Here is a 55846-nt window from a genome sequence, read left to right as displayed (position 1 = left end):
ATCGGGCGCCGCGGAGGCGATGGCCGCATGACCCACCACGCCGCTGCCGCCAGTGCGATTCACCACCGTCACTGGTTGGCCTAGTTCTTTTTCGAGCAGGCTGCCGACGATGCGAGCGGTCGCATCGGTACCGCCACCGGCACCCCATGGAACGATCAAGGTGATCGGCCGAGCCGGGTAGCCTTGCGCCGCCGCGGGCCCTGCCGCGGCGAACACCGCGAGGCCGCCGAGGGCGGCGGCGACATGGATGGCAAAGGAACGACGTGAACGAGCGCGCATGGCCTTGTCTCCTCTTGTTGGGATGCCATGCCTTTTTTCGCACGCTTCGCCCGCGCCGGCACTAGGGCGAACCACCGCTTGCGGCCAGCCTCAGGCTGTGCAAGCAAACGGTCGCGCGCGTTTTCTCAGACTAGGAGCGCGTTCACTCGCCGCACGTAGGCAGCCGGATCTGCCGGCAGGCCGCCCTCGGCCAGCAAGGCCTGGTCGAACAGGATGTTGGCCAGGTCCTCGAAGTGCGCAGAGCCTTCCAGCTTCTTCACCAGCGGATGCTCGGCGTTCACCTCCAGCACGGGTTTCACGTCCGGTGCCGGCTGGCCGGCTTGCTTGAGCATGCGAGCGAGCTGGGTGCTCATGCCGCCGTCCTGCACCACCAGGCAAGCAGGCGAATCGACGAGGCGCGTAGTCACGCGGACGTCCTCTGCCTTGTCCTTGAGAACTTCCTTGAGCCGCTCCAGCAGCGGCTTGAACGACTCGGCCGCTTCCTCGGCCGCCTTCTTCTCGGCTTCGTCCTGCAGCTTGCCGAGATCGACCGCGCCCTTGGCGACGCTTTGCAGCGGGGTGCCGTCGAACTCGGTCAGGTAGTTGAGCGCCCACTCGTCGACGCGGTCGGTCATCAGGAGGACCTCGATGCCCTTCTTCTTGAAGATCTCGAGTTGCGGGCTGTTCCTGGCCGCTGCCGGCGTGTCGGCCGTGATGTAGTAGATCGCATCCTGGCCTTCCTTCATGCGCGACTTGTAGTCGGCGAAGCTCACGCTCACCGTGTCGGTCGTGCTCGAAGCGAAGCGCAGCAGCTTCGCGATGCGATCGCGGTTGCCGAAGTCCTCGCCCAGGCCTTCCTTGAGCACGGCGCCGAACTCGGCGTAGAACTTGGCGTACTTGCCGGATTCGTCGGCGTAGGCGGCGGCAGCTTCGGCGGCCGGCGTGCTGTCGGTGGACTTCTTGTCGACGACGTCGGTCACGCCTTCGGTCGGATCGGGCGTGGGCACGGATTCGCCGGAGCCGACGTCGATCTTGCCTTCGCTGCTCTCGCTGGCAGTCTTCTGCTTCTTCGCGAGGTCTTCCAGCATGCTCAGCACGCGTTTGGTGCTGCCTTCGCGGATGGCCTTCACGTCGCGGCTTTCCTGCAGCAGCTCGCGGCTGACGTTGAGCGGCAGATCGGCGGAGTCGATCACGCCCTTCGCGAAGCGCAGGTAGCTCGGCAGCAGCGCCTCGGCGTCGTCCATGATGAAGACGCGCTTGACGTAGAGCTTGACGCCCGCGCTCTTGTCGCGGTTCCACAGGTCCATCGGCGCCTTGGACGGGATATAGAGCAGCTGCGTGTACTCGGTGTTGCCTTCGACGCGGTTGTGGCTCCAGGCAAGTGGCGCCTCGTAGTCGTGGCTGATGTTCTTGTAGAACTCGACGTACTGGTCTTCAGTGATGTCCTTCTTGGCGCGGCTCCAGAGTGCGTTCGCCTGGTTCACCGGCTCCCATTCGCCGGTCTTCACCATCGCGCCGCCCTTGTTGTCCTCGCCTTCCTTCCACTCTTCCTTCTCCATGAGGATCGGCAGGGAGATGTGATCGGAATACTTGCCGATCACGGACTTGAGCTTCCAGGCGTTCAGGTATTCCTCGCCATCGCCATGCAGATGCAGCGTGACGCTGGTGCCGCGCTGCGGGCGCGTGATGGTGTCGACCTCGAAGTCGCCGGCGCCGGCGCTGACCCAGCGCACGCCTTCTTCGGCCGGCAGGCCTGCGCGGCGCGACTCGACGGTGATCTTGTCGGCCACGATGAAGCCTGAATAGAAGCCCACGCCGAACTGGCCGATGAGCTGCGCGTCGGCCTTCTGGTCGCCCGACAGCTTGCTCATGAACTCCTTGGTGCCGCTCTTCGCGATGGTACCGAGGTTGTCGATGGCTTCCTGCTGGCTCAAGCCGATGCCGTTGTCGGTGATGGTGAGGGTCTTGGCGTCCTGGTCGAAGGACACGCGCACGTCGAGGTTTGGCTGGTCTTCGTACAGCGCGGGCTGGTCGATGGCCTCGAAACGCAGCTTGTCGCAGGCATCCGACGCATTCGAGATCAACTCTCTCAGGAAGATTTCCTTGTTGGAGTAGAGCGAGTGCGTGACGAGGTAGAGCAGTTGCGCGACTTCGGCTTGAAACGGGAGTTTGGTCTTGGAAATGGTCATGGCGCGGGTAGCGATCAAAGTGGAAAACATCGCCTTTGGCGAACAGAAGACTTTACAAGACGCGCACTTCGACGGCCAACGTGAACTACTTCACGAAGGCACCGGCTCCGCGTCGCCATTGGAAGCCGGTTGCAAAGACTTACGTCACGGATACGGTCCCCAAAAGTACTCAATCGGAACTTTCTGAGAACTATTTCCTACGTCGTTTGTAGGCAGCCACCTACAGTCCCGCCACCGAATTCCACTCCTTGCAACTCAACCTTTACCCGGACTCCTCATGAAAAAGCTGCTCTTGATCGCTGTAGTCGCTGGCGCTCTTCCCTTCGCGGCGCAGGCCGAGTCGAACGTTTCGGCCGGCGGCGCCGGCGCCCAAACCGCCACGGCGCGCCTCAACTTCCTCGTGACGGTCCCCAAGGTGCTCTTCCTGCAGGTCGGCGCTGGCACCAGCTATGCCACCAACTCGACGGTGAACAACATCAACTTCGCGGTCCCGGCAGGCAGCGTGGGCAATGGCACCGCGGTCGCAGCGGCGGGCGGCGACCTGGCCGGCGGCAACGGCGTGACCGTCCGGGTGCTCGGCAACACGGGCAATGTCTCGCTCACCAACGCGACCAACGGGCAACTGACCACTGGCTCCGGCCCGACCATTCCGTGGACCGACATCACGGTGACCCCCGGTGCTCTCGCGACGCAGACGCCAGGATTCACCAATTCGGCGATCGCGCACCCGCCCTTCAACAACGGCAACAACGGCGGCAACTCGGCCACTCCGACCACCTTGAACGCCACCGCCGGCCTCGTGCGGCGCGAAGGCAGTTGGACCTTCGCGTATGCCAACACGGCCGCGCTGCCCGCCGGCACCTACGGCAACACCGTGGCCAACCACGGCACGGTGACCTACACCGCTACCGCGCCCTGATCGACGGATGGGCGTCGCGCACGAGCCACCTGCGACACAACAGGCGAAGGCAGGGTTATCCTGCCTTTGCTGTTTCTGAAAGTGCCGATTGAAATCCTCGCCCGAACCGCATCCCCGCTTCCGGCGCCGCTTCGGGTGGATCGCCGTGCTCCAGTTCTTCGGGTTGCCGGCGGCGGATGCGTACACGGTCGGCATCACGCCGGGCACGCGCGCCTTGTTCCTGCAGGTCGGTGCCGGCACGATGACCGGGGGCAGCTTCAATTCGGGCGGCGTGCCGGGAAACAACACGTCTGTCAACACCGCTTCCGTCACGATTCCCGCCGGCCAGCTGGGAATGGGCAATACGCTGCAGATGACCACTAATAGCGCGGTGACCGCCAGCCCCTGGGACAACTTCGCTTTCTGCACGTCGCCGGCTACCACAGGGCAGGTGTACGTGGGCGGTTTCTATCGCGTGCCGGGGTCGAGCGGCGCCGCAGCGACGCTGAGCGTAACGACGCCACCCAACCTGACCAGCAGCAGCGGCGAGACGATTCCCTTCAATCGCATCTCGTGGACCTCCTCTGGCAACAGCGACAACACGCCAACCATTCCGTCCGGAGCGTTTGTCGGCAGCGCGCAGACTCTGCTGTCCGTGGCGCGCAACTCATGGTTCGAAAGCTGCCTGGCCTTCAGCTACCTCAACACCCAGCTCGTCCCGGCCGGCACCTTCACCGGCACCGCGACCTTCACTCTCACGGCGCCATGAAGTTCGCGTCGTCGTTCTGCATGGCCGCCGGACTGCTGGCCTTCGCGGGCGCACCGTCCGCGGACGCCGCCACGACCTACCGGGTGGACGACACAGGCACGGTTTTGAGCCAGCCCGTCACGCCGATGCGATGGCGCCAGTTGGTTCCGGGTCGTGCGGGCGATAACACGGTTGAAGGCAATCTGACCGTCACCCTGCGGCTCAACCTCTCGCCATGGGTCAATCGGCCAGCTCGCATCTACATGTCGCTCGCACCCACCGAAGGCCAGCAAATGATCGCCAGCTGGCGCACCCAGGGCCGCCTGTTGCCGGGTTCGGTGCGCGGCGGCGGCCGCACGCTGGTGTTCGAAGGCATCGTGCGCGACGCGTTCCTGGAGGAGAACATCCTGCTCAGCCTCATGGCCGATGGCCGTGCAGTGGACCGTGCGCAATCCCTGCAGTTTTCTTTCGAGATTGAGGTATCGCCGTGATGCGCCTGGTCGACTTCTTCCTATGCCGCAGCGCTGCAATCCTCGTGTCGTCCGGCATCGGGGCACTGGCGGTCTGCGCCCCGGCCCAGGCGCAGTTCTCGCTCGCCGTCTCGCCGCCGCGCTTCGAACTGTCGGTGAAGCCCGGCGAGCGCGTGCGCGAAGTGCTCGAGCTCACGCACAGCGACTCGCGCGCCGGCGCGTACAAACTCAAGACGGCCGACTGGACCCTCCGCGCCGACGCGTCGGTGGAGTTCAGCGACGAACTGCTGCCGGGCAGTTGCAGGCCATGGGTATCGATCGAGCGGCGCGAACTGAGCATCACGCCCGGACGTCCTTACCGTTTCCGCTTCGAAGTGGCACCGCCGGCCGACACGCCGCCGGTGGAGTGTCGCTTCGCCATCATGATCGAAGGCCAGCAGCCTGCCGCCGCGCCGGGCGTCCCGATCGCGCTGGGCGCCCGCATCGGGGTCATCGTCTATGTCGCCGTAGGCGACGTGGCACCGGTGCTGCAACTAGCAGGGACCTCGGTCCAGACCGTCGATGGCCGCGCCACGCCGGTCGTCCGCATCCGCAACACCGGCACCGCGCACGGTCGCCTCGCCGGCTTCCTGTCGGGCACTGACGCCGGCGGGACGAAGCTGGAGTTGCAGGCGAGCACCACGCCGATCATGCCCGGCGAGACGCGTGACATCGCGCTCTCCGCGACCAAGCCGGGCGACGTCGAAACCGCCATCGCGGTGCGATTTCCGATCACCATCAGCGGCAAGCTGGAGTGGGGGAAGAACGGCTCGATGCCGATTGATCAGCGCTTCTCTCAATGAGGCATTGGCTCGTCAACAGCGCCCTCGGAGCGTGTTGGGCGGGCATGGCCGCGGGCGGCGGCAACGCTTGGGCCCAAGCGGGTCCGGTTGCGAGGCCCGAGGCCGCCACGTACGTCGATCGCGTCCTGGATGAAAGTTCACTGCCCGCGCCCATCGACGAGACCGAGGCGCCGGCCAGCACCGGATGGCCGCGCGGCTGGAGCGCCGAAGCGCAAGCCACGAACCAGAATAGCGGAGGGGTCGACACGAGAAGCCAGTCTTTGCTGCTCAATGGCTTCCTCGACACGCCGAACTACGGCGCCCTGTCGGTCAATGCGAACCTGAATCGCAATCCGGCGCAGGTGAGCGGCTTCAGCCTGGAGGGCTCGACGGGCTTGCCTACGACGCTCGTGCCCTTCAGCTACCGGACCGGCAGCACCTGGCGCATCGACCAGCGCGCCATGCCCCTGGACGGCGGCTGGTACGCCAACAACAGCCTGGGCAGCATCAGCATGGCGAACAGCCCGCTGGCGCGCGGCATAGGCCGGGTCTTCCTGCCCGGCTTGCCGATCGAGGGGGTCGCCGCGAGCATCGAGCAGCCCGGCAGGACCACCCTCAATGCCTCGGCCGGTCGGCTCGGCGTCTTCGACGGCATCTCCTTCCAGGGCTTCACGACCAGCCAGGGCACCGCGGCGAGCGCGGGAGCCCAGACCCAGATCGCGGGCGGCGAGGGCCCCCTGGGACTAGGCCGGACGGACGCGGCGGTGCAGCTCATGGAGGCGCGCGACGTCAACACCAATGGCGTAGCCGGCTTTGCCCAGAACACGCGTTCCGTCTGGACCGCCGCGTCATGGCAGGGCGTCGCGCCATGGGCAGACGCTCTCGGCACCGGCTTCGGCGGTGTCGGCGAAAAGATCGGCGGCCTGCGGGTGCAGGCCAACCTGCTGCAGAGTTCGGGCAGACCTTCAGATTCGACCTCGCTTGCCCCGCGCGATTCGGCCACGGGTGGATGGGTGGATGCGACCTGGCGCACCGAACTCATGCAGCAGTCGGCGTCGATCTTCCGTTTCGATCCCGCCCTGCGCTGGGGTAATGAATCGCTGCCGAACGACATCCAGGGCGCCTCGTGGCGCGGCGACATTTCCACCCGGCAGTGGCAGGTGGGCACCAACATCGAACTGAGCGACAGCGTGAGCGGGCTCGGACGGCGCTCGACCTTCGGTAACGTGTTCGGCCGCTATCGCTTCGATTCTCGGGATGCGGTCTCCAGCACCCTCGCCGCGCGCACCGGCAGCTTCGCCGCCCAATCGGCCCAGGTGACCTGGGAACACAAGTCCGACTGGGGCTACTCGCAATGGCGAACCGACGTGGCGCACGGCACCGACCTGAGGGTGGTGCGCACGGGCGTCGACCACGCGTGGGAAGTCAACGAAGCGCAGACGCTGTCGACCACGCTGGCATTCGAGCAGTCGAGCGACACCTCATTCACGGCGCGCACGGCGCTCTGGGGCGTGCTCGGCACCACGCCGCTGGCCGCGGGCGCCCGGCTCGACCTGAGCGTGCGCGGCAGCAACGGCATCGGCAACAACCCGACGAATTTCCTGAGCGCGAACGTGCGGCTGACCTGGGCGCTCGGCCAGGGCTGGTCGCTCATTGCCCAGTACACCGACGCGCACGGACGTGAGTCCCTCAACCCCGCAGTGGTGTCGGCGCTCACGGCCGCCACGATCCAGCCCGTGCTCCTGGCGCCGTCGACTCGCTCGTTCATGGTGGCCCTGCGTTTCGAAGAGCGCGCCGGCCTTGCCAGCACACCCATCGGCGGTGCACCAGGCGTCGGCTCGGGCCGGCTCGAGGGCCATGTGTTCCTCGACCAGAACAACAACGGCCAGCGCGAAGCCAACGAAGGCGGCGTGCCGGGCGTCACGGTCGTGCTCAATGGCCGCTTCGTCGCCCGCACCGATGCGCAAGGCTTCTACAGCTTCCCGTCGGTGGCGGCCGGCAGCCACGAGATCGAAATCGTCCCCGACAACCTGCCCCTGCCGTGGAGCAATGCGGGTCCTCCCGTGCGCCGCGTCGACGTCTTCGTGCGCGGCACCGCCAGCGCAGACTTCGCCATCCAGCGCGACCGCTGACACCCAATCGCCCGATCCTGGCCTGCCCTACATTTTTGGCTCACACTGCCGATATCCCGAGGTAGGCATCGTCGGGATGCCCACGCCCCAGAACTGGAAGGGTGGAGCTCATGTCGGGAAGGTGCATCGGTGCGGGTCATGGCGTCGACGGACGCAAGGCGAAGGGCATGCTGCTCATGCTGCTGCTCGTGCCATCACTTTGCGCTGCGGAATCCACGCTCGGCTCGACCAGCGCTTCCAGCCATCTCTCGTTCAGGGTCGTGATCCCGCCGGTGTTTCGCGTGCTGCAGGTCACGCCGATGAAGGAGAGCTATCACTACCGCGTCTGGACCAACATGCCATCGATCCTGCTGAACGGCGTCGAGTATCGATTCAAACGTGTCGGCGAGAACCATTTGACGATCCCGGCGCCGCCTGCCGGCGTTTTCGTCGTCCACGGCCTCTGAGCCTGGCAGTCACCTCGGCTGCGACTCGACTTCTTTCGTCCAGCGGTCGATCAGCCTCTTGCGCTCCGCTGCCTTTCCGTACTTCTCGAAGTCGTACTTGATGAGCCGGACGTCCGCCATCGACGGAATGCGCGGGTCGGGCTTGAAGGTCCTGTTCGCTGGAGATTGCAGGCTGCCCGCCGTTGCACCGATCGCCTGCCCTGCCGGGCTCATCAGCCAGTCGTAATAGCGGATGGCATTGGCCTTGTTGCGCGCGCCCTTCACCAGCGCGATGCCGCCGATCTCATAGCCCGTGCCTTCGCAAGGCGCCACCGCCTTCACCGGGTATTTGTCGAAGCGCCACTTGTCGAAGCCGAAGATGAAGCTCACGCCGATCGCGACTTCGCCCTTGGCCACGTTCGGCGCCTGCGCCTGGCCGCTGCGCGTGTAGGCGATCGTGTTGCGGTGGAGCTTCTTGAGGTAATCGAAGGCCTGCTCCTCGCCCATCAGCTGCACCAGGCCGGCGACGATGGTGTAGCCGGTGCCGCTCGTGCCCGGGTGCGACATCTCGACTTCGCCCTTGTATTCGGGTTTGACCAGGTCGGCCCAACAGTGCGGCTCGGGCAGCTTCTTTTTCTTGAGCACGTCGGTGTTGAAGCCGAAGCCCATGGCGCTCGTGTAGAAGCCGCCGACCATGTTCCCGGACATCGCGTACTGCCGCACGGACCAGTCGTACAGGTCATTGATGTAGGCCGGCCGGTAGGCGTCGAGCAGGCCCTGCTCCGCCGCCTGCAGGAAGGGATCGCCGGTGCCGCCCCACCAGATGTCGGTCTTGGGGTTGGCCGCTTCGGCACGCAACTGAGCCCCGATCTCGCCGGTGCCCTTGTGCGCCTGGAGCACCCGGATGCCGGTGGCTCGGGTGAACTCGGCCGCCGCGGCTTCACACCAGCCCGTATCCGTGCTGCAGAGCGCGTTGACGGTGCCCTGCGCGTCGGCACGGGTTGCCGTGAAGCAGCCGAACAGCACGCCGACGACAGCGATGGATCTGGAGGCGACGAAGCGCATGGCGTATCCCGGGTCTCACGAAGGAGACCCGAGAATAGCGCCTGCCTGCGCGCTCAGCGCGGCGTGCCCGACGTGATGCCGGCCATGCCGGTCGACTGGCCGATGGACTCGGTGTTCAAGGGATGCGCTGCTTCGACCGCGCCCCTGTAGACCTCTTCGCGCGTGAGCTGCGAACTGACCATCGGTGCCGCCGTCGACTGTCCGATGGACTCGGTGCCGGTCGGCCGCGCCGCCGCCATCGCGCCGGCACTCACTTCATCGCTGGACACCGCGCTGTTCGTCTGCATCGGGTGATAGTCCGAACCATCGGACTGCGCGCTGGCGCTCATCGAGGCGAATGCGGCGACCGTCGTGAAGGCACAGGCGGCGAGGACTTTGAGTGAAGCATGCATCAGGGTCTCCTGGAGTGGTCGGCTTCACTCTAGGTGGCCTGAATGAGGCGGGAATGAGCGAATACTTAGCTCAGGATGAGCGAGGCAGGAACACGCGCGCGAGCAGCCCCGGGCCATCCTCGCGATTCGACAGTTCGATGCGCAGGCCGTTGCGCAGCGCGGCCGTCTGCGCGATGGCGAGCCCGAGTCCACTTCCGCCCGGAGGGGCGCCCGCGACGCGGAAGAACCGGTCGAACACGCGCCCGAGTTGCTCCGTGGGAATTCCCGGACCGTTGTCCGTCACGTCGACCACCGGATACCCATCGACCTCGTGCAGCCGCACGTCGACCACGCCGCCCTCAGGCGCATAGCGCACCGCGTTGTCGATGAGGTTGTCGAACACGCTGCGCAGTTCGGCGGCGGGCGCCGTCACGAGTGGCGCGATGCGCCCCTCGAAGCCCACGTCCACGCGACGCTGGTCGGCCAGCACCAGGAGTTGTCCCACGCTATCGCGCAGCAGCGCAGCGATGTCGACCGGCCCGCGCGCGCTGGCCGCCGGCGCATCCTGCCGCGACAGGCGCAGCAATTGTTCGATGAGGTGCTGGGCGCGCTTCACGCCGCCTTCCAGCTGCGCAAAGCGCTCTGCTGCATCGCCCGGGGGGACATGGGCGCGCAGGTTCTCGATCTGCAGGCCGATCGCAGTCATCGGCGTGCGCAACTCGTGCGCGGCGTCCTGCATGAAGCGGCGCTGGGCCGACAAGGTGTTGCGCAGGCGAGCGAGCAGGCTGTTGAAGGCGGTGACGAGCGGCGCGATTTCCTCCGGCACCCTGGCGACGGCCAGTTCGGCCGGGTTGCCCTCCTCCTGCGCAGCGACGTCGCGCGCCACGGCGCGCAGCGAGCGCGACGCAGCCGACACGATGAGCAGCAGGATCAGCAGCGTGATCGGCAACAGCACCAGGATCGGCAGGCTCTCCAGCAAGGCGCGGCGCACGATGCGGTTGCGGCGGAAGCTGTCGTTCTGCACGACCTGCACGCGCGGCATGTCGGCCGCCGGGTTTTCCTCGGCGGTGTAGACGCGCCATCCATCGCTGCCCTTGGTGCCGAAGCGCACGTCGCTGAAGCCCGGCTCGGTCTGCAGCGGCATGTCGAGCGCGGGCCATGAGCTGGCGAGGAGCGTGCGGCCGTCGGCATCGAAGATCTGCACGACGAAGGTGCCGCGCCGGAACACGTCTTCGTCGCTCGCAGGCTGCAGGGCGGGCAGGCGGTGGTGCGTCGCATGCGATTCGGCCACGAGCCGCATCTGATCGTCCATGAAGTTGTTGACCAGGCGGCCGTAGGCGACGTAGGAGAACCAGGCTGTGGTCGCAATGGCCACCAGGTGCAGCGCGACAAGCCACCAGAGCAGGCGCGCGCGCAGCGATCGGGGTCGAAAGCCCGATACGGTCACGCCGGCACGACCCGCCACCCGAGCCCGCGCACGTTGCGTATGGCCTCGGCGCCGAGCTTGCGGCGCATGCCGTGGATGAGGACGTCGATGGCGTTGCTGGTGACTTCTTCGCCCCAGCCGTAGATGCGGTCCTCGAGCTGCTCGCGCGAGAGGATGGCGCCGGGCCGCTCGAGCAGTGCGTGCAGCAGGGCAAATTCGCGGGCGGTGAGGACTTCGCGCACACCGTTGACGATGACGTCGCGGGTGGTGAGGTCCAGTTGCAGCGCGGCGGTGCCGATGACGGAGTGCGCGGCACCGTCGCGTCGCCGCACGACGGCACGCATGCGCGCCAGAAGTTCGCGCAACTCGAAGGGCTTGAGCAGGTAGTCGTCGGCCCCGAGGTCGAGGGTATGGATGCGGTGGTCGAGCCCATCGCGTGCGGTGAGCACCAGCACGGGTGTGGCGTCTCCCCGTTTGCGGGCGCGTCGCAGTACCTCGGTGCCGTCCTCCTTGGGCAAGCCCAGGTCGAGCAGCACGCAGGTGTAGCCGCCGTCGGCAAGGGCGCTGTGGGCCAATGCGCCGTCACGGACCCAGTCGACGGACCAGCCTGCGTTGTCGAGCGCATGCATGAGGCTGCGGCCGATCATTTCGTCGTCTTCCACGAGCAATGCGCGCACGGGGGCTCCTTGTGTGACACACAGTTTGCGGGAGGCTACGCCTGAATTCTTAGCTGTGCATGAGGTTGCGTTTTTGCTTCCTTGGGGCGGGCGCCCGATAGGCGGTGCGGGCCGGTCGACCCCGCTGCGCCGGCCCTTCGGGCTCCCTTGCGGTGCTCGCTTCAGGCGGGGTCCGCGAAGCGGCCGGTGACGTCGGCCGGCACAGGGCACACCGCCCGACGACGCCACCCGCCCCGCCCCCGCAAACCGAAAAATCAGAACCGCTCGTGCGCCCCCAAATACCGCCACTGCCCCACAGGCAAATTCCCCAGCACTACATTTCCGACCCGAATGCGCTTCAGCCCCACGACCTTGAGCCCCACCAGCTCACACATCCGCCGGATCTGCCGCTTCTTGCCTTCGGTCAGAACGAAACGCAACTGCTCCGGGTTCTGCCACTCGACCCGCGCCGGCTTCAAGGGCTGACCATCCAGGCTCAACCCATGCCTCAGCTTCGCAAGCTGTTCGCGCGGAAAAGCGGCTTGCGAGTTCTGCGCAACCGGCCCATACGACACCCGCACCAGATATTCCTTCTCCATGCTGGAGTCTTCGCCGATCAACTGGCGTGCGACGCGCCCGTCCTGCGTGAACACCAGAAGCCCCACCGAATCGATGTCCAGCCGGCCGGCCGGCGCAAGACCACGCAACTGCGGCGGCGAAAAGCGATTGCGGCTCGGGTCCTCGCGCCAGTGCGTGCGCGGATTGATCAGCACCACCGCCGGCTCATGCCCGTCCTCGGCCTGACCGCTCACATAGCCCATCGGCTTGTGCAGCAGGATCGTCACCTGCTGCTGTTGCTGGTTCTGCGCTTTCTTGTCGACTTCGATGCGATCGGCCGGCGTCACCTTCACGCCCATCTCGGCTACTTGGCCGTTCACCTTCACCCAGCCCTGCGCAATCCAGTCGTCCGCTTCGCGACGCGAGCACAGGCCCAGTTCGGCCATGCGTTTGTTGAGGCGGGATGGGGCGGGCGTATCGGGCATGGGGTCGCGGAGAGGTTCGGGTGGCGAACGATTCTCCGCGATTCACGCAGGCGGCAGTGTTCCAATCGTGCCGCGACTCCCGCCTTCCGATGAAACTCGTTGTCCTCACCGCGCTCGCCATGCTGGCCTTTGCCGGCAACTCGCTCTTGTGCCGGCTGGCCCTGCTGCATACCGGCATCGACGCGGCAACCTTCACCTCCGTGCGACTGATCTCGGGCGCCCTGGTGCTCTGGCTCATCGCGGCGCAGCGCAGCGGGGCTGGGACGAAGAGCCTCGGGGGAGGCTGGCTCTCTGCGGTAGCGCTGTTCGTCTACGCGGAGGCCTTTTCCTTCGCCTACCTCAGCCTGCCGGCCGGCACCGGCGCGCTGCTGCTCTTTGCCGCGGTGCAGATCAGCATGATCGGCTGGGGCCTGTATCGAGGTGAACGGCTGGCGCGCTGGCAGATCGCCGGCTTCGCGCTGGCGGTGGGCGGACTGGTCTTCCTTCTGCTGCCCGGCCTGTCGGCGCCGCCATTGCAGGGCGCCCTGCTGATGACTGCGGCAGGGGTGGCGTGGGCCGTCTATTCGCTGCGCGCCAAAGGTGCAGGCGACCCCACCCGCGCGACGGCCGGCAACTTCGTGCGTGCCGCGCCGCTGGCGCTGGCCGTGAGCGCGGCGATGCTCCCTTCCATGCAATGGGACCCGGCAGGCATCGGATATGGGCTAGCTTCGGGAATCCTGAGTTCCGGCATCGGCTACGTGATCTGGTACGCCGCACTGCGCGAGTTGAAGATGACCAGCGCGGCCACCGTTCAGCTCAGCGTGCCGGTGATCGCGGCCTTCGGCGGCGTGCTCTTTCTCGACGAATCCGTCAGCCTGCGCCTTGTCATGGCATCGGCCGCGGTGCTCGGCGGCGTAGCCGTCGTGCTGCTCGCGCGCGGACGGCCGTCGCGCCGGGACGCGCTCACGCCACCAGCCGGTACCCCACCGCCGTCTCGGTGAGCAAGTGCCGCGGCTGCGCGGGATCGGCTTCGAGCTTCTGGCGCAGGTGGCCCATGTAGATGCGCAGGTAGTGGCTCTGCTCGCCATGCGACGGGCCCCACACCTCGCGCAGCAACTGGCGCTGCGTGATGACCCGCCCGGCGTTGGCGATCAACACCGACAGCAGCCGGTACTCGGTCGGCGTGAGATGCACCTCGACGCCCGCGCGCCGCACCAGCCTTGCCGTGCGGTCGACCTCGACCTCCCCGAAACGGAACACCGGCTCTGGCTCTTCGCCGCCGTTGGCGGTACGCGGCCGGCGCAGGTTGGCGCGCACCCGGGCCAGCAGCTCACCGGTACCGAAGGGCTTGGTCAGGTAGTCGTCCGCGCCGGCATCGAGAGCAGCGATCTTGTCGGCCTCGTCGGTGCGGGCCGAGAGCACGATGATGGGCACGCCCGACCAGCCGCGCACGTCGCGAATCAGCGAGACGCCATCGCCGTCCGGCAGACCCAGATCGAGCACCAGGAGATCGGGCTGCCGCGTGCCGGCCGCCGCCAGGCCTTCGCGCAGCGTGCCGGCCTCATGCACTTGCCACCCTTCGGCCTCCAGTGCGCCGCGCACGAAGCGGCGGATCTGCGGTTCGTCCTCGATGACGATGGCGGTGGGACTGGGCATGGCTGGCTCGGTTCTCAGGCGGGAATATCGCTCGACTCCGCCGGCTCGGGCGGCGCACGGCGTGGCAGCGTGACGGTGAATTCTGCCCCGCCGCCCGCCGCGTTCGCCGCCGTGATCTCGCCGCCATGCGCGCTCACCACCGCCTTGCAGATCGCCAGGCCCAGTCCGACGCCGGGCGTGGCCGATTCGGCCTGGCCGCGCGTGAACTTGTCGAACAGCGTCTGCTCGCGGCCACGCAGCGATGGCGGCAGGCCCGGGCCGTGGTCGCGCACGCTCAGCACCAGCGCGCGATCGGTGGCATGCGCGCCGACCACGATCGGTGCGGCGCCGTACTTGCCGGCGTTTTCGAGCAGATTGACCAGCACGCGCTCGATCAGCACCGCATCGAACTCGACCAGCGGCAGTTCCGCCGGCAGCGCGGTCTGCACCGCCATGTCGCCCAGCGCAGGCCGTGCGGCGCGAATGGCGGAGCCCACCACTTCCTCGACCGACTGCCAGTCGCGCCGCAGGTTGACGGTGCCGCCGGCAATGCCGCTTTCCAGCCGCGCCATGTCCAGCAGGTTGCTCACCAGCGCGTGAAGCTGGTGCGCCTGCGTGACGATGGCGCGCGCGGCGGCGCGCTGGTCGCCAGTGCCTTCCGGCAGCGTCTGCAGAGATTCGGCGAGTGCGATCAGCGCGGTCAGCGGCGTGCGGACATCGTGCGAGATGGCCCCGAGCAGCGCATTGCGCAGCCGCTCCGATTCCATCTCGACCACGGCCTTCTGAGCGACCTCGACGTAGTGCACGCGCTCCAGGGCGATCGCGATCTGGCGTGCCAGGGTGTCGAGCTGCTGCGCCTGCTCCGGGATCAGCAGCCAGCGCGGGTGCGCGGGCTCGAGCGCAAGCACGCCGCGCACCCGCATCGGGGCCTTGAGGGGTGTGTAGTGCCAGGGCTGCGCCGCCAACGTGGCCGTGGCGAGGCCGGCCGGCTGGCCCTGGCGAAGCGTCCAGTCCGCCACGCTCGGGTCAAAGCCGGGCGGCGCATCAGCCGGCACGACGAGGCGGTCGTTGGCATCCGTCACCAGCACCACCGCACGGCCGCCGAAATGCCCCTGCACCGCAGCCGCGCCGAGCGCCACGACCTGCGCGCTTTCGAGGGCGGCCGAGAGTTCCCGCGTCAGCTCGAACAGGGACTGCGCGCGCCGTTCCCGGCTCGCCGAGACGCCCGCGGCGAAGCGCAGCCCCGCCGTCAACTGGCCGACCAGCAGGCCGACGCCGAGCATCACCCCAAAAGTCACCAGGTACTGCACGTCGCTGACCGCGAACGACAGCCTCGGCGAGACGAAGAAGTAATCGAAGGCCGCCACATTGAGCATCGCGGCGAAGGCGGCCGGGCCGCGTCCGAATCGCATCGCCACCGCCACCACTCCGAGCAGCAAGAGCATGACGATATTGGCCAGTTCCAGCACGCCGACCAGCGGCATCGCCAGCAGCGTGATCGCCACGCTGGTGGCGGCCGCCCATGCGTAGCCGGACCGGCGCGCCTGCGGGCGGTCGGCGTCCTCGACGGCCGGATCGCGCCGCCGCCCGCCCGGGCGAGCGTGCGCGAGGCGGCGCGAACTGTCGGCCCGAGCGACCTCGACGATGTCCACACCCGGCGCATGGCGCGCCAGTTCGCGCGCCAGTGGGGGCCTGGGCCACCAGCGCTCCCAGCCTTGCGCCGGCTCGGTGCGCCCCACCACCAGCGTGGCGCAGTTGAGGCGCTGGGCTTGCGCGGCGAGTTCCTCCGCAACATTGACACCGGTGAGCACCGCCGTCTCGGCGCCGAGTTCCTCCGCGAGCTGGAGCACGGCGAGGATGCGGTCGCGCTGCGCAGCATCGAGGCGCTGAAGCCGCGGCGTCTCGACATAGGCCGCATGCCAACGCACGTTGAGCTGTCCCGCCAGCCGGGCTGCCGTGCGCACGGTCTGCCCCGCGCCTTCATGGGGGCCGACGCAGACCAGGATCGCGCCCGAGGTATTCCACGCCGGCGGACCGCCATCGCCCTGAGGCCCCGACTGCTCCACGCGCCAGCCGCGCACGTCGTCTTCCACGTGTTCGGCGGTGCGGCGCAGCGCAATCTCGCGCAATGCAATGAGGTTGCCCTTGCGGAAGAAGTTCTGCGCCGCCCGCTCGGCTTGCTGCGGCAGATAGACCTTGCCAGCGGCGAGGCGCGCCGTGAGTTCGTCGGGCGTGACGTCGACCAGCACCACTTCTTCGGCCTCGTCGAGCACGGTGTCGGGTACGGTCTCGTGCACGCGCACGCCGGTGATCGCGCCCACCGTGCCGTTGAGGCTTTCCAGATGCTGGACGTTGAGTGCCGACCAGACCTCGATGCCTGCAGACTGCAGTTCCTGCACGTCCTGCCAGCGCTTGGCGTGCCGCGAGCCGGGGGCGTTGGTGTGCGCCAGTTCGTCCACCAGCAAAACGGCCGGCTTGCGCGCGAGCGCGGCATCGAGATCGAATTCAGACAGCGTGCGGCCGCGGTAGGCCACCTCGCGCAAGGGCAGCGTGTCGAGTCCGGCCAGCACAGCCGCGGTCTCGCTGCGGCCGTGCGTCTCGACGACGCCGATTACCACGTCGCGGCCCGCCGCGTGCTCGCGCTGCGCGGCACTCAGCATCGCCCAAGTCTTGCCGACGCCGGCATTGGCGCCGAAGTAAATGCGCAGCTTGCCGCGTTGCGAGCGTTGCTCCTCCGCGCGCAACTGGGCCAGCAGCGCGTCGGGGTCGGGGCGGACGTCGTCGTTCATGAATCGGAGGCGACGCAGGTTATCTCATCGCCTCCATCACTCCCTGCATGCTAGACAAAGGGGCCAGTCTCGGCAGGCTTGCGTAAAAAGGGAGAACAGAGTCGGGGAGAGGCCGTAAAGAAAGCGTAAATGCCATCCGACTGTTCGCCCGGCACCTCCGGCAAAGTGTGCGTATTGCACACATGACCGTGCTTTTGCAATGACAGCCTCCAGGCCGTGAATTCGTTGCTATCCCGTCGCACTCTCGATGCGTACAACCCGTACATCCGAAGTGACGAAAGGGGATCACCGCCATGGACACCGAAGCAATCGCACTGGTCGTCGACGAACCGATCGCCGGCCACTTCTATTGGGTGCTGCAGAAGCAGGACGGCTGCGACTGCCGCCCGATCGACGCCGCCGCCGGGCCGATGCCGACCTATGGCGCGGCCATGATGGCCGGCATCGCGGCGCTGCAGCGTCGCGCCGACGATCGCGGCCCCGATGGCAGCGGTTCCGTCGTCGTCACGGCCTTTGTGGATCCCGCCGAGGACCTGGGTCCGCCGACCATCCACTGACTGCCGCGCGCTCTCGAGGAGTCGCCATTCGATACGGCGGCCATCTCGAATTGAGAGCGCCCGGGCTGTCTCGTTCCGGCACACTGCCGGCGCATAGCGCCGCACCTCGGCGGCGCCTCGACACAACGAGACATCCCATGATCCGAAAGCTCATTACCTCCATCGCCCTCGGGCTGGCATTCGCCGCCGCCGCACAGGCCCAGCCCTACCCCGCCAAGCCGATCCGCCTCGTCGTGCCCTTCCCGCCCGGTGGCGGCACCGACATCCTCTCGCGTCTGGTCGCGAACAAGCTCACCGAAACCAGCAAGTGGACCGTGGTGCCCGACAACCGCGCCGGCGCGGGCGGCACCATCGGCATCGCCGAAGCCGTGCGTTCAGCCCCCACCGGCTACGACATGGTGATGGGCCAGAAGGACAACATGGTCGTCGCGCCCTGGCTCTACAAGAACCTGAGCTACGACCCCACGAAAGACCTGACCGCCGTGGCGCACGTGGCCTACACGCCGGTGGTGATCGTCACCCGCACCGAATCGAACTTCAAGACGCTGGCCGACGTCGTCAACGCCGCGCGCGCGGCGCCCGACTCGATCACCTACGGCTCGCCCGGCAACGGCACGACCATCCACCTGGCCGGCGAGATCTTCAAGACCGCCGCCAACATCAAGATGCGCCATGTGCCCTACAAGGGCTCCAACGCCGCGATGATGGACGTGCTGGCCGGCAACGTGGACCTGATGGTGTCCTCGCTGCCGTCGGCCATGGGCCAGATCAAGTCGGGCAAGCTGCGTCCGCTGGCGGTGACCTCGCTGCGCCGCAGCAGTTCGCTGCCCGATGTGCCCAGCATCGCCGAACTGGGCTACAAGGACTTCGACGTCAGCACCTGGTATGGCCTCTTCATGCCGGCGGGCACGCCCAAGGACATCGTCATGACCGTGAACGCCGAGGTCAACAAGCTCCTCGCGACGCCCGAGATGAAGGCCGCGATCATCGCCCAAGGCGCGGAGCCGCAGAGCATGACGCCCGAGCAGTTCGGCACGCTGCTCAAGACGGACTACCAGAAATGGCGCGGCATCGTCCAGGCCTCGGGTGCAACGATCGAGTAGACGTCGCAGAATCGCGGTCTCAAAACATCTGGCCGGCCACCGGCGAGGAGACCGCTCTTGAAAGACAGATCCAGCATCCGGCGCCGCCTGGTCGGCGCATGTCTCCTCGGCGCGATCCTTTCGGGCTGCGCGTCCCAGCCGGCATCGCAGTCCACCGTTTCGGCGCACGTCGCCGCCGCCACGCAGGCGGCAGGCACCGATCTTCAGCCCTTGCTGGTGCTGTGCAGGCCGGCACCTGCCACCAGGCCGCCCCAAGCCGAGGCCGACCGGGGCATCGCGGCCCTCATGAACAAGCCGCCACCGCCACCGGGGCAGGCTTTCGACAACCTCTACTACGTCGGCGCCGATTGGGTCAGCGCGTGGGCCATCAAGACCTCGGACGGAATCATCCTCATCGACGCGCTCAACAACGAGGCCGAGGCGACAGCGCTGATCGATGGTGGAATGCGCAAGCTCGGGCTCGACCCGGCGCAGATCAAGTACGTGATCGTCACGCACGGTCACGGCGATCATTACGGTGGCGCCCGGTACCTGGTGCAGAAGTACCGGCCGCGCATCGTGATGAGCGAAGCCGACTGGAAGATGACCGAAACCCAACTGGAGTTCACGACGCCGCTCTGGGGTGCGCCGCCGCAGCGCGACATGGCCGTGAACGACGGCGACCGGATCACGCTGGGCGACACCACGGTCACCCTCTACCTCACGCCGGGCCACACGATGGGCACGATCACGCCGGTGTTCGACGTGAAGTCCGGCAACCGGACCTACCGCACCTTGCTCTGGGGCGGCACGGCCTTCAATTTCGGCAAGGACATTCCGCGCCTCGACAGCTACATCCAGGCGACCCAGCGAATGAGCACGGTGGCGAAGGAACAGAAAGTCGACGTGCTGCTGTCGAACCACGCGGGGTACGACAGCGCACTGCCCCGACTCGAGGCGCTTCGCCAGCAGCCCGGGCTGCAGCCCAATCCCTTCGTCATCGGCAATGAAGCCGTACTGCGCGGGCTGACGGTGATGAACGAATGCGCGCGCGCTACACGCGATCGCTTCACGATGCAATAAGCAAGTCAGGCCGGGTCGCGCACGTCCGCGACGGGATTGCTGCCGAAGTCCGCGCGGTCCAGGTACTTGAGGATCTTGGCCGCGGCGGAGGCTGGGGAGTCGAGCAGGCCTTCGGCCTTCAGTTTCTGGAAGCGCACGTAGTCCGGGAACATGCCGGGTTCGCTTTCGCGCAGTTGCACCTGCATGTCGGTGTCGATCACGCCGGGCGCGAGCGACACGATGCGGGCGCCGCCTGCACCCTTCTCTTCGAGCGCCACGGCGCGCGAGAAATGGTCCATGCCTGCCTTGGCGGCGCAGTAGGGCGCCTGGCTGCCCATCGCGTTGCGGCCGAGGCCCGACGAGATGTTGAGCACCTTGCGATCGGCGCGCCAGCCTTTGGTCGCGCCGAGAAACGCGGAGGTCAGCAGCATCGGCGCCTCCAGGCCCACGCGCAGCGCCTGCGCCAGTTCGGTGGCCACAGCCTCCGACAACGGCCGCGGACGCCCGACGGTGCCGGCGTTGTTGATGAGCGTTGCGCTGTCGAAGGCCTGCGCATCCAGCCCCTGCAGCCAGGCCGCGAGGCGCGCGGCGGCCGCGACCGGGTCGGCAAGGTCCTGCTGCCACTGCTCCAACTCGGCGCCGGCGTCGCGGGCGAGCGCGGCAAGCTGGTCGTCGCTCTGGCGGGAGATGCACAACAGGCGCCGGCCGGGCTTCAGCAATTGTTCGGCCATGGCGCGGCCCAGGCCGCGGGATGCACCCGTGATGACGGTGAGATGAGATGAATTCATGAGCGATTTCGTGAGAAAGGTCTTGCGGGCGACACCGCACGCCGAACCGATGGTATCGGTGTGTTGACTAAAATCACCCGCCCTTCTTACATTCCCGGCCATGCCCACCCACTACCAAGCAGCGAGCGAGCCAAGCCATTTCGCCCAGCGCTTCGGTATCGCATGCGATCCCGAGGGGTCCATCGTCCGGCCGGGGGAGCAAGGTCTTTTCGTGCGCCGCCCCCGAGCGGACGGCGTCGGCCAGGAGACGCCGCCGGAACGCTTCCAGATCGCTGCCGGGCGCTGGGGCCTGATCCCGCTGTTCTCGAAGGACGGCCAGGACCAACTCACGCACGAGGCTCGCGGCGAAACCGCCTCCGCGGAACGCAATTTCTACCAGCCCTGGAAACGCGGCCATCGTTGCGTGATCCTCGCGGACTGTCTGTTCCAGCCCGGCGACACCGAGGACTCGATCGTGCGGGTATCGCGCGCCGATGGCGAACCTCTCGCGTTGGCCGGCCTGTGGAACGGCTGGCGCTCACCGGCCGGCCAGTGCGTCGAGAGCTTTGCGTTGCTGACCCTCGGCGCGCCCGAGCAACCTGAGCGACGCCGCACCGTCATCCTGCGCGATGCATGGATCGACGACTGGCTCCATTGCCCGGTCGAGGAAACTGCGGCCTACTTCCGGCCCTATGCCGACGACAAGCTGGTGCGCGAAGCGCTGCCGGTCAGCGCGTAGCTTCTAGCCCGCGCCCTTCCCCGCCAACCCGTTCGTGCGCAGCGCTTCGAGGTCGGTCACTCGAAGCCCGCCGTATTCGACGCGAATCGCGCCCTGCGCCTGCAAGGTGCGCAAGGCTTCGTTCACGCGCTGCCGCGACAGCCCGATGAGATAGGCCAGCTCCTGCTGCGTGATGCGCAGCAATTCGCCCACGCCGGGAAACAGCACCGGATTGAACAGCGCCGCCAGATTGCGCGCCACCCGCGCGTCGGGGTTGTTGAGCCGGTCGGCCTCGCGCGCGGCGATGAACTGGGCCAACCGCTCGTTGAGCTGGTTCATCACGAAGCGGTTGAATCCGATCGAGTGGTCGAGCAGCCAGTGGAAATCGTCCACCGGCAGCCCAGCCACCACGCTGCGCCGCAGTGCCTGGATGTTGTAGCGGTAGGGCTCGCGCTTGAGCGCCGTGCCCTCGCCGAACCAGCCGCCCGGCGGCAGGCCGCTGTAGGTCATCGAGGTGCCGTCCGCGTTGTCGTTGCTCATCTTGAGCAGACCCGCGACCACGCCGAACCAATAGGTGGGCGGCCGGCCGATGCGGCAAACCAGATCCCCAGGCTCGGCATCGCCGACCACTACCGCCACTTCGGCCCGACGACGCTCGATGGGTGACAGCGTGCGCAGCCAGGGGATGTTGTCGAGCTCGTCGGCGGTGGCCGGACGCACGCGGTCGCGGATTGATGAGGTGCCGCTGTCATTGCCGATTGGCATCGGGAAACTCCGGGGAGTAGTGTCCCTAGGATTGTCGTCGGAACGACAAGTTGGCGTCAAAGTTGGTTCTACAGTCCGCCCCATCGTGCAGACCACAGCCAACACCTTTCCTCGCCTGCTGCTGAACCATGCGAAGCAGCAGCCCGACGCGCCGGCCGTGCGCGAAAAGGACCTCGGCATCTGGCAGACCTGGAGCTGGGCGGAGGTTGCGCGCGAGGTGCGCGAGTTCGCCTGCGGGCTGGCGAGCCTGGGCTTCAAGGCTGGCGACAACCTCGCGATCGTCGGCGCCAACCGGCCGCATCTGTATATGGCGGTGGTCGCCGCGCAAAGCCTGCGCGGCGTGCCGGTGCCGCTCTACCAGGATGCGGTGGCCGGCGAAATGGTCTTCATGCTGGAGGACGCCTCGATCGAGTTCGTGATCGCGGAAGACCAGGAGCAGGTCGACAAGCTGCTCGAATGCCGCGAGACCCGCCCGGCGATCCGACACATCATCTATGACGACCCGCGTGGGCTGCGCCACTACGACCAGCCCGGCCTCGTGAGCCACGAAAAGCTGTGCGAGCTGGGCCGCGCCTGGGACGCGGCGCATCCGGGGTTCTTCGATCAGAGCGTGGCCGCCGGCGAGCCCGGCGACGTCGCCGTGATCCTCTACACCTCCGGTACCACCGGCCGGCCCAAGGGCGTGTGCCAGACGCATGCGAGCTTCATCGCGGCCGGCCGCGGCGGCGTGGAGACCGACAAGCTCGGCCCCGGCGACAACATCATGAGCTACCTGCCCATGGCCTGGGTCGGCGACCACCTCTTCTCCGTGGCGCAATGGCTGGTCGGCGGCTTCACGCTCAACTGCCCCGAATCGACAGAAACGGTGATGAACGACATGCGCGAGATCGGGCCGAGCTACTACTTCGGCCCGCCGCGCACCTTCGAGGGCCTGCTGACCGCGGTGTCGATCCGCATGGAAGACGCCGCCGCGCCCAAGCGCTGGCTGTACGCCAGGTTCATGGCGCTGGCGCGACGCGTGGGAGCCGACATCCTCAACGGCGCGCCCGTCGGCTTCGGCGACCGGCTGATGTACGGCATCGGCAACCTCGTGATCTACGGGCCGCTGCGCAACGTGCTCGGCATGAGCCGCATCCGCGTGGCCTATACGGCCGGCGCGGCGATCGGGCCTGATCTCTTCCGTTTCTACCGCTCCATCGGCGTCAATCTCAAGCAGTTCTACGGCCAGACCGAGACCTGTGCCTACGTGTGCCTTCAACAGGACGGCAAGGTCAAGCTGCAGACCGTGGGCAGCGCGGCGCCCGGCATCGAACTCAAGATCGCGCCGGACGGCGAGGTGCTCGTGCGCGGCGTGTCGGTGCTCAAGGAGTACTACAAGCGGCCCGACGCGACCGCCGAGGTGCTCGATGCCGACGGCTACTTCCATACCGGCGACGCCGGCGTGCTCGATGCCGAAGGGCATCTGCGCATCATCGACCGCGCCAAGGACGTGGGCCGCATGGCCGCGCCGGACGGCGTTGCGGCAGGAGCGATGTTCGCGCCCAACTACATCGAGAACAAGCTCAAGTTCTTTCCGCAGATCAAGGAGGCCGTGTGCTTCGGCCACGAGCGCGACCAGGTCTGCGCCTTCATCAACATCGACTACGAGGCGGTGGGGAACTGGGCCGAGCGGCGCGGGCTGGCCTACGGCGGCTACGTCGATCTCGCGGGCAAGCCCGACGTGCTGGCGCTGGTGGCCGACTGCATCGCCAAGGTGAACACCGACCTCGCCGCGGAGGAAGGCATGGCCGACACGCAGATCGCGCGCTTCATGGTTCTGCACAAGGAACTCGACCCCGATGACGACGAGCTCACCCGCACGCGAAAGGTGCGTCGCGGCTTCATCGCCGGCAAGTACGCGGTGCTGGTGGACGCGCTCTACGGCGGCAAGTCCGAGCAATACATCGAGACGCAGGTGAAGTTCGAAGATGGCCGGACGGGCGTCGTGAGCGCCACTCTGAACATCGTCGAGTCGAAGCGCTTCGCACCCATGAAGGCCGCCGCATGAGCACGCGCAAGATCGGCGAGGTCATCCTCGACGTGCAGAACATCAGCCTGAGCTTCGGCGGCGTCAAGGCGCTGACGGACATCAGCTTCAACGTGCGCGAGCACGAAGTGCGCGCAATCATCGGCCCGAACGGCGCGGGTAAGAGCTCGATGCTCAACTGCATCAACGGCGTCTACCAGCCGCAGCAGGGTTCCATCACCTTTCGCGGCCAGCACTTCAAGCACATGAACTCGCGCCAGGTGGCCGAGATGGGCGTGGCGCGCACCTTCCAGAACCTGGCTCTGTTCAAGGGCATGAGCGTGCTCGACAACATCATGACGGGCCGCAATCTCAAGATGAAGAGCGGCCTGCTGGCGCAGGCGCTGCGCTGGGGACCGGCTGAACGCGAGGAGCTGGCGCAACGCGAGTTCGTCGAACGCATCATCGACTTCCTCGAGATCCAGCTGCATCGCAAGACGCCTGTGGGCCGCCTGCCCTATGGCCTGCAGAAGCGCGTCGACCTCGGCCGTGCGCTCGCGATGGAACCGCAGGTGCTGCTGCTCGACGAGCCAATGGCCGGCATGAACGTGGAGGAGAAGCAGGACATGAGCCGCTTCATCCTCGACGTGAACGACGAGTTCGGCACCACCATCGTGCTGATCGAACACGACATGGGCGTGGTGATGGACATCTCGGACCGCGTGGTTGTGCTCGACTACGGCAAGAAGATCGGCGACGGAACGCCCAACGAAGTGCGGAACAACGAGGACGTGATCCGGGCATATCTCGGCACGGAACACTGACATGGGATTTTTTCTCGAAACCCTCTTCGGCGGCCTCATGGTCGGCATGCTCTATTCGCTGATCGCGATCGGCTTCGTGCTCATCTACAAGGCATCCGGCGTCTTCAACTTCGCGCAGGGCGCGATGGTGCTGTTCGCCGCGCTGGCGATGGCGCGCTTCGCCGAATGGATTCCGAAGTGGCTCGGCTTCGAGAGCCTGGTGCTCGCCAACGTGCTGGCCTTCATCGCCGCGATGGCCGTGATGATCGCGGTGGCGTGGCTGATCGAGCGGCTGGTGCTGAGCAAGCTGGTCAACCAGGAAGGCATCACGCTGCTGATGGCCACGCTCGGCATCGCCTACTTCCTCGACGGACTCGGGCAGACGCTCTTCGGCAACGACATCTACAAGATCGACGTCGGGATGCCGAAGGAACCGATGATGGTGTTCGAAAACACCTTCCAGGGCGGCCTGCTGCTGAGCCGCGAAGACCTGGTCGCTGCGCTCGTCGCGGCTGCGCTCGTCGTGGTGCTGGCGCTCTTCTTCCAGAAGACATCGACCGGCCGCGCGCTGCGTGCGGTCGCCGATGACCACCAGGCTGCGCAATCCATCGGCATTCCGCTCAACCGCATCTGGGTCATCGTGTGGTCCGTCGCGGGCTTCGCGGCGCTGGTGGCCGGGATCATCTGGGGATCGAAGCTGGGCGTGCAGTTTTCGCTCTCGCTGGTGGCGCTCAAGGCGCTGCCGGTGGTGATTCTCGGCGGGCTGACCTCGATCCCGGGCGCCATCATCGGCGGCCTGCTCATCGGCGTCGGCGAGAAACTGTCGGAGATCTATCTTGGCCCGATGCTGGGCGGCGGGATCGAGATCTGGTTCGCCTACGTGCTGGCGCTTGTTTTCCTTCTCGTGCGGCCGCAAGGTCTCTTCGGCGAGAAGATCATCGATCGGGTCTAGCATGAAGCTCACCCTCAAGCTTGCCCACTTCGTGTGGCCGCCAACCCCCGTCCAGGGGGCGATACCAGCGGCCCGGCAAAGCCGGTTCCGCGGTATTCCTGGAATGACCGTCGCGGCGTACCGGAGCCACTGAGATGTTCTACAGAGAAAACGGCCAGTTCAAGTCGAGCTATCGCGCCGACCAGCAGATCTTTCCGATCCTGCAGGACCGCGTGCTGATGCTCGCGCTGTTGGCTTTCGCCTTTGCCGTGGTGCCGCTGACCGCACCGGAATACTGGTTCCGCGCGATCCTGATTCCCTTCCTGATCCTGGCGCTCGCTGCGCTGGGCCTGAACATCCTGGTGGGCTACTGCGGACAGATCTCGCTCGGCACGGGCGCCTTCATGGCAGTCGGCGCGTACGCCGCCTACAACTTCCACGTGCGCATCGAAGGGATGCCGCTGATCCTCTCGCTGCTGCTCGGCGGGCTGTGCTCGACGGCCGTCGGCGTGCTCTTCGGCATTCCGAGCCTGCGCATCAAGGGGCTGTACCTCGCCGTCGCAACGCTGGCCGCGCAGTTCTTCGTCGACTGGGCTTTCCTGCGGATCAACTGGCTCACCAACAACTCGTCGTCCGGCTCCGTGACCGCTTCGGGGCTCAGCCTGTTCGGGCTTCCCATCGAGACCGCGGTGCAGAAGTACCTGCTGTGCCTGACGCTCCTGGTGGTCTTCGCCGTGCTCGCGAAGAACCTGGTGCGCAGCGCGATCGGCCGCGAATGGATGGCGATGCGCGACATGGACGTCGCCGCAGCGGTGATCGGCATCCGGCCGATCTACGCCAAGCTCTCGGCCTTCGCGGTGAGTTCGTTCATCGTCGGTGTGGCGGGTGCGTTGTGGGGCTTCGTGCACCTGGGTACTTGGGAGCCGGCGGCTTTCAACATCGACCGCTCGTTCCAACTGCTCTTCATGGTGATCATCGGCGGGCTTGGTTCGATCATGGGCAGCTTCTTCGGCGCGGCCTTCATCGTGCTGCTGCCGATCCTGCTCAACCAGCTTCCGGGCTGGTTCGGCATCTCGATCTCGACGGCGCTGGCGTCGCACCTGGAGTTCATGATCTTCGGCGCGCTCATCGTGTTCTTCCTGATCGTCGAGCCGCATGGCCTTGCAAGGTTGTGGTCGACAGCCAAGGAAAAGCTCCGCCTCTGGCCCTTCCCCCATTGATTCGTTAGCAAACCGGCACCGTGGTGCCCCAAAGGAGACTGGCATGAAACTGAAATCGCTCGCTGTGACCGCCGCCCTGGCGGCCAGCACCCTCGGCGCGATGCTCGCGCCATCGCTCGTGCAGGCACAGGCCAAGGAGCAGTTCTTTCCGCTGCTGGTGTACCGCACCGGCCCCTATGCGCCCAATGGCACGCCCTGGGCCAACGGCAAGCAGGACTACATCAAGCTCATCAACGCGACCGGTGGCATCAACGGCGTGAAGATCAGCTACGAGGAATGCGAGACCGGCTACGCCACCGACAAGGGCGTTGAATGCTACGAGCGCCTGAAGGGCAAGGGCGCAACGCTGATCGATCCGCAGGCGACCGGCATCACCTTCGCGTTGACCGACAAGGCGCCGGTCGACAAGATCCCGCTGATCACGCTGGGCTATGGCCTGTCGGCCTCGCAGGATGGCAACGTGTTCAAGTGGAATTTCCCGCTGATGGGCAGCTACTGGACCGCCGCCGACATCCTGATCCAGCACATCGCGAAGAAGGAAGGCGGCGCCGACAAGCTCAAGGGCAAGAAGATCGCGCTGGTCTATCACGACTCGCCCTTTGGCAAGGAGCCGATTCCGCTGCTGCAGGAGCGCGCGAAGATGAACGGCTTCGAGCTGTCGCTGATCCCGGTGGCCGCGCCCGGCATCGAGCAGAAGTCCGCCTGGCTGCAGGTGCGCCAGTCGCGGCCCGACTACGTGCTGCTCTGGGGCTGGGGCGTGATGAATTCGACTGCGCTCAAGGAAGCCGTCGCCACCGGCTACCCGCGCGAGAAGATGTACGGCGTGTGGTGGGCCGGCGCCGAACCCGATGTGAAAGACGTGGGCGCCAATGCCAAGGGCTACAACGCGCTGGCGCTGAACGGCTCGGGCACGCAGCCGAAGGTGATCCAGGAAATCCTGAAGAACGTCCACGACAAGGGCCAGGGCACGGGTCCGAAGGACGAGGTCGGCTCGGTGCTCTACACGCGCGGCGTGATCATCCAGATGCTGGGCGTCGAAGCCGTCCGTCGCGCGCAGGAGCGCTTCGGCAAGGGCAAGGTCATGACCGGCGAGCAAGTGCGCTGGGGCCTGGAGAACCTCGCGCTCGACCAGAAGAAGCTCGACGCGCTGGGCTTCTCCGGCGTGATGCGCCCGATCAGCACCTCGTGCCAGGACCACATGGGCTCGACCTGGGCCCGCATCGAGACCTGGGATGGCAGCAAGTGGAACATCGCACCCGAGTGGTATGAGGCTGACGAGCAGATCATCAAGCCGATGGTGAAGGTGGCGGGCGAGAAGTACGCAGGCGAGAAAAAGCTGACGCGCCGCGACGTCGCTGACTGCAGCTCCTGATTCACCGAGGTTGCACGCACTCCGACACACCATGAGCGAGCCCAAGATCCTTCTCAACGTCAACGGCATCGAGGTCATCTACAACCATGTGATCCTCGTGCTGAAGGGCGTCTCGCTCGTGGTGCCGGAAGGCGGCATCGTGGCGCTGCTCGGCGGCAACGGCGCGGGCAAGACGACGACGCTGCGCGCCGTCTCGAACCTGCTGGCCGGCGAACGCGGAGCGGTCACCAAGGGCACGATCGAACTGCGTGGCGAGCGCATCGAGGCGCTGACGCCGGCCGAGCTGGTCAAGCGCGGACTCATCCAGGTGATGGAGGGGCGCCACTGCTTCGCGCACCTCACGATCGAGGACAACCTGATGACGGGCGCCTACACGCGCACCGACGGCAAGGCGGCGGTCGCCCAGACGCTGGAAAAGGTCTACGCCTACTTTCCGCGCCTGAAGACACGCCGCACTTCACAGGCCGCCTACACCTCCGGCGGCGAGCAGCAGATGTGCGCGATCGGCCGTGCATTGATGGCAAATCCGAACATGGTGCTCCTCGACGAGCCCTCGATGGGGCTCGCACCGCAGATCGTCGAGGAAGTGTTCAGCATCGTGAAGGACCTGAACGAGAAGGAGCGCGTGACCTTCCTGCTCGCCGAGCAGAACACCAACATGGCGCTGCGCTTCGCCGACTACGGCTACATCCTCGAGAACGGCCGCATCGTGATGGACGGAGAGGCGAAGAGCCTGCGCGAGAACGAGGACGTGAAGGAGTTCTATCTGGGTGTGGGGGGCGCGGACCGAAAGAGCTTTCGAGACGTGAAGAGCTACAAGCGGCGGAAACGGTGGCTGGCATGACGAAGGACTACTACGACGAGCTCGAGATTCGCGAGCCGGCGGAGCGCGAGCGGGATTTGCTGGCCGCGCTGCCTCGACAGATCATGCAGGCGCAGACTGCTGCGTCGGCGTTCGCGAAGATCCTCGACGGCGTCAAGCCGGCCGACATCACGAGCCGCGAGGCGCTGGCGAAGCTGCCGGTCACGCGCAAGTCGGAGCTGCTGGCGCTGCAGCAGGAGCGCCGCGCGAGCGATCCGTTCGGCGGCTTCTCGGCGATCCGCTTCGGACCGAGGATGACGCGCGTCTTCGCGAGCCCCGGCACCATCTACGAGCCCGAGGGCGAGGCGCGCGACTACTGGCGCACCGCACGCGCGCTCTACGCGGCCGGCTTTCGCGGCGGCGAGCTGGTGCACAACTGCTTCAGCTATCACATGACGCCGGCCGGTTCCATCATGGAGAGCGGTGCGCGTGCGCTGGGCTGCACCGTCTTCGCGGGCGGCACGGGGCAGACCGAGCAGCAGGTGGACGCCATTGCCGACCTGCGGCCCGCGGGCTACGCAGGCACGCCGAGCTTCCTCAAGATCATCATCGAGAAGGCAGCGGAGAAGAAGGTGCCGCTGCCCTCGCTCACCAAGGCGCTGGTGTCGGGCGAAGCCTTTCCGCCGAGCCTGCGCGACTGGATCGCCGGGCGCGGCGTGACCGGCGTGCAATGCTATGCCACGGCCGACCTGGGCCTGATCGCCTACGAGACGAGTGCGCGCGAAGGGCTGGTGCTCGATGAGGGTGTGATCGTCGAGATCGTGCGACCCGGCACCGGCGACCCGGTACCCGAAGGCGAGGTCGGCGAGATCGTCGTCACCACGCTCAACCCCGATTACCCGCTGATCCGTTTCGGCACCGGCGACCTCTCCGCCGTGCTGCCGGGGCAATGCCCCACGGGCCGTACCAATGCACGCATCAAGGGCTGGCTCGGCCGCGCGGACCAGACTACCAAGGTGCGCGGCATGTTCGTTCACCCGGGCCAAGTCGCGGAGATCGCTCGCCGCTTTCCGGAAGTGCGGCGCGCACGGCTGGTGGTTGAAGGTGAGATGGCCGACGACCGCATGACGCTGCGGCTCGAGTGCCCCACGGCGGCCGAGGGCCTGGCCGAGCGCATCGGCGAGGCGATCCGCGACGTGACCAAGCTGCGCGGCACGGTGGAGTTGGTCGCGCCGGGAAGCCTGCCGAACGACGGCAAGGTGATCGAGGACGCGCGCAGCTACAAATAGCGCTGCCCGGAGAAGGAGAGCAGCGGCCGGGCGCGAAAACTGCTTCTTCTTCCGCAATGGCCCATTCCTTCTTCCAGCCGCCCGCCGCATCCCGCTTCGCCCTGCGAAATCTGCGCGCTCCCCGCTGCCTCGTCCCCGCCGGGCTGCCCGGCAACGCCAACGATGACCTCGCCGCGATCGACTGCTGGTGGACAACGGCCGCATCGCCGCCATCGACACCGCGGGAGCCATGCCCGCCGATATGGCGACCACGACATGCTCGACACCTTCACGCAGGCGGTGAAGATCCTGCACCTGGACCACCCGCTCGGCGACTGGATCCGCGCCGCCACCGAGACGCCGGCCGCCATCATGGGCATCGAGCGCGGGGTGCTGAAAGCCGGAACGCCCGCCGACCTGATCGTGCTCAAGGCGCGCAACTATTCGGAGATGCTCGCGCGCACGCAGTTCGACCGCACGGTGCTGCGCGCCGGCCGCGCGATCGACACCACCCTGCCCGACTACCGGCTTCTTGACGATCTCATGACCGCCTGAACGCCCGATCGGGCGCACATTTCCCGCCTTTTTGTGCGGTCTTCGTGGTGTACGGGGATTGCCTCGCGTCGCCTGGGGCCTCGCGTCAGGATGCGCGTGGCATTCTCGACCGATGACTTTCGAGAGCCTCCGAATCACGGGACGCAATGGCCAGCGCTATGAGCTCGGCACGCCCATGCACGTGCACGATGGGAATGTTCACCTCGGAACGGTCGACCCCGTCAGGGTCAGCCGCGACGGGACGGAGGTGCACATCGAGCGCTTCCTGCCGTCCCAGTTCGTGAAGGAGCAAAAGCGAAATTTCGGCCCCCTGGTCCTGCTCGAGGTCACCGCCTACCTTGCCGAACAGTTTCATGGCGTGCAGACCATCAGCTACTCGCTCAGCCGGGAAATCGAGATGCATGGCGACGGCATGAAGGTCGCCTCGGCACGCTCGGCGCTGCTGCAGGACATCGGCGCCGAAGGCGTCACCATCACGCCACGGCCGGATCACGAGACGCCGGGCAACTTCGTGGTGGAGGGGGTCTGGGCCTACAACGAGCGGAATGTCGCAGCGCTCGGTTATTGCCTGACGAGGGAGCGCGAGATCTATCGACAGTGGGAGGCCCCGGCGAGCCAACCAGCGGCCATTCCAGCGCTGCGGGATCGCCTGCGCCAACTGCTGGCGCGGGGGGCCGGGGAGGCCGGCGCCCGGGATGGCGACGGGGCCGATTGAGTTCAGGGCGGGTCTGGCCCCGGATTGCGCCACACGCTCGCCAGCCACGGCTGCTGGTCGAAGGGCAGACCGGTCGGACGGTAGTAATGGGCCAGCTCCAAGAATCCGGCTCCCGTCATGCTGTCGCGCCAGCTCGCCAGGTCATGGAAGGCGCCGTACCGCTCGCCGCGCCAGCCTTCCTGTCCCTCACCGCGCGGGTTGGAGCTGAACAACACCCCGCCCGGCTTCAGCGTTGCATGCAGTTCCCGCAGCACCCGAGGCAGTTCCTGAGCCGGCACATGGAACAGCGCCGCATTCGCGAACACGCCGTCGAAGCGGGCAGGCGGCAGGTCCAACGCGAGGAAGTTCTGCTGGAGCACCTCGCAGCCGCTGTGCGAGCGGGCCATTTCCGCCAGTTGCGCCGAGCCTTCGAGTCCGATCGCGACGTGCCCGAGTTGCGTGAACGTCCGGAGATCGCGCCCAGGCCCGCAGCCGAAGTCCAGGATCTGGAAGGGCGGCGTCACCTCGATGAACTGGAGCAGCGCCGCGATGTTCTGGCTCACGTCGTGGTCGCGCGTGGCGAGCCAGAAGTCTTCCGCTCCCCGGTCGTAGTGGGCCAGGGTCACCGCCGCGATGCGTTCGAGATCCTCGGGCGTCAGTGGCATGTTGGCGTGCAACGGCTCAGCGATGCTCTCCCGAGATGTAGTGCTGGAGCTGTTCGATGATGAAGTTCTGTTCGGAGATGATCCCCTTCACGAGGTCGCCGATCGAGATCAGGCCCGCCAGCTTGCCGCCGTCCATGACGGGGAGATGCCGCACGCGGTTTTCCGTCATCAGCGCCATGCATTCCTCGCTGGTCTGGCTCGGCCGCACATAGATCACGGCTGTGGTCATGACGTCGCTCAGCGGCGTGTCCTTGGAAGAGCGCGCCATCAACACGACTTTGCGCGCGTAGTCGCGTTCGGTCACCACGCCGACGATGCGATCGCGCTCCATGACGAGGAGCGCGCCGACGTTTTTCTGCGCCATCAGCTTGACGGCATCGAAGACCGAGGCCGTGGGCTCGATGGAATAAACCGTCGAATCGCCTTTGGCCTTGAGAATTTCCGCCACGGATTTCATGGGTTGTTCCTTCAGGAAGGGCCGGTGCCTGTCATTCTGCGCGGCCCGCACGAGCGCCACAAGCGGATGCACCGACGAGCGTGCCGACATTTACAGCCCTTGCGCAGGCGCTCAGAATTCAGTCCCCCAAAAGGAGAGTTGCCATGGATCTCGGACTCAAGGGCAAGCGGGCTGTCATCACCGGTGGCAGCCGGGGTATCGGCAGAGCCATTGCCGAATGTTTCGCCGACGAAGGCGCGGACGTCTCGATCTGTGCGCGCAAGGAGGACGAGGTGGGCGAGGCGGCGGCCGCACTGCAGGCCAAGGGCGTCAAATCCTTCGGTCGCGCGCTGGATGTGGCCGATGGATCCGCGTTGAGTGCGTGGATCACGTCGAGCGCCGGCGTGCTGGGCGGCATCGACGCGCTGGTGTGCAACGTGAGCGCGCTCGCGGTCGGAGACACGGCGGACTCCTGGGAGAAATCGTTCCGGACCGACATGATGCACACCGTCAACGCGGTGGCCGCGGCAGTTCCGTTCCTGGAGAAGTCCGACAGCGCTTCGATCGTGCTGATATCGAGCGTCTCCGGATTCGAGGTCGACTTTGCCGCCGGCTCCTACGGTGCGATCAAGGCGGCGCTGATCCACTATGCCAAGGGGCTGAGCCGGCAGCTCGTCGGCAAGGGCATCCGTGTGAACTGCGTCTCGCCGGGCAACACCTACTTCGACGGCGGCATCTGGCAGACGATCGAGAAGAACATGCCCGACCTGTACGCCTCGACGCTCAAGGTCAATCCCACCGGCAAATTCGGCACGCCGAGCGAGGTGGCGCGCGGCGTGGTGTTCATTTCGAGTCCCGCGGCCAGCCGCATCTCCGGCACCAACCTGGTGATCGACGGCGCGCTCACGGTCGCGGTCTAGGAACCTGCGCCATGAACGATCTCGCCACCCATCACACGATCCACAAGGATCACATCCACCACGGCTGGAACAACGCATTTCCGCCCTGCCTGACGATCGCACCGGGCGAGACCGTGCAGTTCGAGACCGTCGATGCGTCCTCCGGCCAACTCTCGCGGACGTCCACCGCCGCAGATCTCGCGAAACTCGACCTCGCCCACGTGAATCCCGTCACGGGACCGGTCTACGTCGACGGCGCGAAGCCGGGCGACGCGCTCAAGGTCACCGTGCTGTCGCTGCGGCCCTCGGGTTGGGGATGGACCGGAAACATTCCGGGCTTCGGGTTGCTCACCGATCAGTTTCCAGACGCGAGACTTCATCACTGGAATTACGACCCCGGACTGAAGCCAGCGATGTACGGACCCGGGGGACGCGTGCCGCTCAGGCCCTTCACCGGGACCATCGGCGTCGCGCCGGCCGAGCCCGGCTTGCACAGCATCATTCCGCCACGCAACGTCGGCGGCAACATGGATGCACGCGACATCGCGGAGGGTACGGAGCTCTATCTCCCGATCGAGGTCGACGGCGCGATCTTCTCGGTCGGAGACACGCATGCGGCGCAGGGCGACGGCGAAGTCTGCGGGACGGCCATCGAAAGCTCCATCGACGTGGCCCTCAAGTTCGAACTGGTGAAAGACGCCCGCCTGCGCTCGCCGCGCTATGTCACGCCCGGCCCCGTCAGCCGCCATTTCGACACGAAAGGCTACGAGGTGACGACAGGCATCGGCCCCGACCTGATGGCCGGCGCCCGCATGGCGGTCTCCGAGATGATCGAACTCCTGAGCCGGCGCTACGGCTACGAACCGGTCGATGCCTACATGCTGTGCAGCGTATGCGCCGACCTGCGCATCAGCTCGATCGTCGACGTACCGAACTGGGTGGTCTCGTTCTACTTTCCGAGGGTGGTGCTGGAATAGTTCAGGCTCGCCAGCAGGCGGGGCATCAGATCTTCCGAAGCGCCTCTGAGCACGGCAGATGCCGAGGTGTCCAGATGCAGCGGCTCCATGTTGAGCGTGATGAGCCTGCCCCCCCTGGAAAGCGCCTGCAGTGGCAGGTCCGCGGCCGGATAGACCACGGCGGTGCTGCCGACCACGACGAAGACGTCCGCCTCCAGCGCCGCGGTCTGGGCGTCCAGCAGCACGCCCTGGTTCAGCATCTCGCCAAACATCACGACGTCCGGCCGCGCGCGAGAACCACAGCGCGTACACCGATGAAAGAGCCAGGGGCCGCGACGGTTGCCGCAGTGATCGCAACGCCAGCGGCGCAGCGATCCGTGCAGTTCCAGAACGTCCATGCCGCCGGCCAGCGTCAGGAGCCCGTCCACGTTCTGCGTGATGAGGCGCGTCGAAGGCCGAAGGCGCTGCAGTTGAGCCAACGCGAGGTGCCCGGGATTGGGCTTGGCGGCCTCGACAACGGCGAGGCGCCGCGCCCAGAACTTCGAGAAGCCGGCCGGATCCCGCTCGAGGTCGTCGACGTGCGAGAACCGGACCGCGCTCTGGTTCATCCACAGGCCGTCGGCATCGCGGTAGGTCGGGATGCCGGAGGCCTTGGACAGGCCGGCGCCGGAGAAAACGACGATGCGCCTGGCATCGCGCAGCAGCTCGATGGCCGTGTCGAACTGCTTCTTGCTTTCAGTCATCGATCGGAGTCCTACCCGCCCGCCCCTACTTGTCGAGCCCCGCGAGGCACACGTACTTGATCTCCAGGAAGTCGTCGAGGCCGTACTTCGAGCCTTCGCGGCCCAGCCCCGACTGCTTGACGCCGCCGAAAGGCGCCTCGGCCGTCGAGATGAGACCCGTGTTGACGCCCACGATGCCGCATTCGAGCGCCTCGGCGACGCGCATGATGCGGCCGATGTCACGGCTGTAGAAGTAAGAGGCGAGGCCGAACTCGGTGGCGTTGGCCAGCGCGATCGCCTCGGCTTCGGTATCGAAGGCGAAGATGGGCGCCAGCGGGCCGAAGGTTTCCTCGTGCGCAACCAGCATGTCCGCGGTCGCGCCGCCGATCACCGTGGGCTGGTAGAAGCGCCCGCCCAGCGCGTGGCGCTGGCCGCCGGCGAGCACCTTGCCGCCCTTGGCGATGGCGTCGACGACGTGCTGCTCGATCTTGGCCACGGCCTTGTCGTCGATCAGCGGCCCCTGGTTCACGCCGGGCTCCGTGCCGTCGCCGACCTTCAGAGCATTGACCTTGGCGACCAGCTTCTGCGTGAAGGCCTCGAGCACGCCCCGCTGCACGTAGATGCGGTTGGCACACACGCAGGTCTGGCCGGTGTTGCGGTACTTGGAGACCATCGCGCCTTCGACGGCCGCATCGACGTCGGCATCGTCGAACACGATGAAGGGCGCGTTGCCGCCGAGTTCGAGCGACAGCTTCTTGATGGTGTCGGCGGATTGCTTCATCAGCGTGCGGCCGACTTCGGTCGAGCCGGTGAAGCTGAGCTTGCGCACGATGGGGCTGCGCGTCATCTCGCCGCCGATCTTCGAGGCCGAGCCGGTCAGCACAGACAGCAGGCCCTTGGGCAGGCCGGCGCGATCGGCCAGTTCGGCGAAGGCGAGCGCCGAGAACGGCGTCTGCGTCGCGGGCTTGACCACCATGGAGCAACCCGCCGCCAACGCGGGGCCGGCCTTGCGCGTGAGCATCGCGGTCGGGAAGTTCCAGGGCGTGATCGCGGCCGTGACGCCGACCGGTTGCTTGAGCGCGAGGATGCGGCGGTCGGCCTGCGGCGCCGGGATGGTGTCGCCGTACACGCGGCGCGCCTCCTCGGCGAACCATTCGATGAAGGACGCCGCATAGGCGATCTCGCCCTTGCTCTCGGCAAGCGGCTTGCCCTGCTCCGTGGTCATGATCAGCGCGAGGTCGTCCTGATTGGTGAGCATCAGGTCATTGAGCTTGCGCAGGATGGCGGAGCGTTCCTTGGCCGGCCGTTGCGCCCAGGCGCGTTGCGCAACCTCGGCGGCGGCGATGGCGCGCACGGTCTCGTCGGTGCCGCACATCGGCACGGTGCCGATCTGCTCTCCATTGGCCGGATTGATGACCGGAACGGTTTCACGGTTATCCGCGTCCACCCATTCGCCGGCAATGAAAACCTGCTGGCGCAGCAGGGTTGAATCCTTCAGTTTCAACATGTCTCGCACTCCGTGGATAGAGGACGGCACGATACCCGTGATGGCGACTGCCTACATCGGCCGCGCCCTAAAACCACCACGCATGCGCATTCCTTGGCCTCGATCAAGGACTTCGGGAAAATCAGCTGTGGTCAGGGTGCGGTCAGCCGATAAGATCGCGGCCAATTTTCAATTCGGAGAGATCATGAAGAAACTGCTCGCCTTGACGGCCATCGCCGCAGCGGTAGTGGGCGCCCATGCCCAGGACTTCCCAAGCAAGCCCATCAACATCGTGGTGCCTTTCGCCGCCGGCGGCCCGACCGACCGCGTCGCGCGTGATCTGGCCGAGGCTCTGCGCAAGCCACTGGGCGGCGTCAGCATCGTGGTCGACAACGTGCCGGGCGCCGGCAGCTCGATCGGCGCGGCCAAGGTGGCGCGCGCCAATCCGGACGGCTATACGCTGCTGCTCAACCACATTGGGATGTCGACCATTCCTACACTGGTGCGCAATGTGCCCTTCAAGGTCGAGACCGACTTCGAATACCTCGGCATCGTCAACGACGTGCCGATGACGCTGATCTCCAAGCCCAGCATGCAAGCGAACAACTACAAGGAGTTGAGCGCCTGGATCGCGGCCAACAAGGGCAAGATCAACCTCGGCAATGCTGGCGTCGGCTCGGCCTCGCACCTCTGCGGCCTGCTCTTCCAGAGCGCCACGAAGACCGAGATGACGCCCGTGCCTTACAAGGGCACGGCGCCTGCCATCACCGACCTGATCGGCGGCCAGATCGACCTGCTGTGCGACCAGACGACCAACACCTCGCCGCAGATCGAGGCCAAGAAGGTGAAGGCCTTCGCGGTCACCACCAACAAGCGGCTGACGACGCCGCTGCTGAAAGACCTGCCGACGCTCCAGGAATCGGGCCTGAAAGACTTCCAGGTCACGATCTGGCACGGTCTGTATGCGCCGAAGGGCACGCCGGCGGCTGTCACCAAGAAACTGAACGACGCGCTGAAGGTGGCACTGAAGGATCCGGACTTCATCAAGAAGCAGGAAGGCCTGGGTGCCGTGGTGGCGAGTGACGGCCGGATCGAGCCCGATGGACACAAGAAGTTCGTCAACGCCGAGATCGCCAAGTGGAGCCCCATCATCAAGGCCGCGGGCGTCTACGCTGATTAAATGGGCTCGCCCCCAGGCTTGCTCACTTCGTGTAGCCGCCTACCCCCTGCCGGGGGCAACATCAGCGGACCGGCGGAGCCGGTTCCGCGGTGTTCCACCTACTCAAAAGCCCCTCAACGAGGGGCTTTTTCTATTCTTGCCGCGCTATTTTGGTCTTATTGCGTCTGCGGTGCCTTGGATGAAGGCCTTGATTTTCTCGACGTCCTCGGGCGTCAGCTTGCCGCTGAAGTCGGGCATGCCGCGATCCATCGCCGGGCCCTTGAAGACGGACTTGTCGAGGTTCTCGATGTAGGACGAGTTCATGTAGCCCAGGTTCGGGATGTTGCCGCCGCGGTCCACGCCCGGCACGCCGTGGCAGAAGACGCAGTTGCTGACGTAGAGCATGGTGCCGGCCTCGACCTTGGCCGGGTCGTACTTCACGCCCTGCAGCAACTTGTCCATGCGGTACTGCACGAATTCCGGCTTGGGCGCATTGCCGCCGACGGCGAAGGTGTAGACGGTGCCCGGCCCCTGCCGATCGGTCGCGCGTTGGGCGAGGCCGTAGACTCCGCCCCAGCCGACCGCCACCGACACGTACTGCTTGCCGTCCACGATGAAGGTGGCCGGCGCGGCGACCACCCCGGTGCCGGTCGGCGTTTCCCAGAGCTTCTCGCCGGTCTTGGCGTTGTAGGCGACCAGGCGACCGTCGGCCGTGCCCTGGAACACCAGGTTGCCGGCGGTGGTGAGCGTGCCGCCGTTCCAGGGCGACGCGTGCTCGACGCCCCAGGCTTCCTTCTGCGCGACCGGATCCCACGCAATCAGGCGGCCCATCGGCTTGCTCGCGGGCGGCTGCGCATTGGCAAACATCGCGGTGTTCCAGCCCAGCGCCGCATGAGGCCGGCCGGGAGAGTTCTCGTTGAACTTCCAGTCCTTGTCGTCCATCAGGTTGAGCGGCACGTTCTGCGCCGGCAGATAGGCGAGACCCGTCTGCGGATTGAAGGACATCGGATGCCAGTTGTGCGCGCCGAAGGGGCCGGGGATGCTGTCGCCGGGCTTCGTGTTCTGCCGCGCGGCGGCGATTTCGATCGGCCGGCCGTTCTTGTCGAAGCCGCTGGCCCAGTTCACCTCGACGAAATTCTTCGCCGAGATGAACTTGCCATTGGTCCGGTCGATGACGAAGAAGAAGCCATTCTTCGGCGCATGCAGGATCACCTTGCGCGGCTTGTTGTCGATCTTGATGTCGGCCAGGATCATCGGCTGGGTCGATGTGTAGTCCCAGTTGTCGCCGGGCGTCTCCTGGTAGTGCCAGACGTACTTGCCGGTGTCGGGGTTGAGCGCGACGATCGACGCAAGGTAGAGGTTGTCGCCGCCCTTCGGGCTGCGCTTGCCGTGCGCCCACGGCGAGCCATTGCCGGTACCCACATACATGAGGTTGAGCTCCGGGTCGAAGGTCAGCGTGTCCCACGCCGTGCCACCGCCGCCCGCTTCCCAGTACTTGCCGCTCGGGTCCCAGGTCTTCGCGGCCTTGGCCATCGATGCGTCCTCGAAGGGCTTGGACGGATCGCCCGGCACGGTGAACCAGCGCCACTTCTGGTCGCCCGTGGCGGCGTCATAGGCCGTGACGTAGCCGCGCACGCCGTACTCCGCGCCGCCGTTGCCGATGATCACCTTGCCCTTGAATACGCGCGGTGCGCCGGTGATGGTGTACGACCTCGCGTGGTCGATGATCGTGTCCTTCTCCCAGACCGGCTGGCCCGTGGCGGCGTCGAGCGCGATCAGGCGGCCGTCGTACGAGGCGACGAACACCTTGCCCTGGTAGAGCGCGACGCCACGATTGACCACGTCGCAGCAGCCCCGGTAGCCCTTGGAACGGTCGACCTTCGGGTCGTAGGTCCAGATCTTCTTGCCGGTGCGCGCGTCGATCGCGTGCACCACGCTCCACGAGGCGGTGACGTACATGATGCCGTCGACGACCAGCGGCGTCGCCTCGACGCCTCGCGTGGACTGCAGGTCGTAGGACCACACGAGGCCGAGATCCTTCACGTTGCCCGCGTTGACCTGGTCGAGCTTGCTGAAGCGGGTCTCCGCGTAGTCCAGCCCGTAGCTGGGCCAGTCCGGTGTCTTCGCGGCGTTGGCGCGAATGAAGGAACCATCCACGCGCTGCGTGGCGGCCTTGATGTGCTCGGGAGAGCCTTTGGCGGGTTGGGCCGATGCGGTCGCGGCAGCCAGGCACAGCAACGCGCCGAGCGTCAGCGCGGCGTGGGTCTTGGTCATCGTGTCGTCTCCTGTCGTTGTGAGGCGAAGGATCGCCCCGGCAGGCGCTTTGTTCATCTTCGGGATTTCCCTAGACCCGGACTGTTCCATTGCGGAACAGATTCGACGTCTTTTCCCACTCTGGAGACGGCATGCCCCTGTCAACACGCAATCCGGCGGGTGGTCCTCGACAGTTGTTCACGAAGACGTCCGCCGATCGCGTCGCGCTGGCCCGGCAGCAGTTCTTCGAGGAAGGCGTTCGCCCTTCGGGGCTGATCGGCGAAGCGGTGATCCAGTCGTGGATGCGCTGCACGCGGACGCACGGCGACCGGCGGCGCGTCGTGGGCTTCGATGCGGTCACGCCGAGCCGGCTGCATGCGACGCTGGGCCGCAATCGCGAACTGCTCGAAGCCGCGCGCCAGGAGCTGGTGGGCATGGAAAGCTCGCTGGCCGGCACCGATTGCCGCGTGCTGCTGACCGATGCGCAGGGGGTGATCGTCCATGTGACGCAGCATCCGTTGAACGCGCAGCAGCCGATCCTGCAGAAGACGGCGCGACTGGGCGTCAACATTGCCGAGAGCGTGGTCGGCACGACGGCGCCGGGGATCGTCGCGACGACCGGCAAGGCCTGCACGGTGGACGGCGCCGAGCACTACTTCGAGTACCTGCGCGAGATGCAGTGTGCGGCAGCGCCGATCCGCGACGTGCACGGGCGGCTGGCGGGCGTGCTCGATCTCACGGTGGAATCGCGGCGCTTCGGCTTCGATGCGGCGTCGATGGTCGCGCTCTATGCCACCACGATCGAGAACCGCCTGCTCCTGGCCCAGTCGCAGGACCGGCTGGTACTGCGCTTCCAGGCCAGCCCGACGCTGCTCGGCACGCCGCTGGAGGCGCTGGCGGGTATTGCGCCGGACGGCACGGTCGCCTGGCTGAACGCGGCCGGCTCACGGCTCATCGGCGGTGTGCCGGACGCCGGGCCGTGCGATGTCGAGATGCTGTTCGGTCTCGACCTCGCGGGCCTGCTGCGCATGGGCCGCGGCGAAGCGGCGCAGCCCGTGCGGCTCGCGAGTGGGCTCGGCGTGTGGTTGCAGGCCCGGCTGCAAGCGCGCGACGGGGTGGATTTCGGGCATGCGGTGAGCATGGCGCCGGCGATGCAGCCCATCGTGCCCGAGGTGAATGCGGAGTCCGCGGAATCGGAATCGGCACAGCCGCCAGCAGCCGAATCGCGATCACTCCCCGAAGGCGACGGCACCTTGCGCGGCCACGGCCGGAAGTTGATCGAAGAAACGCTGGCCGCGCACGGCGGGAACATCTCGCATGCCGCGCGCCAGTTGCGGGTGTCGCGCGGCACGCTGTATCGCCACCTCAAGAGCTGGCGGATCAACGACGCCGAGTGAGGCGCTACACCCCCGATTCGGCCGCTGCCGCACGCTCGCGCCGCGCTTCCGAATTCGGATGCAGCGGCCGCAAGTACTCGTGCAGCGCCAGTGCCGCCGCGCCGACCGCCGGCGCCCATTCGCCGTAGCGCGCCGGGCGCACCACCGGCGGCGGCATGCCGGCGCTTTCGGCGTAGCGGCCGACGGTGTCGATGGCAAGTCGCAGCAATTCCGGATGCGCTTCGCACGACTTGCCACCCACGACGATCGCGCGCGGCTCGAAGGTCACCCACAGGTTCTGGAGAAGCACGCCGAGGAAGGCTGCGGCACGGCGCAGATCGCCTGCCTCGCGGTCGAGAACGCGCGAGCTGAGGAAGACTTCGGCGCAACCCTGTCGCCCGCACAAGCATCGCGGCCCGTCGATCTGCAGCACCGTGTGGCCGATCTCGCCCGCCATGCCCTGCGCGCCGATGAAGAGCCGGTCGTTCAGCACGATGCCGGCGCCGACGCCGACGTCGCAGCTCACGAAGACCAACGGATCTTCGCCCTCGCCGTCGGAGAACTCGAATTCGCCGAGCGCGCCTGTGTCTGCGTCGTTCTGCAGTTGCACGGCAATGCCCGACACACCCTCACGTGCGAGCGCTTCCGTCAGTCCCGGCAGCAGGCTGACGTTGCGCCAGCCGAGGTTGGGCGCAAAGCGCACCACGCCGGTCGCGTCGTGCACGGCACCCGGAACGCCCACGCCGATGCCCGACAGACTCAGCCCAGACGCCAGCAGATGCCGATGCGCAGGCGCCACCATGCGCGCGACCTGCGCACACACCACCGAAGGCGCGTGGTCGCCGAGCGGTTGCGCATCGGAATAGAGCACATCGCCCTGCAGCGAGACGCACACGACGCGCACGACCTCGATGGCGATTTCCACGCCGATCAGCGCGCGCACGCCGACGTTGATGCGCAGCGGTGTCGAGGGTCTCCCGAGCCCGTCGACGACCGGCGCACCGGCTTCGTCGAGCCAGCCGTCGTCGAGCAGCTCGCGCACCAGCAGGCTCACAGTCGATTTCGTGAGGCCGCTTTCCGCCGCCAGCCGCGCGCGCGAAAGACCCGGCTGTGCTCGCAGCAGCCGCAGCAACACACTGCGATTGATGCGCCGGACCAATTGCTGGTCACCGATCATGAATCCACCCCCAGGCTCGCACGATCACCGGTTGGCCTGCTGCTTTCCCTCGGGCCGCTTGCCGGCGATGATCATTCCCAGCACCTCGTCCTCGGTCACATCCTCCGTGCGATAGGTGCCGACGAGACGGCCGTTCTTCATCACGGCCAGCCGATCGCTCAGGCCGAACACGTCGGGCATGTCGTGCGTGATCAGGAAGATGCCGACGCCATCGGCCTTGAGCTGCCTCACCAGCGCGCCGACCATCGCCGTCTCTTCCGGGCCCAGCGCCGCGCAGGGCTCGTCCATGATCAGGATGCGGGCGTTGAAGTACAGCGCCCGCGAGATCGCCACCACCTGCCGCTGCCCACCTGACAGGCGCCGCACCGGCACGCGGATGTTGGTGAAGTTCTTGTTGAGGCGCTCGAACACCTTGCGCGCCTGGCCTTCCATGAAGTGGTCGTCGAGCGTGCGCCAGGGCGTGAGCTTTTCGCGGCCGAGGAACAGGTTGGCGACCGAATCGAGGTTGTCGGCCAGCGCGAGCGTCTGGTAGATGGTCTCGATGCCTTGCGCCTGCGCCTCGGAGGGCGTGCGGATGTGGACCTTTTCGCCCGCGATGAGCGTCTCGCCGGAGTCGATCGGGTAGGCGCCCGCGAGCATCTTCATCAGCGTCGACTTGCCTGCACCGTTGTGACCGAGCAGCGCAACCACTTCGCCGGGATAGAGGTTGACGCTGACGCCATCGACCGCCTTCACGCCGCCGAAAGCCTTGTGGATGTCGCGCAGTTCGACCAGGGGTGGGTTGGTCGTCATCAGTTCTCCCCGAAACGCTTGCGATAGAGCACGTCGAAGACGACCGCGATGATCAGCACCTGCCCAATGATCACCATCCGCTTGCCGATCGGCACATCGAGCAGCAGCATGCCGCTGTCGAGCGACTGCATGATCAGCGCGCCGAGCACCGAGCCGAAGATCGATCCGCTCCCGCCAGCCAGCGCCGTCCCGCCGATCACCGCGGCGGCGATCACATAGAGCTCCATGCCGCTGCCCAGCGAGTTGGTGCCGGCGTTGAGCCGAGCGATGGAAACGATCGCGGCAATGGTCACCAGCACCGCGAGCAGTGCGAACAGCATCAGCGTCACACGCTTGACCGGGATGCCGACCAGCGCGGCGGCGTCGGGATTGCCGCCCATGGCGAACACATAGCGGCCGAAGCGCGTGCGATGCACGATGAACGACAGAACCACCGCCACCACGGCCCAGATCAGCACCGGGATCGGCATGCCCTGCGCTTCGGTCTTCGACGAGATCTGGTAGCTGTTCATGGTCGCCGCGAAGGCGAAGACGATGACGACGGGCACGGCCGCCAGGAGCAGGTCCATCCACAGGGGCTCGACCGGCATCTCATGCCGCTGCCGCGCGCGCCGCTTCTGCAGCATGCGGGCGAACAGCACGATGCTGACGAGCGCCGCCAGCACCCAGGTCGCCGTGGTGCCGATGCCACCGTCATAGCCGCCGCCCAGGCGCTGGAAGAACTCGTCGTTGACGGGCTGCGTCTTGCCGTCGGCCACAAGAAATGCAGCGCCCCGGAACGACATGAGACCGCCCAGCGTGACCACGAACGAAGGCACGCCCAGCACCGCGGTGAGCCCGCCCTGGTAGAGCGACACCAGCAGCGCCACGGCGAGCCCGGCGAGGCTCGCCGCCGGCCACGACCAGCCGGAGGTGTATTGCAGGTACGCGACCAGCACGCCGACGAAGCCCATCACCGAGCCCACCGACAGGTCGATGTGTCGCGCGACGATGATCAGCACCATCACGGTCGAGACGATGCCGACCACTGCAGTCTGTTGGGCGATGTTGTAGAGGTTTTCGGGCGACAGGAACACGCCACCCGACATCACATGGAACACGATCGCCATGACCACCAGCAGCACGCTCATGAGCAGCAGCCGGAGGTCGACGCCGCTGCGGCGCCACAAGCCGGGGGAACTCATCGCGTCACTTGCACGCCGGAGGTGCCTTGTCGCCGGAAACGCCCTTGCAGAGCTCATCCTTCTTGATCCACCCGGCCTTCACGACCACATCGAGGTTGTCGCGCGTGATCGGCACCGGCGTCAGGAAGCGCGAGGAGATCGCGAGCTTCTTCTCGCCGCCGCTCCAGTCGGCCGCCTTCTCCGCCGGCTTGCCTTGCGCCAGCGCGACGGCGGCGGAAGCGGCTTCGCGGCCGAGTTCGCGCGAGTCCTTCCACACCGTGACGGTCTGCGTGCCGAGCGCGACGCGGTTGAGCGCGGCGAAGTCGGCATCCTGTCCCGACACCGGGATGCCACGGATGCCTTTGGCCGTGAGTGCAGCGACCGCGCCGCCGGCCGTGCCGTCGTTCGCCGCCACGACCGCATCGACCTTGTTGCCGACCTTGGTGAGGATCTGCTCCATGTTCTTCTGCGCCACTTCGGGCTTCCAGCCGTCGGTGTATTCATCGCCGACGATCTTGATGTCGCCCTTCTTCACCGCATCGGCGATCACCTCCTGCTGGCCGGCGCGCAGGAAGTTGGCGTTGGGGTCGGTGGGCGAGCCCTTGATCATCACGTAGTTGCCCTTGGGCTGGACCTTGTAGACCGCGCGCGCCTGCATCCGGCCGACCTCGACGTTGTCGAAGGTGATGTAGAAGACGCCGGGCGTCTCGATCAGCCGGTCATAAGCCACCACCGGCACCTTCTGCTTCATGGCCTTGTTGACGGCGGGCAGGATGGCGTCCTTGTCCATCGCCAGGACGATCAGCGCCTTCGCGCCCTTCGACATCAGGCCCTCGATGTCCCCCAGCTGCTTTTCGGGCGAACCGCCGGCGTCGGCGCTGATGTACTTGGCACCCAGCTTCTCGAGCTGAGCCTTGATCGCGGCCTCGTCGGTCTTCCAGCGCTCTTCCTGGAAATTGGACCAGCTCACGCCCACCACGGTTTGCGCGCAGGCGCCGATGGCGGTCAGCCCGAAGGCCAGGGTGGTGAGGGTGCGTGCGAGCTTCATGGGCGGGTCTCCAGGCTGATGATGAATCGTTGGCTCGAATTAGTTCGAGGAACGAACTAACTATCGCAGCGGCCTAAGGGCGGCGGCATCGGGACATTCCCTGCGGGTAAATGCGCTACATCGGGATTGGTCACAAGCGATACGATTTCCCTCCGAACGCACGCTGTACAAGTGCTGGAGACAACATGGACTTTGCGAATTCAGCGGCGGCGCGCACGGCGCTCTACCGCACGATGGTGCGCATCCGCGCCTTCGAGAACGCCGCCGAGACGGCAAGCCAGGGCGGCGTCAGCGCGTATGGCCAGCAGGCCGCCGGCGCCGCGAAGGTGCGCGGCCCGCTGCATCTTTCCACCGGCCAGGAGGCGGTACCGGCCGGCGTCTGCGCCCACCTGGCGCCGCCCGACTACCTCACCTCGACCCATCGCGGCCACGGCCACACGCTGGCCAAGGGCGCCGACCTCGGCCGGATGATGTGCGAGCTGTTCGGCAAGGCGACGGGCTTCAACGGCGGCAAGGGCGGCTCGATGCACATCGCCGACTTCTCGGTCGGCATGCTGGGCGCCAACGGCGTGGTCGCGGCCGGGCTGCCGATCGCCGTGGGCGCGGCGCATGCGCAGAAGCTCCAGAAGAAGGTCGCGATCACGGTCTGCTTCTTCGGCGACGGGGCGATCAACCGCGGGCCTTTCCTCGAAGCGCTCAACTGGGCCCGGGTGTACGAACTGCCGGTGCTGTTCGTCTGCGAGGACAACCGCTGGAGTGCCACCACCGCGAGCGGCCCGATGACCGCCGGCGATGGCGCGTCGGCACGCGCCGAGGCGATGGACATCGCCGCGACGCAGGTCGACGGCAACGATGTGTTCGCGGTGCATGAGGCTGCCGGCAAGCTCGTCGCCGAGGTGCGTGCCGGCAGCGGACCGCGCCTGTTGCACGCCCTCACCTACCGGGTGAAGGGGCATGTGTCGGTCGACCCGGCCGCCTACCGCGATCCGGCCGAACTGGCTGCGGCGCTCGAAACCGATCCGATCGCGCATGCCCGCGCCCGGCTGATGACCGATGGCATCGCCGCCGCCACGCTCGCGGCAATCGAGAACGAGGCGCATGCGGAAGTCGATGCCGCCCTCGCCGCCGCGGACGCCGCGCCCTGGCCCGAAGCCAGCGCCGCATTCACCGACGTGCAGACCACCGGAGCCGGCCAATGGATATGACGAGCGACATGGCCGGAGGCCGCACGGCGCCCGCACCCACCACTGCGCAGGAACTCAGCTACGCCGAGGCTGCCGTGCTGGCGGTGCGGCGCGAGATGGAAGCCGACCCGAATGTGGTCGTGCTCGGCGAGGACGTCGGCCGCGGCGGCATCTTCGGTCAGTACAAGGGCCTGCAGGAAAGCTTCGGCGCGGAGCGCGTGATCGACACGCCGATCTCCGAGGCCGCGATCATGGGTGCCGGCGTCGGCATGGCGCTCGCGGGCTTGCGTCCGGTGGTCGAGATGCGGGTGGTCGACTTCGCGCTGTGCGGCATGGACGAACTGGTGAACCAGGCCGCGAAGAACCGCTTCATGTTCGGCGGCCAGGGCCGCGTTCCGCTGGTGGCCCGCATGCCTGGGGGCATCTGGGATGCCTCGGCGGCGCAGCATTCGCAATCGCTCGAAGCCTGGTTTGCGCACCTGCCGGGCGTGGTGGTGGTGTGTCCGTCGACGCCGCAGGACAACTACTCGCTGCTGCGCGCGGCCATGCAGTGCGGCGATCCGGTGGTCTACATCGAGCACAAGACGCTCTGGGGGATGCGCGGCGTGGTCGATGAAGGCGCCGTGGTTCCGCTGGGCAAGGCGGCCCATGTTCGCCAAGGCGACGCGCTCACGCTGGTGAGTTGGGGTAAGCAGATGCACACATGCATCGCCGCCTGCGAGGCGCTGGCAGCCGAAGGCATTGCGGTCGACCTGATCGACCTGCGCTCGCTCTGGCCCTGGGACCGCGAGACAGTGCTCTCCTCCTGCAGCCGCACCGGGCGCCTGCTGGTGGTCCATGAGGCGGTGCAGGCAGCAGGCTTCGGCGCGGAGATCGCCGCGACCGCCGCCGAAGCGACCGGTTGCCGCGTGACGCGGCTGGGAGCGCCGCGCATTCCCGTCGGCTACGCGCCGGTGCTGGAGGCGCAATCGCGCGTGAGCGTCGAACAGATCGTGAAGGGCGCCAAGGCGTTGCGGGGATGAACACGGGGCTGGAAGACTCGGTGTTCTTCAAGCTGGTCCGCGTCGTCAACCTGACGGCGCGCCCCTTCCAGCAGCGCGTAGGCCGTCAGCACCAGCTCACGCTGAACGAGTGGCGTGCGATGGCGGTGCTGGGCGCGCGGCCCGGGCTCACAGCCACGCAGGTCGCGGATCTCACGGGGCTGGACAAGATGGCGGTCAGCCGCGCGCTGGCCGGATTGCAGCGCCACAAGCGGCTGCACCGCCATGAGGACCCGACCGATCTGCGGCGCAGCAGGCTCTACCTGAGCAGCATCGGCAAGGCGTTGTACGCGACGGCCAGCTCGCAGGCGCGCGAACGCGAGGCGGAACTGTTCGCGGGTGTCGACACGGAAGAGTTGCGCAGGATGAATGCCACGCTGGACAAGCTGATCGCGTCGGTGGCTGGGACCGTCGAGTCGGGATCTCCGGCCTGAGCCGATCGCGCCCGGGGTTTTCACCCGCGACGCGACGTCCGCTTCGCCTGTAAAAACAGGTGCACGGAGCCGGCGATCAGCCGGCCCCATCCACAGGAATCCCAGCATGATCTCTTCTTTCCCCTTCCGCCGTCGCACCGCGCTCACCATGGCTGCGATGGCCGCAATGGCCTTTGCCGCAGGTCCGGCGAACGCGCAGTCCACCTGGCCGACCAAGCCCGTGCGCATCGTGGTGCCGTTCGCGCCGGGTGGCACGACCGACATCCTGGCGCGCGCCGTCGCACCCGAACTGTCCAAGGCCTTTGGCCAGCAGTTCATCGTCGACAACCGTGCCGGCGCCGGCGGCAACGTGGGCGCCGAGATCGTGGCGAAATCGCCCAACGACGGCTACACGCTGCTCATGGGCACCGTCGGCACGCACGGTATCAACCGCGCGCTGTACCCCAAGCTGCCCTTCGACCCCATCAAGGACTTCGCGCCGATCACCCTGGTCGCCGCAGTCCCGAACGTGATGGAAATGAACGTCGACAAGGCCAAGGCGCTCAACATCAACAACGTCGCCGACTTCGTGAAGTACGCCAAGGCCAACCCCGGCAAGCTCAACATGGCATCGAGCGGCAGCGGCACCTCCATCCACCTGGCCGGCGAGCTCTTCAAGACCATGACCGGCAGCTACATGACGCACATCCCCTACCGCGGATCGGGCCCGGCGCTGCTGGACCTGGTGGGCGGCAATGCCGACGTGATGTTCGACAACCTGCCGTCGTCGATGCAGCAGATCAAGGGCGGCAAGCTGAAGGCGCTGGCGGTGACCAGTTCGCAGCGCTCGCCTGCACTGCCCGATGTCCCGACGGTGGAAGAAGCCGGCGGCCCATCGCTCAAGGGCTACGAAGCCAGCTCGTGGTTCGGCCTCCTGGCCCCCGCCGGCACCCCGCCGGACATCATCAACCGCATCCAGCAGGAAGTCGCGAAGTCCCTGGGCACGCCTGCAATCAAGGAAAAGATGGTCGCCCAAGGCGCCATCCCGAGCGGCAACACCCCCGCCGAATTCGCCAAGCTGATCGACAGCGAACACGCCAAGTGGGCGAAGGTCGTCAAAGCCTCAGGAGCAAAAGTCGACTAGGCCGAGGGCGCGCGCAGCGCGCCAATACAGGAGCCGCAGCGGAACCGGCTCCGCCGGGCCGCATGCGGCGCCCCCTGCAAGGGGGTAGGCGTAGCGACACGAAGTGCGCGAAGCCTGGGGGTGAGCCTTGCTAAACCTCCCAGACGACATCCTTGCCGTCCGCGAGGGAGTCCTTGAGCATGTGCAGCAGCGGAGCGGCACGCTGGCGCAGGCCGATGTGCTGCTTCTCCGCATCCTCGTCATGGCCTTCGACCGCGTAGGAATCCGCGTTGTGGGCGTTGCGGCCCTCGTTTGCCATCGCCGCCTCCAGCGCCGCGATGGCTGCCGGCATTTGCTCGCCGGTGATGACACCCTTCGGCGCCGGTGCCTTCCCGATGATGCCGAACAGCTGGCGCGCATGCACCTCGAGCATCACGAAGGGGGGAGTCGCCCGAGATTGGAATCGATACAGCATGGTGCCTCACTCACTTGTAGATGTGGTCGCGAACAAAAGGGTACGTCGATTGTGAGCCACGCAGCGGATGGGCCTCGACCGCGCCGTCCGGCTTGATGGACAGCATCTGGTGCAGCGAGATCCAGCCCTGCTCGAAGCTCATGGCCGAGCCGGCCAGGTAGAGGCGGTACGCGCGCAGGATGCGTTCGGCGTTCTCGCCCTGCTTGCCACCACTGCGCTCGAGCACCTCGCGCGCCGCATCGAGCTGCGATTCGAGCGCGTCGGACCAGGCCCACAGCGTGCGCGCATAGTGCGGCCGCAGGTTCTCGGTATCGACCATTTCGAGGCCCGCCGCGGCGGTCTCCCGCAGGACGTGGGTCACGTGCAGGAGTTCGCCGCCCGGGAAGATGTACTTCTCGATGAAATCCCCCATCCCGGCGCCCAGTTGATGGTAGTTGAGCTGGCCCGAGGTGATTCCGTGGTTCATCACGAGGCCGCCGGGCGCCAGCAGCGCATGGATCTTGCGGAAATAGGTCGGCATGTTGGCGCTGCCGACGTGCTCGAACATGCCGACCGACGAGATCTTGTCGTAGGGCCTGTCGGTCTCGAGCTTGCGGTAGTCACGCAGTTCGACGCGCACGCGCCCCTGCAGGCCTTTCTCCTCGATCAGGCCCTGCACATGAGCGTGCTGGTTCTTCGACAGCGTGATGCCGGTCGCATCCACGCCGTAGTGCTCGGCGGCCCACATCAGCAGCGCGCCCCAGCCTGAACCGATGTCGAGATAGCGCTCGCCCGGCTTCAGCATGAGCTTTCGGCAGATGTGATCGAGCTTGGCCTCCTGGGCCTGCGCGAGTGTCATGGCCTCGTCGCGGAAGTAGCCGCACGAATACACGCGCCGCGGATCGAGCCACAGCGCATAGAAGTCGTCGGAGACGTCATAGTGGAACTGGACCTGCGCCTCGTCCCTGCCCAGCGAGTGCGACCCGCGCGACTTGGCGCGGCGCTGCATGCGGCTCCACCAGCCGGTGTTGGTCTCGGCGGGATTGCCGGGCAGCAGGCCGGCCGCCGCGTCGAAGAGGTCGCGCATCGCGCCCTCGATCTGGACGCGCCCTTCGACATAGGCCTCGCCGATGGCGCCGATTTGCCGCCCCGCCAGCTTGGCGAGACCCGACCATTCATTGAAAGCAAGAGTGACGCGAGATCCGGGCTTTGCAACCTGCCGGCCGTCGGGCAATTGCAGCGTGATGGGCACGGACAGTGTGGAAAGCTGGGACTCGATCTTCGGGATCAGGCTTTGCATGGGTTCATTTTTGCCACCGTGGAGAGCCCCCGTCAACTGGGGTGCCTCTACGAGTACCCAGGGAGTCGCCCGGGTTGACATCAGATCGTTTATGTCTAAACTATTTATCCATGAATAGCTTCACCCCGAACCTTCAGCGTGTCCTGTGCATCGGCGGAGGCCCCGCGGGCCTGTACTTCAGTCTGCTGATGAAAGCCCGCCAGCCGGGCCTCGAAATCACGGTGATCGAGCGCAACCGCCCCTTCGACACCTTCGGCTGGGGCGTGGTGCTCAGCGACCAGACGCTGGCCAACCTGGCCGCGGCCGACCCCGACACTGCCGCCCTGATCGGCCGGGAGTTCCACCACTGGGACGATATCCAGGTGTTCTTCAAGGGCCGGCAGGTACGCTCCGGCGGCCACGGCTTCTGCGGCATCGGGCGCAAACGGCTGCTGAACATCCTGCAGGAGCGGTGCCTGGCGCTCGGCGTCAAGCTGGTGTTCGAAACCGACGCCACGGACGACCAGGCGCTGGCCGAGCAGTACAACGCTGATCTCGTGATCGCCAGCGACGGCCTCAACAGCCGCATCCGCCAACGCTACGCGGAGGTGTTCGAGCCCGACGTCGACCTGCGGCAATGCCGCTTCGTCTGGCTCGGCACGAACCAGACCTTCGACGCCTTCACCTTCGCCTTCGAGAAGACCGAGCACGGCTGGTTCCAGGCCCACGCCTACCAGTTCGACGACAAGACGTCGACCTTCATCGTCGAAACGCCTGAAGAAGTCTGGCAGGCGCACGGCCTCGACAAGATGGAGCAGCCGGAAGCCATCGCCTTCTGTGAAAAGCTCTTCGCGAAATACCTGGACGGCCATTCGCTCATCAGCAACGCCACGCACCTGCGCGGCTCGGCCAACTGGATCCGCTTTCCGCGCGTCGTCTGCAAGCACTGGACGCACCGAGTCAGCGTCAACGGCAAGACCGTGCCGGTCGTGCTGATGGGCGACGCGGCGCACACCGCGCATTTCTCGATCGGCTCGGGCACCAAGCTCGCGCTCGAGGATGCGATCGACCTGGCCAACGAATTCGCCACCGGCGGTGACATCGACCACGTGCTGGAGGCCTACGAGGCGCGCCGCAGCGTCGAGGTGCTGAAGATCCAGAACGCTGCGCGCAACTCGACCGAGTGGTTCGAGAACGTGCCGCGCTACACCGGCATGGAGATCGAGCAGTTCGCCTATTCGCTGCTCACGCGATCGCAGCGCATCAGCCACGAGAACCTGCGCTTGCGCGATACCGAATGGCTGGGCGGCTACGAGCAGTGGCTGTCGGGCGGCAAGACCCTGCCTCCGATGCTGATGCCGCTCACCGTGCGCGGGTTGACGCTCAAGAACCGCATCGTCGTGTCGCCGATGGCGACCTACAGCGCAGTCGACGGCGTTCCGCAGGACTTCCTGCTCGTGCACCTCGGTGCACGCGCTCTCGGCGGCGCGGGCATGGTCTTCGTGGAAATGACCAGCCCGACGCCCGAAGGCCGCATCTCGCCGGCCTGCACCGGGCTCTACAACGACGCGCAGTCCGCAGCCTTCAAGCGCATCGTCGATTTCGTTCACTCGCAGTCGAGTGCAAAGATCGGCATGCAGCTCGGCCACAGCGGTCCGAAAGGCTCGACGCAGGTCGGCTGGGAAGGCACGGACGAGCCGCTGCCGGAAGGCAACTGGCCGCTGCTGGCCGCCAGCGCGCTGGCCTATGGAGAGCAGAACCAGCTGCCCGCGCAGATGACGCGCGCCGACATGGACCGCATGCGCGAGCAGTTCGTCGAATCCACCCGGCGCGCCGCCGAGGCCGGTTTCGACTGGCTCGAAGTGCACTGCGCGCACGGCTATCTGCTGTCGTCCTTCATCAGCCCGCTGACCAACCTGCGCACCGACGAATACGGCGGCGACATCGAGAACCGCTGCCGCTATCCGCTCGAAGTCTTCCGCGCGATGCGTGCGGTGTGGCCCGCGGACCGGCCGATGAGCGTGCGCATCTCGGCTCACGACTGGGCACCGGGCGGCAATACCGATGCCGATGCGGTGGTGGTGGCGCGCGCCTTCAAGGACGCAGGCTGCGACTTCATCGACGTGTCGTCCGGCCAGACCACTCGCGCAGCGAAGCCGGTCTACGGGCGCATGTACCAGACACCGTTTGCGGATCGCATCCGCAACGAGGTCGGCATCTCCACGATCGCGGTCGGCGCCATCACTGATGCCGACCAGGCCAACAGCATCATCGCGGCCGGGCGCGCCGACCTCTGCGCCATCGCGCGCCCGCACCTGGCCGACCCGGCGTGGACGCTGCACGAGGCTGCCAAGCTGCAGAACCGCGACGTCGACTGGCCCAAGCAATACCTGAGCGGCCGCGACCAGATGTACCGCGAGATCGCCAAGCAGCAGCAACTCGCGGCAGCCCTGGCAGCGGCGCCGCGCGTCCCCGAAGAGGAGCAATAGCATGGACCTCGAAGCACGGGCCCACAGCGAACACCCTGACGAACTCCGGCTCTGGCTGCGCCTCCTGACCTGCACCCAGTTGATCGAGAAACAGGTCCGAAACGAATTGCGCGAGCAATTCGCCACCACCCTGCCCCGCTTCGACCTCATGTCGCAGCTGGAGCGCTCTCCCGACGGAATGAAGATGAACGAGTTGTCGCGGCGGATGATGGTCACCGGCGGCAACGTCACCGGCATCACCGACCAACTGGTGACGGAAGGTCTCGTGGAGCGAGTGGATGTCGCAGGCGACCGTCGCGCTTGGCGCGTGCGCCTCACGGCGCGCGGCCGCAAGCTTTTCAACGAGATGGCGCAGCAGCACGAGGCGTGGATCTGCGATGCGTTCTCGGCGCTGAACCCGAAGGAAATCGCCCAGTTGCACAAGCTGCTCGGCAAGGTCAAACAACACTCACATCAAACGGCGGAGACTCTATGAAGCACTACATCGGCGCGGACAGCCCCATGCGCGCGCAGTTCGAACCCAAGGCCGCATATGTGGCCGAGCATTTCTCGTGGTCCTTCGACGCTGGCGTCGGCACCATCACGCTGAATCGGCCCGAGCGCAAGAACCCGCTGACCTTCGATTCGTACGCCGAGCTGCGCGACCTGTTTCGCGCGCTGAGCTTCGCCACCGACGTGAAGGCGATCGTCGTCACGGGCGCGGGCGGCAACTTCTGCTCGGGCGGCGACGTGCATGAAATCATCGGCCCCCTCACCCGCATGCGCATGCCCGAGTTGCTGGAATTCACGCGCATGACGGGCGACCTGGTGAAGGCGATCCGTCATTGCCCGCAGCCCATCGTGGGCGCGATCGACGGCGTCTGCGCCGGTGCCGGCGCGATGATCGCGCTGGCCTGCGACATTCGCTACGGAACGCCTGCGACGCGCACCGCATTCCTGTTCACGCGTGTCGGGCTCGCGGGGGCCGACATGGGCGCCTGTGCGCTCCTGCCCCGCATGATCGGCCAGGGCCGTGCGTCCGAGCTGCTCTTCACCGGCCGCGCCATGACGGCCCAGGAAGGCCACGCCTGGGGCTTCTTCAACGCGCTGCACGAGAGCGATGCGCTGCTGGCCGCCGCCACCGCGACCGCGCGCGATCTCGCGGAAGGCCCGAGCTTTGCGCACGGCATGACCAAGACCATGCTGTCGCAGGAATGGTCGATGACCATCGACCAGGCCATCGAGGCCGAAGCGCAAGCGCAGGCCATTTGCATGCAGACCGAGGACTTCAAGCGCGCCTACGAAGCCTTCGCTGCCAAGCGCAAGCCCGTGTTCGAGGGGGACTGATCCATGGCCGCATCTGCTGTCGACCCCTCCACGGCGCATCTTGCGCTGCCCTTCTTCGACGACGCGCATCGCGCGCTCGCACGCGACCTGCTGCCCTGGGCCGCCGCGCAGTCCGTGGACGAGCGCGACGATCGTGCCGCTTGCCGCGACTGGGTCCGGCGGCTCGGCCAGGGCGGCTGGCTGCGTTATTGCGTGCCGGCCGCATCCGGCGGTGCGCTGGACCGGCTTGATTCGCGCGCCCTGGTGCTCCTGCGCGAGACGCTCGCGTTTCACTCGCCGCTGGCGGACTTCGCGTTCGCGATGCAGGGCCTGGGCAGCGGAGCCATCACGCTGGCCGGCACCTCCGCACAGCATGCCGACTACCTCGCGCCGGTGGGCCGCGGCGAGAAGATCGCCGCTTTCGCGCTCAGCGAACCCGATGCGGGCTCGGACGTCGGTGCGATGGCGATGCGCGCCGAAGCCACTGCCGACGGTTGGCGCCTGACGGGCGAGAAAACCTGGATCAGCAATGGCGGCATCGCCGACTTCTACTGCGTCTTCGCCAAGACCGATCCGACGGCCGGGTCGCGCGGGATCACCGCGTTCATCGTCGACGCGAAGACACCGGGACTCGACACCTCGGGCCACATCGAGGTGATGGCGCCGCACCCCCTGGCCACCTTGCGCTTCGACGGCTGCACCGTGCCGCGCAGCGCACAGCTGGGCGAGTTGAACGGCGGCTTCAAGCTGGCGATGCGTACGCTCGACATCTTCCGAGCCTCCGTCGCCGGCGCTGCGCTCGGCATGGCCCGGCGGGCGTTGTCCGAAGCCATCCAGCACGCCCAGAAGCGCAAGATGTTCGGCCAGACGCTGGCGGACTTCCAGCTCACGCAAGCCAAGCTCGGCGAGATGGCCGCACTG

General features: G+C 66.8%; 54 protein-coding genes (2 of these 54 running past the window's edge). 32 read left to right on the top strand and 22 right to left on the bottom strand.

The annotated features are described in order from the left end of the window. Positions 1-279, bottom strand: partial view of a tripartite tricarboxylate transporter substrate binding protein gene (locus tag QTI24_RS15925; RefSeq protein ID WP_286601684.1) — the beginning only. The gene continues 714 nt to the left of window position 1, outside the view; only the first 279 of its 993 coding nucleotides appear in the window; the start codon lies at positions 277-279; the stop codon falls past the left edge of the window. A 125-nt stretch (positions 280-404) separates the two neighbouring features. Beyond that, a complete protein-coding gene (gene htpG, locus QTI24_RS15920) occupies positions 405-2447 on the bottom strand; it encodes a molecular chaperone HtpG (RefSeq protein ID WP_286601682.1) in 2043 nt (680 codons plus the stop codon). A gap of 277 nt (positions 2448-2724) precedes the next feature. On the opposite strand from htpG, the gene QTI24_RS15915 reads away from it, so the two are divergent. The 6 genes from QTI24_RS15915 (at position 2725) to QTI24_RS15890 (ending at position 7962) form a co-directional block, all read left to right on the top strand. Beyond that, the gene (locus QTI24_RS15915; RefSeq protein WP_286601681.1) at positions 2725-3366 is read left to right on the top strand and encodes a hypothetical protein; all 642 of its coding nucleotides are present in this window, start codon (positions 2725-2727) and stop codon (positions 3364-3366) included. A gap of 88 nt (positions 3367-3454) precedes the next feature. Beyond that, positions 3455-4114 (top strand): hypothetical protein, encoded by a 660-nt coding sequence (locus tag QTI24_RS15910; protein WP_286601679.1) that lies wholly within the window; start codon positions 3455-3457, stop codon positions 4112-4114. Between the two features lie 20 nt (positions 4115-4134). Further along, a complete protein-coding gene (locus QTI24_RS15905; protein ID WP_286601678.1) occupies positions 4135-4584 on the top strand; it encodes a hypothetical protein in 450 nt (149 codons plus the stop codon). After that, the gene (locus tag QTI24_RS15900) at positions 4584-5405 is read left to right on the top strand and encodes a COG1470 family protein (protein ID WP_286601677.1); all 822 of its coding nucleotides are present in this window, start codon (positions 4584-4586) and stop codon (positions 5403-5405) included. The genes QTI24_RS15905 and QTI24_RS15900 overlap by 1 nt, the downstream gene beginning before the upstream one ends. A 44-nt stretch (positions 5406-5449) precedes the next feature. Next, positions 5450-7516 carry an SdrD B-like domain-containing protein gene (locus tag QTI24_RS15895; RefSeq protein ID WP_286601676.1) on the top strand — a complete coding sequence of 689 codons (2067 nt, stop codon included), beginning with the start codon at positions 5450-5452 and terminating at the stop codon, positions 7514-7516. A gap of 167 nt (positions 7517-7683) precedes the next feature. Then, a complete protein-coding gene (locus QTI24_RS15890; RefSeq protein ID WP_286601675.1) occupies positions 7684-7962 on the top strand; it encodes a hypothetical protein in 279 nt (92 codons plus the stop codon). A gap of 9 nt (positions 7963-7971) precedes the next feature. Here the strand turns inward: QTI24_RS15890 and QTI24_RS15885 are convergent, their stop codons facing one another. From QTI24_RS15885 to QTI24_RS15865, 5 genes are all read right to left on the bottom strand, one after another. After that, positions 7972-9006, bottom strand: a complete 1035-nt coding sequence (locus QTI24_RS15885) for an ABC transporter substrate-binding protein (RefSeq protein WP_286601674.1) — start codon at positions 9004-9006, stop codon at positions 7972-7974. Positions 9007-9059: 53 nt separating this feature from the next. Beyond that, entirely contained in the window at positions 9060-9398 is a 339-nt protein-coding gene (locus QTI24_RS15880) for a hypothetical protein (protein WP_286601673.1), read from the bottom strand. A 70-nt stretch (positions 9399-9468) separates the two neighbouring features. Beyond that, positions 9469-10824 (bottom strand): sensor histidine kinase, encoded by a 1356-nt coding sequence (locus QTI24_RS15875; RefSeq protein ID WP_286601672.1) that lies wholly within the window; start codon positions 10822-10824, stop codon positions 9469-9471. After that, entirely contained in the window at positions 10821-11480 is a 660-nt protein-coding gene (locus tag QTI24_RS15870) for a response regulator (protein ID WP_286601670.1), read from the bottom strand. The genes QTI24_RS15875 and QTI24_RS15870 overlap by 4 nt, the downstream gene beginning before the upstream one ends. A gap of 254 nt (positions 11481-11734) precedes the next feature. After that, complete coding sequence (locus QTI24_RS15865; RefSeq protein ID WP_286601669.1) at positions 11735-12502, bottom strand: pseudouridine synthase; 768 nt, start codon at positions 12500-12502, stop codon at positions 11735-11737. 89 nt (positions 12503-12591) lie between these two features. Between QTI24_RS15865 and QTI24_RS15860 the strand changes: the two genes are divergently transcribed. Continuing rightward, complete coding sequence (locus QTI24_RS15860; protein ID WP_286601667.1) at positions 12592-13482, top strand: DMT family transporter; 891 nt, start codon at positions 12592-12594, stop codon at positions 13480-13482. Here QTI24_RS15860 and kdpE read toward each other — a convergent pair. Then, complete coding sequence (kdpE, locus tag QTI24_RS15855; protein WP_286601665.1) at positions 13445-14137, bottom strand: two-component system response regulator KdpE; 693 nt, start codon at positions 14135-14137, stop codon at positions 13445-13447. The two genes, QTI24_RS15860 and kdpE, sit on opposite strands and share 38 nt — an antisense overlap. Before the next feature lie 14 nt (positions 14138-14151). After that, on the bottom strand, positions 14152-16905 hold the full coding sequence (locus QTI24_RS15850) for a DUF4118 domain-containing protein (protein WP_286601664.1): 2754 nt from the start codon (positions 16903-16905) through the stop codon (positions 14152-14154). Positions 16906-17198: 293 nt separating this feature from the next. On the opposite strand from QTI24_RS15850, the gene QTI24_RS15845 reads away from it, so the two are divergent. The 3 genes from QTI24_RS15845 to QTI24_RS15835 all read left to right on the top strand — a co-directional run bounded on the left by QTI24_RS15845 (position 17199) and on the right by QTI24_RS15835 (position 19627). After that, entirely contained in the window at positions 17199-17462 is a 264-nt protein-coding gene (locus tag QTI24_RS15845; RefSeq protein ID WP_286601663.1) for a hypothetical protein, read from the top strand. Between the two features lie 137 nt (positions 17463-17599). Then, positions 17600-18565, top strand: coding sequence for a Bug family tripartite tricarboxylate transporter substrate binding protein (locus QTI24_RS15840; RefSeq protein WP_286601661.1), 966 nt, complete (start codon positions 17600-17602; stop codon positions 18563-18565). A 57-nt stretch (positions 18566-18622) separates the two neighbouring features. Continuing rightward, the gene (locus tag QTI24_RS15835; RefSeq protein WP_286601660.1) at positions 18623-19627 is read left to right on the top strand and encodes an MBL fold metallo-hydrolase; all 1005 of its coding nucleotides are present in this window, start codon (positions 18623-18625) and stop codon (positions 19625-19627) included. Positions 19628-19632: 5 nt separating this feature from the next. Here QTI24_RS15835 and QTI24_RS15830 read toward each other — a convergent pair whose 3' ends face one another. Further along, positions 19633-20394, bottom strand: coding sequence for an SDR family NAD(P)-dependent oxidoreductase (locus QTI24_RS15830; protein WP_286601659.1), 762 nt, complete (start codon positions 20392-20394; stop codon positions 19633-19635). Between the two features lie 100 nt (positions 20395-20494). Between QTI24_RS15830 and QTI24_RS15825 the strand changes: the two genes are divergently transcribed. After that, positions 20495-21112, top strand: coding sequence for an SOS response-associated peptidase family protein (locus QTI24_RS15825; RefSeq protein ID WP_286601657.1), 618 nt, complete (start codon positions 20495-20497; stop codon positions 21110-21112). 3 nt (positions 21113-21115) lie between these two features. On the opposite strand, the gene QTI24_RS15820 is transcribed toward QTI24_RS15825, so the two are convergent. Continuing rightward, positions 21116-21856: a Crp/Fnr family transcriptional regulator gene (locus QTI24_RS15820; protein ID WP_286601656.1), complete on the bottom strand. Its 741-nt coding sequence runs from the start codon at positions 21854-21856 to the stop codon at positions 21116-21118. A gap of 85 nt (positions 21857-21941) precedes the next feature. On the opposite strand from QTI24_RS15820, the gene QTI24_RS15815 reads away from it, so the two are divergent. From QTI24_RS15815 to QTI24_RS15775, 9 genes are all read left to right on the top strand, one after another. Next, entirely contained in the window at positions 21942-23903 is a 1962-nt protein-coding gene (locus QTI24_RS15815) for an AMP-dependent synthetase/ligase (RefSeq protein WP_286601654.1), read from the top strand. Next, positions 23900-24685 carry an ABC transporter ATP-binding protein gene (locus tag QTI24_RS15810; RefSeq protein WP_286601653.1) on the top strand — a complete coding sequence of 262 codons (786 nt, stop codon included), beginning with the start codon at positions 23900-23902 and terminating at the stop codon, positions 24683-24685. The genes QTI24_RS15815 and QTI24_RS15810 overlap by 4 nt, the downstream gene beginning before the upstream one ends. A gap of 1 nt (position 24686) precedes the next feature. Beyond that, entirely contained in the window at positions 24687-25616 is a 930-nt protein-coding gene (locus QTI24_RS15805; RefSeq protein WP_286601652.1) for a branched-chain amino acid ABC transporter permease, read from the top strand. A gap of 134 nt (positions 25617-25750) precedes the next feature. After that, entirely contained in the window at positions 25751-26815 is a 1065-nt protein-coding gene (locus QTI24_RS15800; RefSeq protein ID WP_286601651.1) for a branched-chain amino acid ABC transporter permease, read from the top strand. Positions 26816-26858: 43 nt separating this feature from the next. Next, positions 26859-28187, top strand: a complete 1329-nt coding sequence (locus tag QTI24_RS15795) for an ABC transporter substrate-binding protein (protein ID WP_286601649.1) — start codon at positions 26859-26861, stop codon at positions 28185-28187. Between the two features lie 31 nt (positions 28188-28218). After that, positions 28219-29031, top strand: a complete 813-nt coding sequence (locus tag QTI24_RS15790) for an ABC transporter ATP-binding protein (RefSeq protein ID WP_286601648.1) — start codon at positions 28219-28221, stop codon at positions 29029-29031. Next, positions 29028-30278: a phenylacetate--CoA ligase family protein gene (locus QTI24_RS15785; RefSeq protein WP_286601647.1), complete on the top strand. Its 1251-nt coding sequence runs from the start codon at positions 29028-29030 to the stop codon at positions 30276-30278. The genes QTI24_RS15790 and QTI24_RS15785 overlap by 4 nt, the downstream gene beginning before the upstream one ends. A 162-nt stretch (positions 30279-30440) precedes the next feature. Beyond that, positions 30441-30812 carry an amidohydrolase family protein gene (locus tag QTI24_RS15780; protein WP_286601646.1) on the top strand — a complete coding sequence of 124 codons (372 nt, stop codon included), beginning with the start codon at positions 30441-30443 and terminating at the stop codon, positions 30810-30812. Positions 30813-30924: 112 nt separating this feature from the next. Next, on the top strand, positions 30925-31527 hold the full coding sequence (locus QTI24_RS15775; protein ID WP_286601645.1) for a hypothetical protein: 603 nt from the start codon (positions 30925-30927) through the stop codon (positions 31525-31527). Between the two features lie 2 nt (positions 31528-31529). Here the strand turns inward: QTI24_RS15775 and QTI24_RS15770 are convergent, their stop codons facing one another. Both QTI24_RS15770 and QTI24_RS15765 read right to left on the bottom strand, forming a co-directional pair. Further along, entirely contained in the window at positions 31530-32171 is a 642-nt protein-coding gene (locus QTI24_RS15770; protein WP_286601644.1) for a class I SAM-dependent methyltransferase, read from the bottom strand. Positions 32172-32187: 16 nt separating this feature from the next. Continuing rightward, positions 32188-32628 carry a CBS domain-containing protein gene (locus tag QTI24_RS15765; protein WP_286601643.1) on the bottom strand — a complete coding sequence of 147 codons (441 nt, stop codon included), beginning with the start codon at positions 32626-32628 and terminating at the stop codon, positions 32188-32190. Positions 32629-32771: 143 nt separating this feature from the next. Between QTI24_RS15765 and QTI24_RS15760 the strand changes: the two genes are divergently transcribed. Further along, positions 32772-33527, top strand: coding sequence for an SDR family NAD(P)-dependent oxidoreductase (locus QTI24_RS15760; RefSeq protein ID WP_286601641.1), 756 nt, complete (start codon positions 32772-32774; stop codon positions 33525-33527). 11 nt (positions 33528-33538) lie between these two features. After that, a complete protein-coding gene (locus QTI24_RS15755) occupies positions 33539-34483 on the top strand; it encodes an acetamidase/formamidase family protein (protein ID WP_286601639.1) in 945 nt (314 codons plus the stop codon). Here QTI24_RS15755 and QTI24_RS15750 read toward each other — a convergent pair. Then, positions 34456-35205: an SIR2 family NAD-dependent protein deacylase gene (locus tag QTI24_RS15750; RefSeq protein ID WP_286601637.1), complete on the bottom strand. Its 750-nt coding sequence runs from the start codon at positions 35203-35205 to the stop codon at positions 34456-34458. The genes QTI24_RS15755 and QTI24_RS15750 overlap by 28 nt on opposite strands. A 25-nt stretch (positions 35206-35230) precedes the next feature. After that, the gene (locus tag QTI24_RS15745; RefSeq protein WP_286601635.1) at positions 35231-36691 is read right to left on the bottom strand and encodes an NAD-dependent succinate-semialdehyde dehydrogenase; all 1461 of its coding nucleotides are present in this window, start codon (positions 36689-36691) and stop codon (positions 35231-35233) included. A 184-nt stretch (positions 36692-36875) separates the two neighbouring features. On the opposite strand from QTI24_RS15745, the gene QTI24_RS15740 reads away from it, so the two are divergent. Continuing rightward, positions 36876-37850 (top strand): tripartite tricarboxylate transporter substrate-binding protein, encoded by a 975-nt coding sequence (locus tag QTI24_RS15740; protein ID WP_286601634.1) that lies wholly within the window; start codon positions 36876-36878, stop codon positions 37848-37850. A gap of 144 nt (positions 37851-37994) precedes the next feature. Here the strand turns inward: QTI24_RS15740 and QTI24_RS15735 are convergent, their stop codons facing one another. Further along, entirely contained in the window at positions 37995-40103 is a 2109-nt protein-coding gene (locus tag QTI24_RS15735; protein ID WP_286601632.1) for a PQQ-dependent dehydrogenase, methanol/ethanol family, read from the bottom strand. 131 nt (positions 40104-40234) lie between these two features. Between QTI24_RS15735 and QTI24_RS15730 the strand changes: the two genes are divergently transcribed. After that, a complete protein-coding gene (locus tag QTI24_RS15730; RefSeq protein WP_286601630.1) occupies positions 40235-41479 on the top strand; it encodes a helix-turn-helix domain-containing protein in 1245 nt (414 codons plus the stop codon). Between the two features lie 4 nt (positions 41480-41483). On the opposite strand, the gene QTI24_RS15725 is transcribed toward QTI24_RS15730, so the two are convergent. From QTI24_RS15725 to xylF, 4 genes are read right to left on the bottom strand one after another with little or no spacing between them, the layout of a single operon-like run. Continuing rightward, positions 41484-42635, bottom strand: coding sequence for an ROK family transcriptional regulator (locus QTI24_RS15725; protein WP_286601627.1), 1152 nt, complete (start codon positions 42633-42635; stop codon positions 41484-41486). A gap of 24 nt (positions 42636-42659) precedes the next feature. Then, complete coding sequence (locus QTI24_RS15720; protein WP_286601626.1) at positions 42660-43427, bottom strand: ATP-binding cassette domain-containing protein; 768 nt, start codon at positions 43425-43427, stop codon at positions 42660-42662. After that, on the bottom strand, positions 43427-44611 hold the full coding sequence (locus QTI24_RS15715) for a sugar ABC transporter permease (RefSeq protein ID WP_286601625.1): 1185 nt from the start codon (positions 44609-44611) through the stop codon (positions 43427-43429). Before QTI24_RS15715 ends, QTI24_RS15720 begins: the two co-directional genes overlap by 1 nt. 4 nt (positions 44612-44615) lie before the next feature. After that, positions 44616-45638: a D-xylose ABC transporter substrate-binding protein gene (gene xylF, locus QTI24_RS15710; protein WP_286601623.1), complete on the bottom strand. Its 1023-nt coding sequence runs from the start codon at positions 45636-45638 to the stop codon at positions 44616-44618. 185 nt (positions 45639-45823) lie between these two features. Between xylF and QTI24_RS15705 the strand changes: the two genes are divergently transcribed. The 4 genes from QTI24_RS15705 (at position 45824) to QTI24_RS15690 (ending at position 49419) form a co-directional block, all read left to right on the top strand. Beyond that, a complete protein-coding gene (locus QTI24_RS15705; RefSeq protein WP_286601622.1) occupies positions 45824-46843 on the top strand; it encodes a thiamine pyrophosphate-dependent dehydrogenase E1 component subunit alpha in 1020 nt (339 codons plus the stop codon). Further along, positions 46840-47844 carry an alpha-ketoacid dehydrogenase subunit beta gene (locus QTI24_RS15700; protein WP_286601943.1) on the top strand — a complete coding sequence of 335 codons (1005 nt, stop codon included), beginning with the start codon at positions 46840-46842 and terminating at the stop codon, positions 47842-47844. Before QTI24_RS15705 ends, QTI24_RS15700 begins: the two co-directional genes overlap by 4 nt. Further along, the gene (locus QTI24_RS15695; protein ID WP_286601619.1) at positions 47841-48296 is read left to right on the top strand and encodes a MarR family winged helix-turn-helix transcriptional regulator; all 456 of its coding nucleotides are present in this window, start codon (positions 47841-47843) and stop codon (positions 48294-48296) included. The genes QTI24_RS15700 and QTI24_RS15695 overlap by 4 nt, the downstream gene beginning before the upstream one ends. Positions 48297-48444: 148 nt before the next feature. After that, complete coding sequence (locus QTI24_RS15690; protein WP_286601941.1) at positions 48445-49419, top strand: Bug family tripartite tricarboxylate transporter substrate binding protein; 975 nt, start codon at positions 48445-48447, stop codon at positions 49417-49419. Between the two features lie 130 nt (positions 49420-49549). Here QTI24_RS15690 and QTI24_RS15685 read toward each other — a convergent pair whose 3' ends face one another. Both QTI24_RS15685 and QTI24_RS15680 read right to left on the bottom strand, forming a co-directional pair. Next, positions 49550-49873 (bottom strand): DUF1840 domain-containing protein, encoded by a 324-nt coding sequence (locus QTI24_RS15685; protein WP_286601618.1) that lies wholly within the window; start codon positions 49871-49873, stop codon positions 49550-49552. A gap of 10 nt (positions 49874-49883) precedes the next feature. After that, positions 49884-51152: a class I SAM-dependent methyltransferase gene (locus QTI24_RS15680; protein WP_286601616.1), complete on the bottom strand. Its 1269-nt coding sequence runs from the start codon at positions 51150-51152 to the stop codon at positions 49884-49886. 110 nt (positions 51153-51262) lie between these two features. Between QTI24_RS15680 and QTI24_RS15675 the strand changes: the two genes are divergently transcribed. The 4 genes in view from QTI24_RS15675 to QTI24_RS15660 are tightly spaced (at most 3 nt apart) and all read left to right on the top strand, a layout consistent with a single transcriptional unit that may run on beyond the window. After that, on the top strand, positions 51263-53620 hold the full coding sequence (locus QTI24_RS15675; protein WP_286601615.1) for a bifunctional salicylyl-CoA 5-hydroxylase/oxidoreductase: 2358 nt from the start codon (positions 51263-51265) through the stop codon (positions 53618-53620). A 1-nt stretch (position 53621) separates the two neighbouring features. Then, positions 53622-54095, top strand: a complete 474-nt coding sequence (locus tag QTI24_RS15670) for a MarR family winged helix-turn-helix transcriptional regulator (protein ID WP_286601614.1) — start codon at positions 53622-53624, stop codon at positions 54093-54095. Continuing rightward, on the top strand, positions 54092-54946 hold the full coding sequence (locus tag QTI24_RS15665; protein ID WP_286601612.1) for an enoyl-CoA hydratase family protein: 855 nt from the start codon (positions 54092-54094) through the stop codon (positions 54944-54946). The genes QTI24_RS15670 and QTI24_RS15665 overlap by 4 nt, the downstream gene beginning before the upstream one ends. A 3-nt stretch (positions 54947-54949) precedes the next feature. After that, a protein-coding gene (locus QTI24_RS15660; RefSeq protein ID WP_286601611.1) for an acyl-CoA dehydrogenase family protein crosses the window boundary here: on the top strand, positions 54950-55846 show its 5' portion. Its footprint extends 297 nt past the window's final position; only the first 897 of its 1194 coding nucleotides appear in the window; its start codon is at positions 54950-54952; the stop codon falls past the right edge of the window.

Source organism: Variovorax sp. J22P240 (genome assembly GCF_030316855.1).
In the GTDB taxonomy this organism is placed as follows: Bacteria; Pseudomonadota; Gammaproteobacteria; order Burkholderiales; family Burkholderiaceae_C; genus Variovorax.
Note: the sequence above shows the minus strand (reverse complement) of the source record. Positions and strands in the feature narration are given on the sequence as shown.

Coding starts and splice junctions, on each gene's coding strand:
- QTI24_RS15895 (WP_286601676.1), top strand. CDS start 5,450: ATGGCCGCGGGCGGCGGCAACGCTTGGGCCCAAGCGGGTCCGGTTGCG.
- QTI24_RS15730 (WP_286601630.1), top strand. CDS start 40,235: ATGCCCCTGTCAACACGCAATCCGGCGGGTGGTCCTCGACAGTTGTTC.
- QTI24_RS15820 (WP_286601656.1), bottom strand. CDS start 21,856: ATGCCAATCGGCAATGACAGCGGCACCTCATCAATCCGCGACCGCGTG.
- QTI24_RS15830 (WP_286601659.1), bottom strand. CDS start 20,394: ATGAATTCATCTCATCTCACCGTCATCACGGGTGCATCCCGCGGCCTG.
- QTI24_RS15670 (WP_286601614.1), top strand. CDS start 53,622: ATGGACCTCGAAGCACGGGCCCACAGCGAACACCCTGACGAACTCCGG.
- QTI24_RS15915 (WP_286601681.1), top strand. CDS start 2,725: ATGAAAAAGCTGCTCTTGATCGCTGTAGTCGCTGGCGCTCTTCCCTTC.
- QTI24_RS15750 (WP_286601637.1), bottom strand. CDS start 35,205: ATGACTGAAAGCAAGAAGCAGTTCGACACGGCCATCGAGCTGCTGCGC.
- QTI24_RS15695 (WP_286601619.1), top strand. CDS start 47,841: ATGAACACGGGGCTGGAAGACTCGGTGTTCTTCAAGCTGGTCCGCGTC.
- QTI24_RS15845 (WP_286601663.1), top strand. CDS start 17,199: ATGGACACCGAAGCAATCGCACTGGTCGTCGACGAACCGATCGCCGGC.
- QTI24_RS15700 (WP_286601943.1), top strand. CDS start 46,840: ATGACGAGCGACATGGCCGGAGGCCGCACGGCGCCCGCACCCACCACT.
- QTI24_RS15760 (WP_286601641.1), top strand. CDS start 32,772: ATGGATCTCGGACTCAAGGGCAAGCGGGCTGTCATCACCGGTGGCAGC.
- QTI24_RS15840 (WP_286601661.1), top strand. CDS start 17,600: ATGATCCGAAAGCTCATTACCTCCATCGCCCTCGGGCTGGCATTCGCC.
- QTI24_RS15890 (WP_286601675.1), top strand. CDS start 7,684: ATGCTGCTCATGCTGCTGCTCGTGCCATCACTTTGCGCTGCGGAATCC.
- QTI24_RS15770 (WP_286601644.1), bottom strand. CDS start 32,171: ATGCCACTGACGCCCGAGGATCTCGAACGCATCGCGGCGGTGACCCTG.
- QTI24_RS15685 (WP_286601618.1), bottom strand. CDS start 49,873: ATGCTGTATCGATTCCAATCTCGGGCGACTCCCCCCTTCGTGATGCTC.
- QTI24_RS15805 (WP_286601652.1), top strand. CDS start 24,687: ATGGGATTTTTTCTCGAAACCCTCTTCGGCGGCCTCATGGTCGGCATG.
- xylF (WP_286601623.1), bottom strand. CDS start 45,638: ATGAAGCTCGCACGCACCCTCACCACCCTGGCCTTCGGGCTGACCGCC.
- QTI24_RS15825 (WP_286601657.1), top strand. CDS start 20,495: ATGCCCACCCACTACCAAGCAGCGAGCGAGCCAAGCCATTTCGCCCAG.
- QTI24_RS15665 (WP_286601612.1), top strand. CDS start 54,092: ATGAAGCACTACATCGGCGCGGACAGCCCCATGCGCGCGCAGTTCGAA.
- QTI24_RS15865 (WP_286601669.1), bottom strand. CDS start 12,502: ATGCCCGATACGCCCGCCCCATCCCGCCTCAACAAACGCATGGCCGAA.
- QTI24_RS15795 (WP_286601649.1), top strand. CDS start 26,859: ATGAAACTGAAATCGCTCGCTGTGACCGCCGCCCTGGCGGCCAGCACC.
- htpG (WP_286601682.1), bottom strand. CDS start 2,447: ATGACCATTTCCAAGACCAAACTCCCGTTTCAAGCCGAAGTCGCGCAA.
- QTI24_RS15790 (WP_286601648.1), top strand. CDS start 28,219: ATGAGCGAGCCCAAGATCCTTCTCAACGTCAACGGCATCGAGGTCATC.
- QTI24_RS15900 (WP_286601677.1), top strand. CDS start 4,584: ATGCGCCTGGTCGACTTCTTCCTATGCCGCAGCGCTGCAATCCTCGTG.
- QTI24_RS15780 (WP_286601646.1), top strand. CDS start 30,441: ATGACCTCGCCGCGATCGACTGCTGGTGGACAACGGCCGCATCGCCGC.
- QTI24_RS15725 (WP_286601627.1), bottom strand. CDS start 42,635: ATGATCGGTGACCAGCAATTGGTCCGGCGCATCAATCGCAGTGTGTTG.
- QTI24_RS15715 (WP_286601625.1), bottom strand. CDS start 44,611: ATGAGTTCCCCCGGCTTGTGGCGCCGCAGCGGCGTCGACCTCCGGCTG.
- kdpE (WP_286601665.1), bottom strand. CDS start 14,137: ATGCCCAGTCCCACCGCCATCGTCATCGAGGACGAACCGCAGATCCGC.
- QTI24_RS15800 (WP_286601651.1), top strand. CDS start 25,751: ATGTTCTACAGAGAAAACGGCCAGTTCAAGTCGAGCTATCGCGCCGAC.
- QTI24_RS15755 (WP_286601639.1), top strand. CDS start 33,539: ATGAACGATCTCGCCACCCATCACACGATCCACAAGGATCACATCCAC.
- QTI24_RS15680 (WP_286601616.1), bottom strand. CDS start 51,152: ATGCAAAGCCTGATCCCGAAGATCGAGTCCCAGCTTTCCACACTGTCC.
- QTI24_RS15740 (WP_286601634.1), top strand. CDS start 36,876: ATGAAGAAACTGCTCGCCTTGACGGCCATCGCCGCAGCGGTAGTGGGC.
- QTI24_RS15735 (WP_286601632.1), bottom strand. CDS start 40,103: ATGACCAAGACCCACGCCGCGCTGACGCTCGGCGCGTTGCTGTGCCTG.
- QTI24_RS15775 (WP_286601645.1), top strand. CDS start 30,925: ATGACTTTCGAGAGCCTCCGAATCACGGGACGCAATGGCCAGCGCTAT.
- QTI24_RS15720 (WP_286601626.1), bottom strand. CDS start 43,427: ATGACGACCAACCCACCCCTGGTCGAACTGCGCGACATCCACAAGGCT.
- QTI24_RS15860 (WP_286601667.1), top strand. CDS start 12,592: ATGAAACTCGTTGTCCTCACCGCGCTCGCCATGCTGGCCTTTGCCGGC.
- QTI24_RS15905 (WP_286601678.1), top strand. CDS start 4,135: ATGGCCGCCGGACTGCTGGCCTTCGCGGGCGCACCGTCCGCGGACGCC.
- QTI24_RS15765 (WP_286601643.1), bottom strand. CDS start 32,628: ATGAAATCCGTGGCGGAAATTCTCAAGGCCAAAGGCGATTCGACGGTT.
- QTI24_RS15785 (WP_286601647.1), top strand. CDS start 29,028: ATGACGAAGGACTACTACGACGAGCTCGAGATTCGCGAGCCGGCGGAG.
- QTI24_RS15705 (WP_286601622.1), top strand. CDS start 45,824: ATGGACTTTGCGAATTCAGCGGCGGCGCGCACGGCGCTCTACCGCACG.
- QTI24_RS15675 (WP_286601615.1), top strand. CDS start 51,263: ATGAATAGCTTCACCCCGAACCTTCAGCGTGTCCTGTGCATCGGCGGA.
- QTI24_RS15885 (WP_286601674.1), bottom strand. CDS start 9,006: ATGCGCTTCGTCGCCTCCAGATCCATCGCTGTCGTCGGCGTGCTGTTC.
- QTI24_RS15880 (WP_286601673.1), bottom strand. CDS start 9,398: ATGCATGCTTCACTCAAAGTCCTCGCCGCCTGTGCCTTCACGACGGTC.
- QTI24_RS15690 (WP_286601941.1), top strand. CDS start 48,445: ATGGCTGCGATGGCCGCAATGGCCTTTGCCGCAGGTCCGGCGAACGCG.
- QTI24_RS15850 (WP_286601664.1), bottom strand. CDS start 16,905: ATGAACGACGACGTCCGCCCCGACCCCGACGCGCTGCTGGCCCAGTTG.
- QTI24_RS15810 (WP_286601653.1), top strand. CDS start 23,900: ATGAGCACGCGCAAGATCGGCGAGGTCATCCTCGACGTGCAGAACATC.
- QTI24_RS15745 (WP_286601635.1), bottom strand. CDS start 36,691: ATGTTGAAACTGAAGGATTCAACCCTGCTGCGCCAGCAGGTTTTCATT.